The following is a 57,101-nucleotide window of genomic DNA, read 5'->3' on the forward strand; positions in this document are numbered from 1 at the left end:
ATACGACCGGATGAGCGGCCGCGTCCGCGGCGTAGAAGGTGAAGCGCACGTTTCCGTCCACTTCGAGGGGTACCGGGTTCCGGTTCAGGACGTAGCCATCGACCGCGCTGCGGCCGCCGATGACGCAGTCCGCCTGGTAGCCCGGGTCTTCCGGAGGCGTCGGCGGGAAGACCTGCCCGCCCGAGGGGCACTCGACGAGGATCGCCCCGCCCAGCGCCAGCGCCTGCACGACTCTCTTCCGCTTCGTCATGGGGCCTCCTCCCGTCAGGAAACGGGCCCACCCTATAGTATGGGCCCGCGGAGGAGCGGTTTCAAGGGGAGAAAACGCTGTTTTGAGCGCCGACTAGACGGGCTTGGAGCCCCGGGGGAAATGCATGGGGACGGGCAGGGAAACCTGGCGCATGCACTCGAGCGCGAAACCGTCGGTCATCCCGGCGATGTAGTCGGTCACGATGGTCCTGGCGGCCCAGCCCTCGCGCTCGTAGACGGGGCGCAGCTGTTCGCAGTAGTGGCCGAAGTTGCGGTCGCTCTCGAGGTCGAGCGCGTGGTAGGCCTTGAAGTCGGTGCCGTTCCTCTCGAAGAGCTCGACGAAGTAGTCGAAGAGCGTGTGGATGACCGTCTTGATGTGGCGGCGGTACTTGAGCAGGCGCGGGTGGTAGTAGATGCGCTGGTAGTTGAATTCCCCGAGTTCCTTGACCAGGAGGAGGCGCTCCGGGGAGAAGCCGATGGCGTCGGCCTTCGCGGAGTGCGCGACCACGTCGTCGATGAGGGCGCTGATGATGTCGGTGTTGGAGTCTCCGAGCGCCTCCGCCACGCGCCGCGGCACATCGGCCTTCGTGATGAAGCCCGCGGTGACCGCGTCCTCGATGTCGCGGCCGAGGTAGGCGATGCGGTCGGCCAGGCGGACGACGCAGCCCTCGCAGGTGGTGGGCATGTAGGCGCGGTCGTGGATGTTCTCGAGGTCGTTGGCCGTCGTCGATGGGCGCAGGTCGTTCTGCAGGAAGTCCTCGCCGTTGTGGCAGATGATGCCGTCCTTCACGGCGTAGGTCAGGTTGAGGCCCTGGCCGTGGTTGGCGAGGTGTTCGACGACGCGGTAGCTGTTGAGCTCGTGGAGGAAGGCTTTCGGGGCGCCGAGGCGCGCGGCGAGCTCCTTCTCCCCCTCGTGGCCGAAGGGTGCGTGCCCGAGGTCGTGTCCCAGGCCGATGGCGTAGGCCAGCTCGGTGTCGAGCTCCCAGTCCCCGCCGGAGAGGTTCAGGCCGCGGCAGACCGTCGCGGCGATGGTCGCGACGTGGAGGACGTGTTCGATGCGCGTGCAGATGTGGTCGTTGTCGGGGGCGTAGAAGACCTGGGCCTTGTGCTTGAGGCGCCGGAACGGGTAGGAGTGGATGATCTTGGTCTGGTCGCGGAAGTAGTCGGCGCGCATGTCCGGCGCGGTCTGTTTGCTGCGGCGGAGGTAGACGTCGACGGGGAGCGGGTTCTTCATCGGGGCCTCTGCTTCTGTCTCTGCGCGGAGCTGAAGGCGGCGCCGGAGCGCGCGACGCCGGCGGGGATGGCGCGCGCGAGCTCCCTGAGCGCGCGCAGGGCCTCCTCGCGGTCGCAGGCGGTGCTCAAACAGTGGCGCGCGTGCTCGTGCGCGAAGCGGACGTCCGGCGCGGCGAGCGCGCGCGTGTAGTCCTGGACGGCGTCGGCGCGGCGGCCGAGGACGTCGCGGGCGAGGCCGCGCCAGAACAGGAGCGCGGCGGTCCAGCGCGCGGCGGACTTCTCGACGAGCGCGCGGTCCAGCCAGCGCTCGGCCTCCTCGGCGTAGGGGCGCTCGAAGCAGTGCGCGCCGGCGAGACCGCAGAAGAGCGAGAGCTCCTTGCGCTCGAAGGAGGGGTCCGCGGGGGCTTCCGCGAGCAGGGCGAAGAGGGCGCGCGCGGAGCGGTCCCAGTCGCCGGCGCGGGAGAGCAGGATGACCTCGCGATAGCGGAGGTAGGCGCTGCGCGGGAACTCGACGCGCAGGCGCGCGAGCAGCTCGAGGGCGCCGGCGACGTCGCCCTCCCTTATGAGGATCGTGAGGAGGAAGCCGGCGGCCTGGTCCTTCGAGAAGCGGCCGCGCTCCATCGCCTGACGCATGCGCGCGAGGCCTCGCCGGGCGTCGCCGCGGTGGACGAAGAGCATCGGGAGCTTCATGAGCGTCGGCAGCCGGTCGGTCTGATAGTCGAAGATCCCGAGCCCGAGGTAGGCGTCGTGGTAGTCCGGGTCGAGCTTCACGCACTTCTTGAGGTGCCTGATGGCTTTCTTTCCGTCGGAGTAGGCCTTCAGGTGATGCCCGCGGGCGAGCTCCATCTGGCCATGGATCCCGAGCGCCATGCCCGCGGCGAAGTGCCCATCGGCCTTGCGCGCCGGGTCCTTGGAGTCGAGCAGCGGCTCGCTCGTCTCCAGGACCTTGCGCACGTCCTCCTCGAAGAGGGCGTCGAGCGGGGAGGTGTCCTTGAAGAGCGCGTACTCCGCGTCGGCCTCCCACCACAGGACGCCGGCCTCGCCGAGCCAGCCCAGCGGGTTGTTGGGCTGCTCGTCGATGAGGCGGCGCATGTGCGCGCGGGCCGCGGCGTAGTCGAGGTCGTAGATCGCACCGACGGCGCGATGGGCGGTCTCCTCGATGCCGGCCTCCGTGACGGTCCCCGCGGGAGGGCCTTCGGCGGCCCAGAGGGCCCCGGGGACGAGGAGGAGGACGACGCTCAGGAGCCGGATCGTCGTTCAGACCTCGGAGGGGTCGTGTTCGCGGTGCGACTGCACGGTGTGGCGGTGGTGAGCGATGGGCATGCCGTTGCGCCGCCAGTAGCTGCGGATGGCCCCCCAGGCCTCTTCGGCGGTGTCCACGGTCTGCACGAGGTCCAGGTCTCCGGGCGAGATGACGCCCTGCTCGGAGAGGTACTTCACGTCGATGACCCGCGACCAGAACTCCCGCCCGACGAGGATGACGGGGAGCTGGGACTTCTTGCTCGTCTGCACGAGGGTCAGAGTCTCGAAGAGCTCGTCGAAGGTCCCGAAGCCGCCGGGGAACGCGACCATCGCCTTCGCGCGCATGAGGAAGTGCATCTTGCGGATGGCGAAATAGTGGAACAGGAAGGAGAGCTCGGGCGTGACGAAGGGGTTGGGCTCCTGCTCGTGCGGGAGGGTGATGTTGAGCCCGATGCTCTTCCCCCCCGCCTCCCACGCTCCGCGGTTGGCCGCTTCCATGATGCCGGGGCCTCCCCCGGTGACCATGACGAAGTGGCGGCGTCCCTTCCCCTGGGAGGCCTTCGTGACGATGTAGCTGAAGCGTCGGGCCTCGTCATAATAGCGGGAGAGCTTCTGCAGGCGCTTGGCCGCGTCGAGCTCCGTGCGCAGGCGCGCATCGCGGGGCAGGCGCTTGAGCGCCGCGCCCAGCTTCGCGATCTGGGCCTCCGCTTCGTCGGGAGGCTGGATGCGCGCGCTGCCGAAGACGATGATGGTGGACTCGATCTTGTTCTCGATGAGGACCATCTCGGGCTTGAGCAGCTCGAGCTGCAGGCGCATGGGGCGCAGCTCCTCGCGGGCGAGGAAGTCGATGTCCTGATAGGCCTTCCGGTAGGTGCGGGAGGCTCGGAGATCGTCGAGCATCTTGCGGCGCTGCTGGGGGGTGATCTTCACGGCTTTCATGTCGTCCATTGGGGGTCTCGCTCCGTCACGGCGATTTCGGGTGCACGGACCGGGTAATTATGCACGTTTTGGCCGGGCGATTTCGGCCGCCCGGCAAGGCGCAAGGAGCGAGGATACCTTGAGGTATCTGAGCGACGCGCAACGCCGCCGGCGGCTGAAAGCGCCCGAGCCTGCGCAAGGAAGCTTCTCCGTCGGAGACAGCGGAACGACTGCCGAGGCCCTCCCCTGGGCGGCTTCCGCGTCGCTCCTCCCTCAGATAGCTCTGGCCGCTATCCTCGGTCATCGCTCCTTGAATCCGCATCAGGCTCGGGCCTCCAAAACGCGCATAATTACCCGGTCAGTGCACTAGGCACAGGCTCAGCCCGGGGGCGTAGGTCACGGCCAGAAGCACGAGCGCATGGATCAGCCAGAACGGCGTCACGGCCCGGTAGAGCGTCCAGAGCGGACGCTCGAAGCGGCGGTACGAGAGGAAGAGGTTCAAGCCCAGCGGCGGCGTCATGTAGCCGATCTCGAGGTTGAGGAGGAAGATGACTCCGAGGTGGACGGGGTCGATCCCGTACTGCGCGGCGATGGGGACGATGAGCGGCACGACGATGACGATGGCGGAGAAGATCTCGACCATGTTGACGACGAGCAGGAGGGCGTTGAGCAGGAGAAGGAACGCGGCCTTCGACGAGACCAGGGAGTGCATGAGCGCGAAGAGCCTGTCCGGGACCTCGGCGTCGATGAGGTAGTTCGTGAGCCCCATCGCGGTGCCCAGCACGACGAAGATCGCGCCGACGAGGGCCATGCTCTGCGCCGCGATGCGCGGCAGCTCGCGCAGGGAGACGTCGCGGTAGACCAGGGTCTCGACGGCGAGCGCGTAGAAGGCCATGACGGCGGCCGCGTCGGTGGCGGTGAAGAATCCCCCGTAGATGCCCCCCACGACGACGAAGGGCAGCGGGATCTCCCAGGCGGCCGCGCGCGCGGCCGCGGCCAGCGCCGACCAGGAGAAGCGCGTGCGCGGGATGCCCGCGCGGATCCCGGTGTACGCGCCGAAGACGGCGAGGGCCCCGAGCAGGACGAGTCCCGGGAGCAGGCTCGCGACGAAGAGCTTGTCGATGGAGACCTTCGCGACGAGTCCGTAGAGGATGATGGGCAGCGACGGCGGGAAGAGCAGCCCGAGGCTGCCGGTGCAGGTGAGCATGCCCAGCGAGAAGCGCTCGGGGTAGCCCTGCTTGAGGAGCATCGGAAGGAGGAGCCCGCCGAGGGCGATGATGGTCACGCCCGAGGCCCCGGTGAAGGCCGTGAAGAGCGCGCAGGAGGACAGGGCGACGACGGCCAGGCCGCCGGGGGCCCAGCCGAAGAGCGCCTCGGCGAGCGCGAGCATGCGCTGCGGGGTCTTCGACTCCGCGAGGAGGAAGCCCGCGAAGGTGAAGAGCGGGATGGCCGAGAGCGCGGGCAGGCTCGCGAGGCGGAAGAGTTCGACGATGACCGCCGAGCCGTCGATCCCGGCTCCGTGGAAGAGCCCCAGAGCGAGGGCCCCCAGCAGGGAGAAGAGGGGCGCGCCGAGCGCGGCCAGCGGGAGCAGGAGCAGGGCCCAGGTCACCGGGGCTCTCCGGCGGACTCGATGAGCGCCCTCAGCAGGTGGTGCAGCGCCAGCAGCGCGAAGCCCGCGGGCAGGCCGGCGGCGAAGGGCCACTGCGGGATGTCGAGGCCGGAGACCGAGAAGAGCGTCCCCCCCGCCCGGAACTCCGAGAGGGCGAAGCGGGCGGCCGCGCAGGAGAGGAGGGCGGCGACGACGGCGGCGAAGCCGTGCGCGAGGAAGGCGGCGGCCCGGCGGGCTTTCTCCGGCAGCGCGCGCGCCGCGGCGTCGACGGCGAACTGCTTCCCTTCCGCGGCCGCGGTCGAGGCGCCGAGGAAGCCGATGAGGAGGACGAGGTGGCGCAGGAAGACGTCGGCCCACAGCAGGCCCGCCGAGAAGACTCCGCGGAGCACGACCTGCAGGAAGCTCAGGGTCACCAGCACGACGACGAGCGCGGTGAGCAGCAGGCGCTCGGCGTCGGCGAGGCGGCGTTCCGTCTTTCGGAGCGTCTCGGTCATCCGGGGAGGGTCAGCGCCGCTTCGCGCCGCGGAGCTCCGCGAGGGAGCGCTCGACGCGGTCGAGGAACTCGGCGGGGTAGAGCCGGCCGGCGAGCTCGCGGCGAGCGGCGCGGCCGGCGTCCTCGAAGACCTTCTCTTCTCCCGCCGCGGGGTTCGTCAGCGCCAGTCCCTGGGCCTGCAGGGTCTTGAGGGCGGCCGCGTTCTGCCGCCGGGTGAGCTCGTTGAGCTGGCGCAGGTGGCGGCGGGAGGCGTCGAGGAGGATCCCCCGCTGCTCCGGCGTGAGCTCCGCGAAGATCTTCTTGGAGAGGAGGACGGCCCCCGAGGCGTTGGCGAGGGGCAGCGAGAAGATCGAGCGGGTCTTCTCGTGCCACTGGAGCGCGATGGCGTAGAGCGGCGGCGCGTAGACGGAGTCGATGAGGCCCGTCTGCAGGGAGGTGTTCACGTCCGCGATCGAGAGCGGCACGGGGTGCACGCCGACGGCCTTGAACGCGGCCTCGGCGATGGGGTCCCCTTCCCAGGCCCAGAGCTTCAGCTTGCGCAGGTCGGCCGCCGTGCGCACCGGGGTCTTGGAGAAGACGTGGGCGAAGCCGGCCTCGGTCCAGCCCAGGAGCACGAAGCCCTTGGCGTCGAAGGCCTTCTCGAAGTCCTTGGCGAAGGCCTTGTAGACGTGGTCGACCTCGGCCGAGTCCCGGAAGAGCCACGGCGCGTCGAGCAGGCGCACCTCGGGGGAGATCTCCCCCAGGCCGACGCCCGTAAATCCGCCGGCGTGGAGCTGCCCGAGTCGGATCTTGCGGACCATGTCCTTCTCGTCGCCCTGCCGGCCGCCGGAGTAGAACTTGAAGGTCACGGCGCCGCCGGTCTTCTCCCGCAGCTCCTTGTCCACCTCGCGCATCAGCCGCATCGCGTCGGTCCCTTCGGGGGCGAGGGTCGCGAACTTTATCTCGGCCGCGCTCGAGGGCGCGGCCGAGATCAGCAGCGCGGCCAGGACGCTAAAAAAGCTCATCGGTCCTCTCGAGCAGGCGCTTCGCCTTGCGCCGCGCGACCTCGTCGGCGAGCCGCGCATCGGGCAGGGGTTCGCTCTGTGCGACCTCGCCGAGCAGGCGCGAGAAGAGCGCGCGGTCGAGCGCGGCGACGGCGTAGTATTTCGCGTAGAAGAGCTTGGCGGTCAGGTAGCGGCCGCCGCTGCGGGCCAGGGCCGCGTCGAAGTACGCGCGTCCCTTCGCGGGGTCGCCGCCCGCGAGCCGCGGGCGGACGCAGTAGTAGACGCCGAACCAGAGCTCGGGGCCGCCGTGCTCGAGGGCCGGGTCGAGCTCGAGGACGCGGCCCATGAGCCGGGCCGCCTTCGGCACGCCCGAGAGGGCCTCGGGGTCGCCCTTGGCGTTGTCCGCCCAGCCGGCCCAGGCCGTCGCTCCCCAGTAGAGAGCCGCGGCGTCGGCCGGTCCGGCTTTGCGCAGGGCTCCCTCGAGGGCCGAGGCCTCGAGCCGGTCGAGGCCCTTGAGCGCCGGGTTGCGTTCCGCCAGGCGCAGCGCGTAGCCCAGCGCGCGGCGGTAGAGCGCGGCGGCCCGCCCGGAGTCCTCGTCCTCGATGAAGAGATGGGCGTAGCCGGCGAAGCCCTGTGCGAGGCGGTGCAGGAGCAGGGGGTTCGACGGGTCGCTTTCGAGGAAGGTCTCCAGGAGCTTGAGCTGGCCCGGCATGGCGTCGCGGGCGAGCTGGGGGTCCGATTCCTTCAGGAGGGCAGGCATCCCCGCGTCCGCGATCTTCGCGGTCTGGCGCACGGCGACCGTGCGCAGGGAGCATGCGCTCAGCGCGGCGGCGAGCAGGAACGGCGTCCATCGACGGAGGGACATGAGGATGGATTCTAGCATTTACCTCTCATCGCGCCGGTCTCAGCGCCGTCCGCCTCCTTTGAGGCCCATGAAGGCCGTCATCGTATCGGGCGAGGACATGAGGCCCTTCATGACTTCGGGGTTCGTGAGGAGGTTCATGTAGGCCGGGTTCGAGGTGACGATCCCGGACATCGCGCCGGGGTTGTGCATGAGGCCCTGCGACCCGGGGCAGTCCATCACGGACTTGACGAGCTTCGTCCCGGCCATGGCCGAGGCCGCGCCCGGGTTCTTCTGGAGGAAGCCGACGTAGGAGCCCACGTCGCCGCTCGTCTGAGGGCTCTGGAGCCAGTTCGCCATCGCGCCGGGGCTCGAGCAGTTGCGCTTCACCTTTTCCTGGCTCATGAAGCCCTTCACGACGGCCTCGTTGTTGAGGAGGGCGGCCAGGACCTTCGGGTGCTTCGCCAGGCTCCGGAAGAGGGCGCCGAACGCGCTCTTGTCGCTCGCGAGGTCCTGCGCCTTGGCCGGGTCGGCCGGGAGTCCCGCCTTCACGAGGTCGGCGTCGACGCTCGGCTGGGGACGGTACTCCTGCGGCGGGGCCGACGACGCGGTGCGCGGGTCCCCGCCGGAGGAGGCGTACGCCGCGGGACGCTGACCTCCGGCGTTCGCGGAGAGGTTCTCCGGCGTCTCCCAGAGCGGCTTCACCGCCTGGCCCGCCTGGACGGCGGACGCCGAGGGGTCGGGAAGGCGGGCGTCCCGCTCTTCGGAGGGCGGGAAGGGCGAGGCGACGGGCGGCGGAGCCTCGGCGCGCACAGCGGCCGTTCCTCCGATGGAGCCGGAGCGCATGAGGACGAAGAGGGCCGCTCCGGTGGTGAGCAGGATGAAGAGGACCAGCAGGGCGATGACGCCCGGCGTGATCGAGGAGTCTTCGGAGTCTTCCATCAGAAACCTCCAGGTTTCAGGAGCGTCGAGTAGGAGTCGATGATCCGCGACGCGACCCAGAGGGCCACGGCGAGGTAGGCCAGCGGCGGCAGGGCCGCCACGACGGCGTCGAGCAGGGCCGCGTTGCGCTGCGCGCTCAGGCGCGCGAGCAGGGAGAGCTGTTCGTCGCAGCGGCCGGCGAGTTCGGAGGTTCGCAGGGCGTCGGTTTCGGCGCGGGAGAGCAGCCCGAGCGCGGCGAGGGCGTCGGCGAACGAGGAGCCGGCCGCGGCGGCGTCCAGCGCCCGGCGCAGGCCGGCGTCGGAGGCGGGCAGGCCGGCCGAGGCGGCCGAGAGTCCGACGGCTTTCGGGAAGGGCAGGCCCGTGCGCACCAGCAGCGCGAGCGTCGAGAAGAAGCGCGTCTTGATGAAGCTCGAGATCAGCGGCAGGCGCGCGAGGACCGAGCCCGGCACTCCCGCGAGGACCCAGGCGAGCGCGGCCCCGCCGAGCCAGAGAGGCAGGAGGAATCTCAGCAGGCGCGGAAGGAGCGGGGTCCCGCCGGCGACGCAGGAGGGGATGATCATCAGCGCGGGTGCGACGTGCAGGAGGATGAGCGGGTAGAGGAGTTTCGGAAGGAGCGCGAGCCAGAAGGCGCGCCGGCGTTCGAGTTCCGCTGCGAGGCCCGCGAAGGCCTCGTCGAGGCGGCCGGCGGCTTCGGCCGCCGCCGCGACCTCCGCCTGCCAGGACGGGAAGCCCGCCGCGCGCAGGGCCTCTCCGAAAGACGAGCCCCTCTCGACGCGCGCGAGCAGGTCCGCGCCCTCCCCCGAGGAGGGCCCCAGCGCGCGCAGGGCCGCGTCCGCCCCCAGACCGGAACGGGCGCCTTCGGCGAGGGCCTGGAAGAGGCGGATGCGTCCGGCGCCGAAGAGGCTCATCAGCGGAAGAGTCCCTTCAGGAGCTTCTGCCCGGCGTCTTCGAGGGCCCTGCGTCCCTGGTCGACGGCCTTCTGGACCTCGGGCTGCTTGAGCACCGAGGCCGCGTCGATGGAGACCTTCGGGTCGGCGAGCGGGCCCTTCGCGGTGAAGGTCACGGGCGCCGAGAGCTTCATCCCGGCGGCGGGTCCGGGTTTGGCGTTGATCTTCAGGTCCACGGTCTCGCGGCCGAGGTCGACGGAGCCCGTCATCGTCGCCAGGGCGGCGTCCGCGTCGAGGCGCGATTCGCGGACCTTCGCGACGCCTCCCTTGAGCGCGTAGTCCCCGACGGCTCCGGTGAACCTCACGCGATCGAAGGACGGGAGCAGCGGGACCTTCGCGAGCGCGGAGATCCTCTGCAGGGCGAGCAGCGGGGTGAGGGCGGCGCGGGCGAGCGGGCTGCCGGCCGCGAGCGCGCGCAGGTCCTCGAAGCGGCCCTCGCCGACGCTCCAGCGCATCGCGCCGTCGAGCCGGGAGTTGTCGCCGACGCCGGAGAGGTTCCAGGACAGCTCGCCGCGCGCCGCCTCGAGATTCGGATGCTTGATGCGCTCGACGCTCAGCTTCCCGGAGGTCTTCAGGAGGGTCGTCGCCGGCGTCCTGCGCGCCGAGGCCGTCTCCTTCTTCTCGGCGGCCTCGCCGGCCGGCTTCGGCGGGAGGAGCTTCCCGAGGTCGAGGGTCCCGAAGGAGCCCTCGAGCTTGAGTTCGGGCTCCTTCGCGGCCGGCGGCAGGAAGCCCCGGGCCTGCGCCGAGAGCTCGAAGTCGCTGCCCTCGACGACGCCCTTCAGCCGCGCGCGCACCAGGTCCCCCTCCGCGGAGGCCGTGCCGTCGAGCGCGCTCAGCGCGCGGCCCGACGCGCGCACGCAGACGCCCGCGAGACGGGCTTCGCCCGAGACGCGCGGGGCCGCTTTCGTCCCGGCGAGGCGCAGCTTCATGCGCGCCTTCCCGGCGGGGGCGTAGGGAGCGGCCTGAGGGACGAGCTTCGCGAGGGCCGCGAGGTCGAACTCGTTGGTCTCGGCGGAGAGGTCGAAGGCGGGCCCCTCGTCCGGGCGCACGGTCCCGGACGCCTTCAGTTCCAGAAGCCCCGCCGACGCGGAGAGGCTCGAGAGGGTCAGGACGCGGCCGTCGAAGCGCCCGGAGGCCTTCGCCTGCAGCGGCGGCGGGGCGGCCGGAAGTCCGAGGGCTTTAGCGTCGAGCGCCGGCAGGTCGAGCCGGAGCTGGAAGGAGAGGTCGGGCGCGGGCTTGGCCGACGAGACGCCGCGGACGGCGCCGGAGAGGGAGAGGTCGAGGAGCTTCCCGGAGGAGAGCTTCATCGACTCGACGAGCAGGTCGTCGCCCTTGCGCGCGGCCGCCGCCGACCCTTCGAGGGGGAGCAGCGGGAGCGCCGCGAGGGCCGGGGAGAGCTTCGCGAGCTCCCGGGCGTCGCCTTTCAGACGGAGCGCGAGCTTCGCGCGGTCGAGCGCGGCCCGTCCGCGGAGCTCGAGCTCGAGGCCGGAGAGGGAGACGACGAGCGGATCGGGTTCGAGCACCATGCGCGCGCTCTCCCCCCCGCCGGCGTCGAGGCGCCCGCGCAGGTCGAGCGCGCCGGTCCAGCGCTTCCCCGACGAGGAGACGTCGAAACCGAACGCGAGGGCCAGCGGGAACGCCCCCTCGAGGCGGACCCCGTCGGCCTTGAGGCGCACGTCCTTGAACGCGGCCTTCAGACCGGAGGACTCGTCGGCGTAGCGTACGGACCCGCGCTCGAGGCGGAGCGCGCCGACGTAGAACGAGGCGGCGGCGGAGGGGCTCTTCGCGCCCGCGGCGGATGCGGCGGCGGGCTTTCCGTCCTGGAGGTTCAGGCGTCCATCCCGGCGGCGGCGGACCTCGACGCTCCAGTCGCTGAGGCGGACCTCCCCGACCTCCAGGCGCCGGTGCAGCAGGAGCGGCGCCCAGCGCGGCCGCAGGACGATCGTCCCCGCCTTGAGAGCGACCCCGGCCTTGAAGCTCGGGACCTCCGAGACCTCCAGGCCCGTGAGTTCCGCGCCGCGCAGGCCGATCGCGGCGCCGGCGAGGCGGACCTCCCGGCCGAGGGCGGCGGAGGCCTTCTCGACGGCGAGCGCCCGGAGCTTCTCCGGCGGGAGCGCCCGGCGCAGGACGAGCAGCCCGGCGCCGGTCAGCAGCGCGAGGACGGCGGCGGCGCCGAGCGAGACGACGAGGAGCTTCTTCATGCGTTCACCTTGGAGAGGCGCGCGGTCGAGGGGCCCGTGAAGCGCGCCCGGGGCACCAGCGGGAGCCGGTCGACGCGGAGGCAGTAGTCCAGGTCGATGTCGGCGGAGAAGGGGCGAAAGCGCCGGTGCTCTTCGACGCGGCCGGCGCGCACGACGCGGCGCACGCCCTTGGCGGCCTCCCCGCGGGAGCCGCCGAGGGCTCGGGAGAGGGCCTCGGCGCAGGCGAGGTCCTCCACGGCGTCGCGATGGCCGCTCCAGCGTGCGGCGGCGGGCAGGAGCCGGATCGGTCCTTTCGCCCGGCGCAGGCGCCGCAGGAGCGCGGAGAAGTTCGCGAAGCCCCCGATGAGGACCTCGTCGGCGCCCCGGGCCGCGAAGAGGGCGCGTGCGCCCGTCCCCGTCGTCACCGCCGCGGGGCGCGGCGAGCGGACGCTGAAGGCCATGTGGGGCGAGTTGTCGAAGCGGCGGCCCCGGCTGCGGAAGTCCAGCTCCGAATAGACGTCGCAGCCGGAGAGGCCGGGGAGGCGGCGCAGGGCCGCGGGGGTGCGTGCGACGACGACGCGGCGCCGTCGGGCCGCCAGCAGGGCGCAGACGGTGGTGGAGAAGCGCAGGACGTCGATGACGACGGCGGTACCCCCGCGCGGCGGGCGGCGGTCCCAGTCCCGGACGATGACGGCGTCGGAGGCCATGGGTGTCCCGGATTCTACTTAATCCGCGGCCGGAACGGCCGGGCCTGATCGATGTAAGAGGGCGGGGTCAGCGCTTGCGCAGGCGTGCGCCCGCGGACTCCTCTCCGAGGGCGGCGTCGGGAGCGACGAGGACGCGGCGGTTGGTGCTGTTGAAGATGGAGAAGGCCTGGCCCCCCCGCAGGGAGACGACCCAGCGGCTGGGGCCCGGGCCGCGGTTGAGCGCGTACGCCAGGTCGAGGCGGATCACGGCGCCGGTCGCGGAGCGGGAGGGCGAGAGGCGCAGACCGACGCCGAGGTCGCTGCGGGGGCGGCTGCGGGCGAGCGGGCCCTCGTCGTCGGTCCAGCCGGAGTCGAGGAAGGCCGCTCCGCCGAGATAGAAGAGGTGCCACCACTGTCGGTCGATGAATACGCGGTCCTCGATGTTCAGCAGCATCGTCCGCGTCCCGGCGAAGCTGCGGTTGCGGTAGCCGCGCACGCCGGTGTTCCCTCCGAGCATGAGCTGCTTTTCCCCGTCGAGGGCGCCCGTGGTGTTGAACTCGAAGTGGACGACGAGGGTCTGCGGCAGCGGCTGCGGGATCTTGGCGAAGAGGTTGAGGTTCGCGTAGGCGATCCAGTCCTCGGCCCGGCCGCGCGCGAGGCGTCCCTGGAGCCCCGTTCCCGAGAGCGCGAAGGCCCCCCCGGGCAGGCGCAGGCCCTTCTGCGCGCCCGCGGAGAGCGCCCAGCGGTCGCGGTCGGAGCCCCAGGCCTCGAGCAGGGGGCCCGCGCGCGCGGAGAGTTCCGGGCCGAGGTTGAAGTCCTCGACGCGGCGGATCGAATCGATCTCCGTCTCCTTCACGTAGTCGGCCTGGACGGAGGAGACTCCCGCGTAGGGCCCGGAGAGGGTCCGCCCGGCCGGCAGGGTGCCCGGCTCGGTGTCCGCGCCGGCCGTGAAGACGGCCTTCTCGAAGACGGTCCCCGCGAAGACGCGGTGCGTGCCCCCGCTCCAGGCCGGCAGGCGCGCGCCGAGCTCCGAGCGGACGGAGCGCCAGTCCTCGTTGAACTTCGAGCGCTCCTCGGCGGCGCGGTAGAGGCTCTCGTCTCCGATGATGCGCGCCCAGGAGAAGCGCGCCGACCAGGGGGTGTCCAGCGAGAAGAAGGGCCGCTCGACGAGCATCCCGTTGGAGTCCCCGTCCGGGGCCTGAGTGAACAGCCCGAGGAGGCGCCAGCGCGAGCCGAGGAGACGCGGGTCCGCGAAGCGCGTCTCGCTGCGGGCGTCGCCCCCGATCCAGGCGTGATGGAACGAGAGGGCGCGTCCCGTGCCGAGGAGGTTGTCCTCCGCGACGCCGGCGATGAGGTAGTGGTCGCCGCCCTCGGTCCCCATCGAGACCTGCGGCTTGAGGGTCCAGGCGTCGACCGTGCGCACGCGCAGGCCGCCGTCTTCCGCGGGGAGGACCTCGGCGGCGCGGATGAAGCCGAGTGCGCGCAGGTTGCGTTCGGTCTCGAGCGCCTTACGCGCGTCGAAGGGCTCTCCGGGCGCGAGGAGCAGCTCCCGGCGCACGACCTCCGAACGGGTGAGGACGTGGATGCGGTTCGCGAGACGGAAGAGCCACTGGTCCTCGCCGGGGCGCGAGAGGTCGAAGACGTTGCCGCGCTCGAGCTCGAGCTTCCCCCCCGCGCGGACCGGGCCGGGCGGCAGGAGGATGAGGAGGACGGCGACCGCCGCGAGGGCGGACATCCGGGAAACGCGTCGTCGCCGAATCCCCGTCACGGATTCGGGCTACCGTTCCTTCAGGCGGCTGAGGATCGTCGAGGTGGCGTGGGACTTGTTGAGGGTGTAGAAGTGGATCCCGGGCGCTCCGCCCTCGAGGAGGCCGCGGCACTGGCGCAGCGCCCACTCGACGCCGTAGCGGGCGACCGCCGCGCGGTCTTCGGCGAGCGGCTCGAGGTCCGCGATCATGCGCGCGGGCAGGCGGGCGCCGCAGAGCGCGGTGAACTTGCGGGTCTGGGCGAAGCTCGTCACGGGCATGATGCCGGGGACGATGGGGCAGCGGAGGCCCGCGCGGCGGGCGCGCTCGACGAAGGCGAAGTAGTCGGCGTTGTCGAAGAAGAGCTGGGTGATGATCCAGTCCGCGCCCTCCGCGACCTTCTCCTTGAGCCGCCGCAGGTCCTCCTCCATGGAGGGCGCCTCGGGGTGCTTCTCCGGATAGCCGGCGACCGCGACCGCGAAGCGACCGCGCGCGCGGACCCGTCGGACGAGGTCGGCGGCGTAGGGCAGCTCGCGGAGCTCCGGGGGAGGCGCGCTGCCGTCCTGGGGCAGGTCCCCGCGCAGCGCGACGATGTTCTCGATGCCGAGCGCGGAGATGCGGTCGAGCAGGGCGTCGATCTCCGCGCGGGTGTGGCCGATGCAGGTGAGGTGGGCCGCGACCGCGATCCCGGTCTCGCGCTGGATCCAGGCGGCGGTGTCGAAAGTCTTCTCGCGCGCGCTCCCCGCCGCGCCGTAGGTGATGGTGAGGAAGGCGGGCTCCAGCCGCCGCAGGTCGCGGACGACGGCCTCGAAGGCGGCGACGTCCTCGGTCGTCTTGGGCTGGAAGAACTCGAAGGAGAAGACGGGTTTTCCGCGCCCGAGCAGTTCGGGGATCCTCATCGGACGACAAGGATACTATTTCTTGGAGGAGTCCTTCTCGGAGATGCGGCCCTGGGCGGTCTGGAGGAGCTTCTTGTACTCGTCGACGAGGTCCGGGTCCTGGTTGACTTCGAGGGCGACGCGGTAGTCTTTGGCGGCGTTCGCGAAGTCCCCCATGTTCACGTAGGCCGAGGCCCGGTTGCGGTAGAAGCGGTCGGCGTCCGAGCGCAGGGCGACGGCGCGGCTGAAGTCCTCCACGGCCTGAGCGTACTCCTTGCGCTGGAACCGGCAGAGGCCGATGCCGTTGTAGGCCGCGGGGCTCTGTCGGTCGATCTGCAGGGCGAGCGCGTAGTTCTCCTGCGCCCGCGCGGGGTCGTTGAGGAAGAAGCGCAGGTTCCCGGCCTTCATGTAGGCGTCCGGGTCCTTCGGGTTCATGCGCACGGCTTCCGACGCGGCCCGGAGGCCCTCGGCGTAGCGGCGGCGGGCGGTGAAGAGGGTGACGAGCGCGATGTTCGCGTGCGGGTCGGAGGGCGCGAGCTCGAGCGAGCGGCGCAGGTCCTGCTCGGCGGCGTCGAAGCTCTGCTGCTCGATGAGGGCGAGTCCGCGGTCGAGGTGGGCCGCGGCGACGGCGGCGTCGAGCTCGAGCGCGCGGGTGTACTGGATGATGGCGCGGTCGTAGTGCCCGGCGTTCGCGAGGGCGTGTCCTCGAACGAGGTGCATCTGAGCCGTGTCGTCGTCCTTGTCCATGGACGACTCGAGGCGGTCGATGAGGTGGCGGTATTCGCGGGCGTTCTCGAGCGGCTCTCCGAAGTTGAGGTCCGCGACCCGGGCCTGGTAGTCGAGGAGCATGGCCTCGCGGTAGACGGCGTCCGCCTCGCGGTACTGGCGCAGGGCCGCGTGGGCGACGGAGCGCGCGAGCGAGGCGGCGGCCTGCGGGACCCCGAGCCGGTTGCCTTCCTCGAGGTCGCGGACCGCCTGCGCGTATTCCTTGAGCTGGAGATAGGCGAGGCCGCGCTGGAGCAGCGCGCCGGGGTGCTGGCCGTCGAGCTCGAGCGCGCGGCTGCACGCGCCCGCGGCGTCGCGCGCCTTCCCCATGAGGCGCAGCGCCTGGCAGCCGTACGCGGGGGGCTCGGGGGAGCGCGGATCGAGCTCCGCGGCGTGCATGAAGTCCCGCAGGGCTTTCTTGTAGTCGCCGAGCCCTCCCCAGGCGAGACCCCGGTAGAGGTACGGACGCGAGGACTTGGGGTCGAGGTCCACGGCCTCGTCGAGGACTTCGACGGCCTTGCGGAACTCGCGCGCCTTGAGGCGGAAGGAGCCCAGCGCCGTGCGGATCGCCGCCGACTTGGGGTTCTTCAGCAGCGCTTCGTCGGCGTCCTGCAGGGCGCGGACCCGGTCCCCGAGCGCGTAGAGCGCCTGCGCGCGCAGGAGCAGGCAGGTCTCGGCCGGGCCCTTGAGCTCGAGCGCCCGCGTCGCGGCCTCGACGGCCTTGCGGAAGTCGCGGCGCTGGATGCGGGCGGCGGCCAGGTTCAGGAGGTAGGCGGGGTTCTCGGGAGAGAGCTCGAGGGCCCTCGTGATGTCCTCGACGGCGCGGTCGTAGTCTTTGAGCGCGTTGGCGTAGAGGGCTCCCCGGTTGTTGTAGGCGTCGGCGAGGGCGGGGTCGGCCTCGAGGGCGGCCGTGTAGTCCTTGAGCGCCTCCTCGGGGCGTCCCAGGCGCGCGCCCAGCGCTCCGCGGGCGGCGAGGGCCGGCGCCCAGCGGGGGTTGAGGTCGAGGGCGCGGCGCAGGTCGTAGTCGATGAGACGCGCTTCGGCGCCGGTGCGCAGGCGCAGCTGCGCGCGCACGGTGTAGGCGGCGAAGGAGCCGGTGCTCGTGCGCACCGCTTCGTCGAGGTCGCGCAGGGCCTCCGCGTCCTTGCGCTGGGCCTGGAGCGCCGCCGCGCGTTTGAGGAGCGCGCGCTCCGCGAGCGGCAGGGCGTCGCGGCCGGGCAGGGAGCCCGCCGCCGCGAGCGCCATCGAGTACATCCGCACGGCCTCGACGGGCTGGGCGTTCTGCATGAAGCGGTCCCCGGCGCCGAGCGCGGGCTCGGGGCGGTCGATGCGCAGCGCGAGCAGGCGGCGCAGGTCGGCCATGCCCGCCTCGCGTTCTCCGCGGCGCAGCTGCGCCTCCGCGCGGTTGTAGTAGACCGCGTAGTCGTCCGGCGCCGCGCGTACGGCCTCGTCGAAGTCCTTGAGCGCCGAGCGCGGGTCGGTCTTCATGCGCACGGCGGCGCGGCCGAGATAGGCGCCGGCGTAGTCGGGGTTCAGGAGCAGGGACTTCGAGTAGGCGAGGATCGCGCGCTGGTCGTCGCCCTTGGCGGCGAAGATCTGCCCGAGCATGGCGTAGGGGAGGAAGAAGCGCGGATTCCCCTGCAGGGTCCGGGTGAGCTCTTCGACGGCCTTGTCCTTGTAGCCCAGCTCGAAGAGTCCCCGGGCGCGGTTGTAGCGGGCCATGAGCAGGTCCGGGGCGATCTTGAGCGCGCGGGAGAAGTCCTTGACCGAGCCCTCGAGGTCTCCGCGCAGGCGGCGCAGGCGGCCGCGCGCGAGGTAGGCGTCGGCGTATTCGGGGTCGAGCGTGAGGGCTTGCGCGACGTCGCGGTCGGCTCCGTCGGGGTCGCCGAGCAGGAGGCGGGCGCCGGCGCGGGCGACCGCGTCCTCGGGCCGCTTGAGCGCGGAGATGCGCAGCGCGCAGCGGGCGTCGGCCTCCGCGCCTGCGGCGTCCCCGAGCGCGTAGCGCGCCTGCGCGCGCGCGGCGCAGGCGACGGCGAGGTCGGGGGCTTCGGAGAGCGCCTTCGTCAGGGAGCTGAGCGCGTCGGCGACGTCGCCGCGCCGGTAGAGATCGAGGCCCTCCAGGAACCAGCGGCGCGCGTCCTTCGCTTTCTCGGCGGCCGGAGACGGCGGCGCCGCGGCGAGGGCCATGAGGAGGAACAGCAGGATTCGTTTCATGAGCGGGGCGCCCGCGCGGAACGCCTCCGTCCGCAACTATAAAGGATGCGTGTTACCATTTCTTTTCGTGTTTTCGGCCGGGCCGAAAACACGAAGGGCTCACTGCACGACGCGCACGCGCAGGCGGATGTCCTCGAGCACGGCCGCGACGGCCTCGCAGCGCTCGAGCGGGCCCTCATAGACCACGGCTTCTCCCCGGGAGTGGACCTCCCAGGAGAAGCGGCGCGCCGAGGAGAGCGAGCAGCGGATGGCCTTGATGAGCTGGCGCTCGACGTCGTCGAAGGTGTGGCATTCGCAGTTGAAGAGGACGACGCGCCAGCCGAGGCCGCGGCCCGAGACGTCCGAGGTCCCGGGGAGCTCTTCGGTGATGGACGCGCCGGTCGAGGAGGGTCCGCTCATGTCCCGATTATATATGTTCTTATTAAGGGAGGAACCCTTGACTTTTCTCCTCTTCAGAATGATACTAGTCACGGCCCGCAGGGCTCGGAGGAACGCATGCGCCGCTCGACCGCTTTCGCCGCACTCGTGACCGTGTTTTTCGTCGCGGGAACAGTCCCCGCTCATGCGGGGGAAGCCAAGGAGAACTACCAGAACGGCTTCGCCATCGGCGACGCCAAGTGCGGGAAGCTCTGCGGCATCGGCGCCGGCATCGTCAACGCCCTCAGCGGCGGCAAGCTCGAGGATGCCGCGAACAAGAAGAAGGAGGCGGCCGCCGCTTCGGCCTCGGCGACCGGGCAGGTCCCCGGCGGCGGCGCCGTCCCCGCGACCAACGGCACGCCCTCCTCGGACTACGGCGGCCCGAACCCGTACGGCACGCCGAATCAGGGCGGCTCGAGAGGCGGCGCGTCATCCGGCATCGACCAGATCCCCTATCCACAGTCCTCGGGCGGCACGGGCCAGGTGGACGCGGACGCGAGCGACGGCGACAAGGGCAGTTTCGACTACGTGACGCGCGATGGCGGCTCCTCCGACGGGAAGGACGATTCCCAGGACCCGCAGGGCGTGGTGAACCCTCGCGGGATCAAGATCCCCAACGTGGACGTCGGCCGGGCGGTCACCGGCACGGGCATCTCCGAAGCGCTCGCGCGCGAGCGCGCGCGGCTCAAGCTCGGCAAGATCCCCCTGCCCAAGGACGAGCCGGTCGAGGGCGGCGGCGGCTCGGCGGGAGGAGGACTCCCCCCCGGCGGCGGCGAGGACGCAGAGGGCTCCCGCCCCTCCGCGTCGGGGGTCCCCTTCGACGAGCGCGGCATCGCGATGCCCAACGTCGCGCGCGACGGGAACGCGCAGGCCAAGGAGCGCAGCGCCGCGTACCTGAACTCCGCCGAGACGAAGAACAAGATGGGCGATTTCGCCGGGGTCGTCGAGGACGCCGACCGCTCCCTCCAGAGCTTCGCGAACGCGCGCGCCTACACGCTCAAGGCGGTCGCGCTCGGGCGCCTCGCGGGGAAGGCCCGCGACGCCCAGTCCCGGACCTCGCTCTTCCAGCGCTCGGAGGAGGCGGCGCTCGCGGCCGTGCGCCTCGTCCGCGACAATCCCGCCGCGCGGGAGGCGGCCGCCTGGGCGCAGCTCAACCTCGGCCGCTATCAGGACGCGGTGGCCAGCGCCACCGAGGCCCTGCGTCTGAACCCCAACAGCGCGATGGCGCACGCGATCCGCGCCTACGCCCTGGAAGGCCTGGGGCGGCGCGAGGAGATGCTCGCCGACATCGAGGAGGCGGCGCGGCTCGATCCGACCCGCTTCGGCGAACAGCTGCGCGCGGCGCGCGCCGGCGAGAAGCTCTTCGACGCGCGCGGCGACGACAGCTGGCAGCTCTTCGACGCGATGACGGGCCGGCGCCACGGAGGAGGAGCCTCGGGGGCGGTCTACGCCGGGGCGCTGCTGCTCGCGCTGCTGCTCGTCGCCGGCGGCGCATGGCTGCTCTGGGGCCGCCGCGCCGCCGCTCCCGCGGGCGCCGGCCTCTCCGCGGCGCGCGCGGCCGACGACGACACGAGCGGCCTGCTCGCGGGCAAGTACCAGCTCTCCCGCATCATCGGCAAGGGCGGCATGGGCCAGGTCTGGGAGGCGCAGGACCAGTCCCTCGACCGCATCGTGGCCGTCAAGAAGATGTCGATCGGAGGAGAGTTCGAGGGCAAGGCGCGCGAGCTCTATCTCAAGGAGGCGCGCACGCTCGCCGCACTGCACCATCCGAACATCGTCGACATCTACGAGATCCTGGACCTCCCCAACGGTCTCTACCTGGTCTTCGAGCTCCTGACCGGGAAGACGGTCCAGCAGATGCTCGCCGAGCAGAAGCGGCTGCCCTTCAAGCAGTCGCGGGAGATCCTGCGCCCCGTCTGCGAGGCCCTGGACTTCGCCCACGGCCGGGCGGTGGTGCACCGGGACCTCAAGCCCTCGAACATCATGGTCACCGAACAGGGCTTCGTGAAGGTCATGGACTTCGGCATCGCCCGGAGCATCGGAGAGAAGGGCGCGACCCAGCCCCCCTCCCCGCTCGGGGCCGCCCCCTCGCCGCTCCTGATGGCGCGCACCCAGACCGTGGCCGGGACCCCGGCCTACATGGCGCCCGAGGCCGCCGGCGGGGTCGTCTCCCCCGCCGCCGACGTCTACGCGCTGGGCGTCTGCCTCTACGAGATGGTCACCGGTGAGCTTCCCTTCGGTCTGCAGGGAGTCCTCTCGAAGCAGGACAAGACCTGGGTGAAGGCCTCCCTCCGCGTCCCGGGCCTCTCGCCCGAGATCGACGACCTCCTCGCGCGCAGCATGACGCTGCGCATCGAGGACCGCCTCAAGAACGCCCGCGAGTTCCGCGCCGCGCTCGAGGCGGTCCGGGAGAATACGTCCCTGGCATGAGCCGGCGACCGGCCCTCGCCGCCCTCCTCGTCCTCGCGCTGGCGCCGGCGGCGCCCGGGACGGCGCGCGCCCAGCGCACCGGCTCGTACGGCGCGACCGAGGACCCCGCCGCGCAGCAGGTCCAGCAGGCGCTGCTGAAGACCCAGATGGGGAAGAACGGGGTGGCGGCGGCCGAGCAGGCGCAGAACCAGGCGAGCGCCGCGATGGTCTCCGCGACGAACAACACCGCCAGGCAGCCGGGGCAGGACATCCAGGGGCTCCAAGGGGCCATCGGCGGCATCCAGCAGGCGCAGAAAGAGTACGAGAAGGCGCTCGCCGAGAAGCAGAAGGCCGACGAGAACTATCGGAAGAACGGCTCGGACTACCTCAAGGCCGAGGAGGCGTACGCGCGCGAGCACGGCCGCCCCTACAACCAGAACGAGTACCTCCGCTGGAAGCAGGTCCTCGGGAGCTACGGGGCCTCCCCCGCGGCCTCCACGGTCGGCGGCGGGCCCTCCGGCGGCGGCGTCGAGTACTCGCGCCCGGCGAACACCGCGGTCTACACCCCCCCGGCTCTGGGCGAGAGCAACAACGTCAAAGGGGCCGTCGGTCCCGCCTCCTCCGCGCGGGAGAAGGAGGCGAAGGCCGCGAAGGCCGCGGCCAGGACCGGGGCGAAGGAGCCCTGGCTCGACCGCAAGATCCTCATCTCGGACTCCCAGACGCTCGAATCCCTGGGCAAGGGGTCGGCGCAGTACGACGGAGCCGCCGCGGACGCGCAGCTGCGCTCCGGCGACTCGCAGGGCGCGCTGCGCACCGTCGAGCGCGACATCGCCCGGCGGCCCTTCGACGCCGGTCCCCGGGTCATGAAGGCGCGCATCCTCAACAAGATGAAGCGCTGGAAGGAGGCCGAGGAATCCGCCAAGAAGGCCGTCGAGCTCGACCCCGAACGCGGCGACGCCTACGAGCGGCTCACCGAAGCCCAGCTCATGCAGGGCAAGTACGAGGAGGCCAAAGCCAACGCGACGGCGGCCCTGCGGCTGAACCCCGAGAACGCCTACGCTCACCACCTGCGCGCCCTCGCCCAGGAGGGCCTCGGACGCAAGGACCGGCTGATCCGGGACCTCGAACGCGCGGCCGAGCTCGACCCCGAACGCTTCGCCTCCGAGCTGGAGGCGGCCCGGGCCGGGGTGCGGCTCTTCGACCCGAACTCCGAGGACGCGTGGCAGCTCATCGAGGCCGTCGCGGCGACCCGCCCGCTGCGCCGGCGCACGCCGCGCCTCGCCCTGCTCCTCTTCTTCGGCGGCCTCGCGGGAGCGGGGTTCATGCTCCTGCATTTCTCGCGCGCGGCCAGGAAGCCGCGGGCGGCTCCGCCTCCGTCCGACTGGCCGGAGGCCGGGGAGGCGGTCGCCGCCTCCGTCGTCGGGAAATACGAGCTGATGCGCGTCATCGGCCGCGGCGGCATGGGGCAGGTCTGGGAGGCGCGAGACACCTCGCTCGAGCGGCGCGTCGCCGTCAAGCGCCTCTCGGAGTCCGCGTCCTTCAGCGCCGACGCGCGGGCCGCGGCCTTGCGCGAGGCCCGCACGCTCGCCGCGCTCAAGCATCCCCACATCGTGGACATCTACGAGATCCTCGACCGTCCGGAGGGCCTCTACCTCGTCTTCGAGCTCCTCACCGGGAGGACCGTGCAGCAGATCCTCGCGGAGCGCCGGCGCATCCCTCCCGGCGAGACGCGCCGCATCCTCGAGGGCGTCTGCGACGCGCTCGCCTTCGCCCACGCGAAGGGGATCGTGCATCGCGACCTCAAGCCCTCGAACATCATGGTCGGCGAGCGCGGGCATGTGAAGGTCATGGACTTCGGCATCGCGAGGCAGATCGTCCCCGGCTCGAAGGCCGTCGAGCAGATGGAGCCCGAGGACCTCGTCGGGGAGGAGGCCGGGGGCCCCCGTCTCGACGAAGCCCTGCTCGCGCGCACCCGCAGCATCCAGGGGACCCCGGCCTACATGCCGCCGGAGGCCGACGAGGGGCTCTACTCCGCCGTCTCCGACGTCTACTCGCTGGGCGTCTGCCTCTACGAGATGCTCACCGGCCGAGCCCCCTTCGGCCCCGACGCGGGGCTGCAGAAGGTGGAGAAGGCCTTCGCCCCGCCCAGCGCCCTGGTCCCGGGCCTGCCCAAGGAAGCCGACGCGCTCGTCGACGAGGCGCTCGAGCCGGCCTGGCGCAAGCGCCTGGCCCTCATCGATTTCCGCGCGCGCCTCGCCCTGCTCGGCCGCCTGCCCGAGCCTTCGTCCAAGGTGGAGCCTGTCCCCCCGCCGGCGGAGACCCCGCCGCCCGACGAGCCCGTCGAGGAGGGCGTCACGGACCTTCTGGCGGACCCTACCGCCGAGGGTTCAGCCGATGAAGGTCCCCAGGACCCTCCCCAAGCGCCTCCGTCGACTCCCCAGGCGTAGACATCCAACAACCTAGGCCCTCCGTACCACCCCCGCCATGGGTCGCTGGGTAGTGGCCCCAGGCCCGTAGGGCCTATACCCTATGGGACGAGAGGCCTAGGTGGCCGACGGAAGAAGAGCCCGAGGGTCGACGGCGGCCCTCATCGGAGGTGGTGGATGTTCCTCAACATCGCAGCCGCATTTGTGCTGGGTGCGTTCGCGTTCGTCCCGTACGCGGCCGCCCAGGCGACGGCCCGTCCCGGGATCCGGCAGCAGACGCCTACGCAGATCGTGACGTTCAGCGCGCAGGTCCCGCCGCAGGAGCGGCGGCGGCTCGTGGAGGCCGCGGGCGCCGTGGTGGTCCGCGAGCTCCCGTTCATCGACGCCCTCGTCGTGCGCATGCCGGCCTTCCATCCGGACGCCGTCCAGCTGGTCGCCGCGGCTCCCGGAGTGGAGGGCTACGAGGACAACGTCTACAGGAAGTGGATCGAGCTCGCCGCCCCTTCGCTGAGCTCCGTGGAGATCCCCTCGGTGAGCGAGGTCCTCAGGACCGCGCGGGCCAACGCCGACATCGTCCCCAAGGCCCCCCTCATCACCGGGGAAGTCCCCTGGGGCATCTCCCGCGTGCACGCGCCGCAGACCTGGACCCGCACCCAGGGCGCGGGCGTGAAGGTGGGCGTCATCGACACCGGCGTGGACTGCACCCACCCCGACCTGCGCGCCAACTGCGCGGGCGGCTACAACGTCCTGGACCCGACGGCCAAGCCGGTCGACGACCAGGGGCACGGGACACACGTCGCCGGCACCATCGCGGCGGTCAAGGACGGTCAGGGGGTCGTGGGCGTCGCTCCCAAGGCCCGCATCTACGCCATCAAGGTGCTCGACGCCGAAGGCGGCGGCTCCATCGAGGGCATCATCCAGGGCCTCCAGTGGGCGGCGGAGAACCGCATGCAGGTGGTCAACATGAGCCTCGGCGGCCCCGGGACGGCCGCGCTCAAGAAGGCCGTCGTGAACGCCTACAAGGCCGGCGTCACGATCGTCGCGGCGGCGGGCAACGACCCGAACGCGCCGGTCTCGGCGCCCGCGCAGTATCCGCAGTCCATCGCGGTGAGCGCGAGCACCATCGACGACAAGCTGGCGTTCTTCTCCACGACCGGTCCCGAGGTGGCGGTCATCGGACCCGGCCACGAGATCATGTCGTGCAAGATGGGCGGCGGCACGACCAAGATGTCGGGGACCTCGATGGCGACCCCGCACATCGCCGGCCTCGCCGCGCTGGCCGTGGCCGCGGGCGCGTCGAGCCCGAGCGCGGTGCGCGCGGCGCTCGTCGGAGCGGCGGAGAAGCTCCCCGCGCTGACGGCGACCCAGCAGGGTGCTGGAATGCCCCTGGCTGATAATATGTGAGTGAGCAGAGGGCCCGTTCCGGAGAAATCCGGAACGGGCCCTCGTCAGTTTCCTTATTGTCTCCCTCCCCTGCGGGGGAGGGTTGGGTGAGAGGGGGAGCTCGCTTATGAGCTCTCCCCCCTCTTTTGTTCTCGTCGTCGCTTCCGATTCCTGATCTTCTCGAACTCCTTCAGCCTCTCGGAAGTCTCCGGCGAGAGCAGCATCTCCGCGCGGTCCACCAGCTCCCGCAGCGCCAGAAATCGGTTGAGCGAGCGGCTGCGCTCGCGGTGGCAGCGGACGACGAGCTCCAGCGGCGCGTAGCGCAGCAGGACGCAGTTGGCGCTCTTGTTGACCTTCTGGCCGCCCTTCCCCCCGCCGCGGGTGAAGCTCTCCTCGACTTTGGACAGGTCGAGGCCGAGCCGCGCGATCCTCTCGCGCAGGGCCTGGAGCTTCTCGGGTCGGACGCCGAAGTCTTCGTTGATCTTCACTTTTCGCTTCCGGTCGCCTCGCCGGAAGCGACGGGGCTTCGTCGGGCGAGAGCGCTGAAATCAAGCCGGGAATCCCCTTTCGGGGATTCCCGGCTTAAACTCGGAGAGGGAGGGATTCGAACCCTCGGTACAAGTTTTCACTCGTACGACGGTTTAGCAAACCGTTGGTTTCAACCGCTCACCCACCTCTCCCCTTGTCGGACCCCGCACTGACGAGTGCGGGGCTGAAGCCCTCGCGAGTAAGGAATCTGCTCGCTCGGGTCCTCCCCATGGGGGGTTCCCCCCTCTGGCGCCGTCGGGCCGCTCGCGCGTCCCAGGACGGCTGTCACCCTCCACTAAGGTGCGGCGGACCATGCCGCCGCGCTTCATGAAGAACGACCTTAAGGTGCGCATTGCTTCGCTCGCGCCTTAATCAGGTGCGCGCGACTGCGCGCGCTCCTAATGAAACACCCCGTTGCTAGCGGGGCTGGGGACGACGAGGGATACTAACTTTTGTGAAGGGGGTTGGGCAACGGGGAGATGGCTTTGTCGGCACGCTCAAGCGGGTTGCTGGCGGACTCGACATGGGTTTCAGTCGACAATAAAGAGCGTCGCTCCGACCGCGGTGAAAGACCGATGGGGCTCTGCATCGTCGGCGACTTGATAGCTCATGCCGGTTTCTGTCGGTTATGCCGCATCTTGCAGCAATTTCTGGCTCTTCGAGGATCGTGCCCCAGTGAGGACGAATAGAATGCCGGCAGCGAACGCCCCATTCTGGCATTGCGGGGGTGGGAAGGCAAGTCTTGGGGGGTCGGGAACGACGTATCTTAGCGGAGGAGGAGATCTCCGCAGGAGATCCCCCCGCTACTGGGCGGAGGGGATGCCGTGGAGGGTGCCGACGCCGCGGTAGACGAGGCTGGAGATCTCGCGGATGATGTTGCCGCGCGCGCGCAGCCAGCGGAAGTAGTTGCGCGCGGAGTGCTTCTTCTCGATGATGCCGATGACGGCGTACGCGTAGCGGCGTCCGTCGGGACCCTGGATGGAGAGGACGCCGATGTCTCCGCAGAGACGGCTCGTGCTGCCCGTCTTGCTGTAGACCTCGGCGTCGTCGGGGACCTCGGTGCGCGTGTGCAGGCGGTCGCGCTTGGGCAGCGCCATGAGACGCTTGATCTCCTCGGCGCCCGGGAGCTCGTCCTTCCAGAGGGCGAAGAGGAAGCGCCCGTAGTCCGCCACCGACGCCTTGTTCTTGTAGGTGCGTCCTCCCGCGGGGATGTACTCGACGAGTTCGATCTCCTTGAGGACGTGCCCGTAGTGCTCGCGCAGGAGCCGCTCCACCTCCTTGGGGCCTCCCAGCTTCTGCATCGCCCAGTTCGTCTGGATGTTGCTCGAATGCTGGATCATCTTCTCGAAGCGCCGGCGCGCGTCGTCGTCGTAGGCGAGGCGGCCTTCCCGGACCTCGTGCATGAAAGCGAGCGCGATGAAGGGCTTGATGAGGCTCGCGGCCTGCAGCTTGACGTCCGTATTGATCTCGACGAGCTTCTCCCCGCTCGTGAAATCGAAGACGTACCATGCCGTCTGCTCGTCGGAGGAGATGCGCTTCATGCGGCGCAGCTGGTCGATGTACTGCTGGAGCGTGGACTCGAGCCGGCTGCGCAGCTCGACGGCGGCGGCCCGCTGTTCCGGGGTGTACGCCGGGAACGCGGCGACGGGGGCGGTGTCGGCGGCGGGGGCGGTGGACGCGGCGACGACGGCGAGCGACGAGCCGCCGACCGCCGCGGGCAGGTCCGTGGAGATGTCGGTGCCTCCGGCCGCCTCACCCCCACCCTCTCTCCCATGGGATGGGAGAGGGGCGGCAGGCGGGGTCGCCGTCGTCATCGGGGAGGAGGGCGCGGGAGCCGTCGCGGCGGCCTGGAGGGCGGGGCTCGGAAAGGGCGCGGCGGCCGCCGTCCCGGTCGAGGGGGCGGACGGCGCGGCCGGAGCCGAGACGGCCGGCGGGAGCGGGAGCATGACGGGGCTAGGCGTCGGCCGCTTCTTCGCCAGCGCGCGCACTTCGCGCTCGGGCAACTCGATCCAGTCGCGGTGTTCGACGACGAGCGCTTCGCCGAGTCCTCGCGCGGAGAGGACGCGGCCGTGTCCCTCCGCCGTCTGGCGGGCGCCGGCCTCGTTGCCCCGGCGCGGGTAGAGCAGCGCGTAGCCCTCCTCGAAGCGGACGATGCGCAGCTTCTTGAGCAGGGAGGAGCCGAAGACCTCTCCCAGCGTCCTGCGCCGTTCGAGGACCGCGGCGGGGTCCGCGCTCCGGAAGTAGGAGACGTCGTAGCGCACGCGGACCGGCGCTTTCGCCGCCGGCGGGGCGGCGGTTCGGGCGTGGGCACGGCGGGACTTCGGGGCCGGGGGCCGGGCTCCGGCGTTGGAGGCCGGGAGCGCGAGCAACAGCGCGCCGAGGAGGAAGCGCATCAGCGGGGCTTCTCCTCTACGGGGGCGCGGCAGAAGAGGCAGAAGCGGTCCATGCAGCTGGGGCAGAACCAGGAGCCGCACTTCGTGCAGCGGAACCAACGCTTCACGAGGGACATGTTCTTGCAGCACTTCGCGCAGCTCTCGTTGGCCATGTCGTTCATCCCGAACGGAAGTTGACGTGCACGCGGAGGAAGGGCTCCGGGAAGCCGGAGGGCAGGGGAGGGAAAGGCCCGGCCTCGCGCGCGGCGCTGAGCGCGGCATAGTCGAAGCCGCCGTCTCCCGAGCTCGTCTCGATGAGGAGGTCCACGACCCCGCCGTCGCGCAGGACGGTGAACGCGATGCCGCACTCGCCGGCGAGGTCCGGCATCCGCTTCGCCCAGCGGTCCCACAGGGAGGAGCGCATCGAGGTCAGGTACCACGGGTACGGGAAGTTGGGCATGTCCGGGGCGACGGAGCCGCCCGACCCCGGCCCGACCGAGAGGCCCTTGGAGGCGGAGGGCGGCGCCTCGGCGGCGGGGGCCGGGGCGGTCCGGCGCTCGGGCTTCGCGTCGGGGCTTTCGAGGATGCTCGGGCGAGGCAGCGAGCGCTGCAGGCGCCGGACGGGGAAGGCGTCGGGGTCCCGCAGCGGCGCGGGCTTCGCGGCGGCCGGCCGGGCGGCCGGCGGGGCGGAGGGCCTCGCGCCGGCCTCGCGGTCGCGGTTCTGGATGGTCCCGGTCGCGCCGATGAAGTCGATGCGGTAGACCTGCTCCGGCTTCACCCAGTGCGCCTGCACGAGCGCGAAGAGGGCGACGGCGGCGGCGCCGTGGGCGAGGGCGGAGCGCAGCAGGAACGGGTTGAGGGCGGCGTCGCCGAGCCCCGCGTCGCGCAGGACCTCCCGCGCGGCGTCCCGGGGGCTCAGGCGGACGGCGGTCGTCATCCTTCCGGCACCACCGCGATGCCGAGCTTGCCGACGCCGAGCTTCTTGGCGGCGTCGAGCACGCGGACGACGCGCTCGACCTCGACGACCCGGTCGGCCTGGACGAGCAGCGTCTTGGAGGCGGCGCCGCCGAGCAGGAGCGCGAGCTCCCGCTCCAGGCGGTCGGGCCGCACGTCGCGCCCGTCCACGGTCACGCGTCCGTCGCGTCCGAGCTGAACGCGCACGGTGGACTCGACGGGGACCGGGGAGCCCGCGGTCGAGGAGGGCAGGCGCACGGTGAGCTGCGACTGCACGAGGACCGGGGTGAGGATCATGAAGATGATGACGAGGATGAGCGAGACGTCGATGAGCGGGATGAGGTTCATGTCCGCCATGATGCGGCGCCGCTGGACCTTGTGGATCATGAGGGGGTCTTCTCGGTGAGGCGGTCGAGGACCTCTTCGCTCACCCAGCGCATCTCGTCGGCGAAGTGGTTGGCCTTCGTCGTGAAGTAGTTATAGGCCACGACGGCGGGGATCGCCACGAAAAGGCCGGCCGCGGTCGCGATGAGGGCCTCGGAGATGCCGACGGCGACGACGCCCGGGCCCGCGCCGGTGGCGTGCGCGAGGTCCTTGAAGGCGCGCATGACGCCGAGCACGGTGCCGAAGAGGCCGATGAAGGGCGCGATGCTCCCGAGCGTGCCGAGGATGGCGAGGCGCTCCTCGAGCCGCGCGGTCTGGCGGCCGATGGCGCGCTCGACGGCGTTGAGGCGCTCCTCCTTGCCGGTCGGGCCGACGAGGGCGGCCTGCACGACGCTGGAGGCCATCCCCGGGTACTGGCGGCAGAGCGCGAGGGCGTCCTTGAGCTTGTCGTCGACGACGAGGGCCCGCATGCGCTCGAGGAAGCGCGGCAGTCCGTCGAGGGAGCGGCGGAAGAAGCGGTAGCGCTCCCAGGCGAGGGCGAGCGAGTAGACGGAGAGCAGCACCAGCGGCAGCAGGGTGAAGCCGCCCGAGAGGAGATACGCCTTCAGACGGTAGAGGTAAATCATGATTGGGATTATGCCAAATCAGCGCGGCGCCCTTCCACCCGCGTCCCGAACGCGCGCGTGTGCGCGCCGCGCGCGATTTGTCACGGGCGCGCCCGTTTATGTAGATTGTGCCTATCATGACCGCCACCAAAGACCTTGAACTCGCCGAGAAGCTCCAGGCCGCCCGCCGCGACATCCTCGAGCAGCTGGGCCGGGCGGTCATCGGCCAGGGCGAGGCCGTCGACCAGCTCCTCACCGCGCTCTTCGCCGGCGGCCACTGCCTGCTCGTGGGCGTCCCGGGCCTGGCGAAGACGCTGCTGCTCTCGAGCCTCGCGCGCATCCTCGACCTCGAGTTCCAGCGCATCCAGTTCACGCCGGACCTCATGCCCTCCGACATCACCGGGACCGAGGTGCTCCAGGAGGACCCGCAGACCCGCGAGCGTTCCTTCCGCTTCGTGAAGGGGCCCGTCTTCGCGAACCTCGTGCTCGCCGACGAGATCAACCGCACCCCGCCCAAGACCCAGGCCGCGCTGCTTCAGGCGATGCAGGAGCGCCAGGTCACCGCGGGCGGCCGCACGCACGCGCTGCCGCTCCCCTTCTTCGTCATGGCGACGCAGAACCCCATCGAGCAGGAGGGCACCTATCCCCTCCCCGAGGCGCAGCTCGACCGCTTCTTCCTCCAGGTGAACATCGACTATCCCCCGCTCGAGGACGAGAAGCGCATCGTCGTCGAGACCACCGGCGCGCAGACCGTCGAGCTGCGCAAGACCCTCGGCGGCCCCGAGGTCCTCGCGCTGCAGGACATCGTCCGGCGCGTGCCCGTGACCTCCGCCGTCGTGGACCTCGCCGTCGGCCTCGCCCGCCGTACGCGCCCGCACGAGGCCGGCAGCCCGGATTTCGTGCGGCGCTGGGTCTCCTGGGGCGCCGGTCCCCGCGCGAGCCAGGCCCTCATCCTGGGCGCGAAGGCCCGGGCGCTGCTCTCCGGCCGGCTCGCCGTCGACGCCTCCGACGTGCTCGCCATCGCGCGGCCCATCCTGCGCCACCGCCTCGTCCTCAACTTCCAGGCCGAGGCCGAGGGCGTGCGGGTCGACGAGCTCATCGGCCGCCTCCTCTAAGTCCTCCGCATGCGCTGTCTCGACGCCGTGGAGCTGGCGAAGCTCAGGAACCTGCGCTTCGACCTGCGCCGCCTCGTCGTCGACGGACACCTCGGCGGACGCCACCGCAGCCGGCGCCGCGGCTTCGCGCAGGAGTTCGCCGAGCACCGGCTCTACGTCCCGGGCGACGAGCCGCGCCGCCTCGACTGGAAGGTCTACGCGCGCAAGGAGCGCTACTTCGTGCGCGAGTACCAGGAGGAGAAGTCGCTGCGCGCCCAGCTCCTCCTCGACGCGTCGGGCTCGATGGCGTACGCCGACGGGGGCCGGGCCCCCAAGTGGGAGCTCGCGCGCCGCCTCGCCCTCGCGCTGGCCTATCTCGTGCTCGCCGGCGGCGACTCCGCCGGGCTCGCGCTCTTCGACGGCGACGAGCGCGCGGCCTTCCCCCCGCGCCGCGGCCTGCCGCAGCTCGACGCGATGGACCGCGCGCTCGCGGAGGCCTCCCCCTCCGGCGAGACCGACCCCGCGGTCGTCCTGCGCCGGGCCGCCGTGCGCCTGCCGCGCCGCTCGCTGGTGCTCGTCGTCAGCGACCTCCTGGGCGAGGCGACGGAGTTCCTCTCGCTGGTGCGCGCGCTGCGCGCGCGCCGCCACGAGGTCTTCGTCCTCCAGGTGCTGGACCCCTCCGAGCGCGACCTTCCCTGGGACGGCCCGACGCTCTTCGAGCCCCTCGAGGGCGGCGAGAGCCTGCGCTGCGAGGTCGGGCTCCTGCGCGCGAGCTACCGGCGCCTCTTCGACGAGCGCCAGCGCCTCTACGAGGCCGGCTTCCACTCGGCGGGCGCGCGCTACGGCGTCTTCTACACCGACGGAGACTGGACGGCCGGGCTCACGCGCCTGCTCGCATGATCACCTTCCTGGCGCCGAAGCTCCTGTGGGCGCTGCCGCTGGCGGCGGCGCCGGTGCTGCTCCACCTCCTCTTCCTGCGCCGCGCCGCGCGCCGTCCCTTCAGCGACCTCGCGCTCCTGCGCGCCGCGTACCGCCGCGCGATGCCCTCGACCCGCCTGCGTCAGTGGCTGCTGCTCGCTCTGCGCGTCCTCGCGCTCGCCTCTCTCGTCGCCGCCTTCGCGCGCCCCGTGCTGCGCCCGGGCGCCCGGGCCGCCGGCGGCGCGGAGGACGGGCTCGACGCGGTCCTGCTCGTGGATTCCTCGTGGTCGATGCGCGCAGAGGAGAACGGGCGTCCGCGTTTCGAGGGCGCCGCCGCCTCCGCCCGGGAGTTCCTGCGCCTGCTGCGCCCGGCCGACCGAGCGGCGCTCTCCGCGTTCTCCGCCGGCCTCGACGGAGAGCTCCGCTGGAGCGCGGACCGCCCGGCCGCGGAGGCCGCGCTCGAGCGCATGCGCCCGGGCTGGAAGGGTACCGACCTGCGCCGCGCACTCGAGGACGCCTACCGCTTCCTCGAGCGCGAGCGCGGCGCGCGAGGGCGGCGGCGCGCCATCGTCCTCTTCTCCGACGGCGCCCGCCATGCGCTGCGGACCCTGCCCTCCGGCGGGCTCGAGCGGCTCGAGGGCTGGGACCCGGAGGTCGTCGTGCTCGGTCTGCGCTGGGGGTCCTCGCCGGCCAACGCCGCGGTGCGCGAGGTCCGTCCCGCGACGGGGGGCGAGCGGCCCGGATTCGCGGCGCGCCTGGAGTCCTACGGTTCCTCCGGGAGCGCGGGGCTCGACCTCTGGCTGCGCGGACGCCGCGTCGAACGCCGCGAGGTCTCTCTCGGGGACGGCACCCCTCGGGTGGAGGAGTTCCAGGCCGACGCCCCTCTCGACGGCTCGCTCAGCGGCCGCCTCGAGCTGCGGCGCGACGCGCTCGCCGCCGACGACGCCTGGCACCTCGCGCTGAAGGTCGAGCCCCGCCCGCGCATCCTCTACCTGCACGGGGGCCCCGACGCGCTCGCCGCGGGGCGCGGCGGCTGGTTCCTGCGCGAGCTCCTCTCCGAGGGCGGACGGCTGCCCTTCCGGCTCGACGAGGCCGACGGCGGGCGCCTGCGCCAGCTGCGTCTGGAGGACTACGCCGCCGTCGTCCTCGACGACTTCAAGGAGGTCCCGCCCGAGGTCGCCGAACCGCTCAAGCGGCACGTCCTGCGCGGCGGCGGACTCTGGGTCTTGGCGGGCTCCCGCGCCGCCCCTTCGGCGCGCTCGAGCGCCGAAGGGGCGGCGCGAGAGGAGAACGACCTGCGCGCCGAGAACTCGTTCGGCGCGCTCGCGCCGCTGCTGCCGGGCCGCCTCGGCGCCGCCTATGCCCCCCCCGCCGCCGGGCTGAGGCCCGAGGAGGTCGAGGACGAGGCTCCCGGCCGCGGCCGCTTCCGCTGGGCGGACTTCGAGCTCTCCGGCGTCGTCCTCGGGCGCCGCTACGCGCTCGAGCCGGCCGCGGACGCGCGGATCCGCCTGCGCGACGGAGCCGGCGAGCCCCTCCTCGTGGAGGGCTCCTTCGGGCGCGGGCGCGTGCTGCTCTGGGCCTCCTCCTTCGATCTGCGCTGGACGAACCTGGCGCTCAAGCCCGCCTTCGCCGCCCTCGTCGAGACCTCGCTCGCGCGCCTGAGCGCCTACGGCGGGGAGGGGCGCTGGGACGCGGTGCTCGTCGGCGAGCCGTACGCGCGCGAGTGGCGCGCGGGCGCGCAGACCCCCGCCCGGGTCTCGGTGCTCGCGCCCGACGGCCGCCGCTCGACGCTCGTCGTGCGCGAGCGACGGGCCGTCTACGCCGATACGCGCGAACCCGGACTCTATTGGATGCGTCCGGAAGGCGGCGAGGGAGAGGCGGAGCCCTTCGCCGTCAACCTCGACCGCTCCGGCGGGGAGGGCGACCTGCGCGCGGATTCCCCGCCCTGGCCGCTCATGCGCCTGGAGGCGCTGCGCGAGGACTTCCTCCTCGCCGTCTATGGACGCGAGGCGCGCACGCTCGCGCTCGCCTGCGCGCTGCTGCTGCTGGGGCTCGAGCTCGTCCTGACGCGGACGGGGAGGCCTTCATGAAGACGCCCGTCTTCCTCGCGGCCCTCCTGGCGCTCTCCGCCGCCCCGCCGCTGCGCGCCGAGCCGCCCGGCGAGCGCTTCGTGTGGTCGCAGTGGCGCCACTCCGGGGGCTGGGACCCCTACCCCGGCGTGCACCGCGAGGTCGCTGCGTTCCTGACGAGCGTCACGAGCGTGCTCTGCGCCGACGAGCGCCGCGAACTCGATCTCTCGGACCCCGCGCTCTTCTCGACGCCGATGCTCGTGCTCTCCGGACGCCAGGAGCCGCCGCCGCTGCAGGAGGAGGAGCGGCGCGTCCTGCGCGACTGGCTCGGCGCCGGCGGCTTCCTCTGGATCGACGACGCCTCCGGCCTCAAGGTCTCCCCCTTCGACCGCTGGGTGCGCTCCACGCTGCGAACGGCGCTCCCCGACGCCGAGCTCCGGCCGCTGCCGCAGGACCACGTCCTCTTCAAGACCTTCTTCCTCGCGCGCCGCGTCGGCGGCCGGGCGAGCGTCTCCGGCGTCGTCGAGGGCGTCGACTGGGGCGGCCGCACCGCCGTCGTGTACACGCGCGACGACGTTCTCGGGGCCCTGGCCAGGGACCCGCTCGGCCGCCCGGTCTACGAACTCGGCGAGGCGCGGCGGCTCGACGCGCGCAAGCTGACGCTCAACATCGTCATGTACGCGCTGACCGGCAGCTACAAGGCCGACGCCGTGCACCAGCCCTTCATCCTCGAGAAGATGCGGCAGGGAACGCCGTGAGCTGGCGACTCGCGCTCGACGCCGGTCCCGCCGAGTGGGCGCTCGCCGCCGCCGCGTCCGGCGTCCTCCTCCTCGCCTGGCGCCTGCAGCGCGGCGTCCCGCGGGGCCCGCGTCTGCTGCGCGCGGCGGCCTTCGCTCTGCTCGCGCTCGTGCTCGCACGCCCCGTCCTCGAGTCGCTCGAGGAGCGCTCGGCGAAGCCGCGGCTCGCCGTGCTCGTCGACGCCGGCCCGAGCATGCAGTCCTCCGACGACCGCGGCGCCGCGCGCCTGACCCGCGCCGCGCGCTGGCTGCGCGAGCGGCGCGGCGCGCTCGAGCGCCGCTTCGAGGTCTCCCTCTACGCCGCGGCCGGCGGCGCGCGCCGCCTCTCCTTCGACGAGCTCGAGTCCCTGCGCCCGGGCGCGGCGGGCCTCGACCCCTCCGCGGCGCTCGCCGACGTGCTCGACGCCGGGGCCCCGCCCTCGCGCGTGCTCCTGCTCTCCGACGGCGCCTTCGAGGACGGGCCCGCGCTCGCGCCCGCGCTCTCCCGCCTCGGCGCTCCCGTGGACGCGGCCGGGGTCGGGCCGAAGGCGCTTCGTCCGGCCCTCGCGCTCACGGCGCTCGGCGCGCCGGACTTCGTCTTCCTGCACGGCCGCTTCCCGGTGAGCGCGACTCTCGAAGCCACCGCGCTCGCCGGCGCCCGCGTGCGCGCGCGGCTCGTGCGCGAGGGGCGGACGCTCGCGCAGAGCACATTCCTCGTCGAGAAGCCCTACGAGGTCCTGACCGCGAGCTTCACCGCCGAGGCCGTCGCTCTCGGCCGCATGGGCTGCCGTGTCGAGGCGGAGGCCGTGCTCCCCGGCCGCGCACCGCTCTCCGCGCGGCGCGAGGCGGGCGTCGAGGTCATCCGCCAGAAGTACCGCATCATGTACCTGGCCGGCCGTCCGAGCTTCGAGTACTCGCACCTGCGCGAGTACCTGAAGTCGGACCCCAACCACGAGCTCGTCTCCTTCGTCATCCTGCGCAACCCCGAGAACGTGAGCCCGGTCGCGGACAACGAGCTCTCGCTGATCCCCTTCCCCGCGCAGGAGATCTTCGTCCAGAACCTCTCGCAGTTCGACCTCTTCATCCTCCACGACTTCGACTACACGCGCTTCGCCCTGCCGCAGGCCTACCTCCAGAACCTCAAGCGCTTCGTCTCCGAGGGAGGGGCCCTCCTTCTCATCGGCGGCTCCAACGCCTTCACGAAAGCGGGCTACCACGGGACCCCGCTCGAGGAGACCCTGCCCGTCACCCTCTCTCCCGAGACCGACGACCACCGCGAGGGCGCGTTCTCCCCCGTCGCCGTCCGGCCCGAGCACCCGCTCCTGAACATCGGCGAGAGCGCGGCGGCGAGCGCGGAGCTCTGGAAGGGCGTCGCGCCCCTCGAGGGCTGGACCCGCCTGGCCTCCGTGCGCCCCGGCTCGACGGTGCTGCTGCGCCATCCCACGGAGAAGACCGCCGCGGGCGAGCCGCTGCCCGTGCTGGCGCTGCGCGAGTTCGGCAAGGGGAAGGTGATGCTGCTGACCAGCGGTTCGACCTGGCGCTGGAAGCTCGGGGGCGGAAGGGACTGGCGGCTCTCCTCGTTCTATCCGCGCTTCTGGAACCGCGCGGTCGAGTACCTGACCGGGAGCCTCGACCTGAAGAAGGTGAAGTTCTCCCCCCTGCCCGAGCGCATGCCCTCCCGCGAGCCGGCCGTCGTGACCCTGCGCGTCTTCGACGAGCACTTCCGCCCGCTGCCCGGAGCGGAGGTCGACCTGCGAGCGCTCTGGACGCGTCCGGACGGGACCCAGAAGCCCGCCCCCTTCTACGAGCGCGAGCCGGGCCTCTATCAGTTCGAGCTCTCCGACCTCGCCGAGGGCCGCCACCGCCTGCGCGCCTGGGCGCGCCGGCGCGGCGAGGCCTGGGGCGAGGACGAGACCTCGTTCTTGTGGGAGCCCCCGAGGGGCGACGCCCCGCTCGACCGCCGGCGCCTGAAGGCGCTCGCCGAGCAATCGGGCGGGCGCTACTGCGACCTCGACCGCCTCGAGCCCGACGCCTTCTACGGGGAGGCGCGCGAGGCGCCGCGCGCGCGCGCCGTGCTCGGCCGCCGGGCGCTGTGGGCGTCCCCGCTCTGGCTGTGGGCGCTCTGCGCGGTCCTGCTCGCCGAGTGGACGCTGCGCCGGCGGGGAGGGCTCCTGTGAACGGGCGCCGCCCCCTCGTCGCGGCCGCCGTCTTCCTCGCGCACGGCGCGCTCGGGGTCCTCTCCCTCGCTCCCGGCGTGGGCTTCGGCGATTCCGGAGAGCTCGTCGCCTCCGCCGCGACGCTCGGCGTCGCGCACGCGCCCGGCTATCCGCTCCACTCCCTCGGCGCCCATCTGGTGGGGACGCTGGTCCCGCTGGCGGGCTGGGCGTGGAGGACCAACCTCTTCTCGGCGCTCTGCGCGGCCGGCGCCGCCGCCGTCCTCGTCGACGCCCTTCTCCTCCTCGGGCTCGGCCTCGTCCCGGCGCTCGTGGGGGCGCTCTCGCTGACGCTCTCCCCCCCCTGGCTGCGGAGCGCTCTCGGGGCCGAGGTCTTCTCCCTGCACTGGCTCCTCGCCGCGGCCTGCGTCTGGACCCTCTGCCGCTTCCGCGAGCGCGCCTTCGACGAGAGGCCGATGGCCCTGCTCGGGCTCCTGCTCGGGCTCGGCGGCGCGAACCACCAGACCCTCGCCCTCGCCGTCCCCGCGCTGCTCGCCGCGGCCTGGACCTGGGCGCGCCCCGCTCCCGTGCGGGCCTGGCGCGGCCTCGCGTTCCTGACGGGCTTTGCGCTTCTCGGGCTGGCGGCGTACGCCTATCTCCCGCTGCGCGCGCGCGCCTCTCCGCCGCTCGACTGGGGACATCCCGTCGACCTCCCGCGCTTCCTCCACGTCCTCCTGCGCCGGGACTACGGCTCCTTCGCCCTGACGGTGGAGGGGGCGCAGGGAGGCCGCCTCGGCGGGGCCGCGGCCCAGCTGGGGCGCTGGCTCGGCGAGGCCGTCCGGGGTTTCGGCCCGGGAGGGCTCCTGCTCGCCCTGCTCGGCGGCTGGGCCCTCTCCCGCGCGAAGGAGCGCCGCCCGGAGCTCCTGCTCGCCGGTCTCCTCGCGCTTTTCTGCGGCCCGGGCTTCCTCATCCTCGGGAACCCGCCCTTCGACGCGCTGACGACGGGCGCGCTCGAACGCTTCCAGCCGCTCTCCTGGCTCGCTCTGGCGCTGCTGGCCGCTCGCGGGACGGAGCTCCTCGGCGCGCGGCTGCCGTCCGCCGCGCTGACGGCGCTGCTCCTGCTGCCCTGCGGCCGCGCGTTCGCCGCCGCCGGGGGCTGGAGCGGGCGCGGCGACTACGCGGCGCACGACTACGGGCGGAACCTCCTGCGCTCCCTGCCGCGCCGCGCCGCCCTCTTCATGGACGGCGGCGACGACACCTTCTACACCCTCGCCGCCGCGGTCTACGGCGAGGGCCTGCGCGGAGACCTCGCGCTCCACGACCGCGGAGGCCTCGTCTTCCGCGGCGCCTACGGCCCGGACTTCCGCCGGCTCCCCCGCGCGCAGAAGGAGCGGCGCCGCGTCGAGGTCGAGGAACGGATGGCCCTCGAGCGGCCCGTCTTCTATTCGACGCTGCGCGACGAGATCGTGCCCGGCCGCGCGCTCGCGCTCGCCGGGATCCTGCGGCGGCTCGAGCCTTCCGGGAGCGCGGCTTTCGAGACCCCGCAGGGCCCCGCGCTCTGGGAAGCCTACGCCCTCCGCTTCGACGAAGCGAAGGCGCGCGCGCACTATCGCTACCGCGCGCTCGTGCCCCTCTACCCGCTCATGGAGGCCTCCGCTTTCGCCGCGCGCGGCCGCCGCCCCGAGGCGCTCCTCCTGCTGCGCTCGGCGCTGCGTCTGGGCCCCGATGTCCTCTGGCTGGGACCGTCGGTCTCGCGCGCCGCGCAGTGGGCGGGCTGGCTCGCCGGAGAGGCGGGCGACTGGCCGGCCGCCGAGCGCGCCTATCGGCTCGCGCTCGACGCCGCGCCCGGGGACGGGGAGGCCGGCGCGAACCTCGCCGTCGCCTTCGAGAAGCAGGGGCGCTTCGAGGACGCCGAGCGCGCGTACCGCGAGGCCGTCGCGAAGACGCCGACCCCCGCGGCATGGCATAATCTGGCCGCGCTCTACTGGGGCCGGGGCCGCTGGGCCGAGAGCGCAGACGCCTTCGAGCGCGCGCTCGCGCTCGACCCCGGCGACGCGAAGCTGCGGGCCTGGCGCGACGAGGCCGTGCGGAGGAGCCGACGATGAGCTGGGCCGATCTTACTCGGCAGGAGAACCGCCGCACTGCCGCGGCGGCGGTCTTCCTGCTCTCCTTCGGGCTCTATCTCTGGACGATGCCGCCCACGCTCGCGCCCTACCGCGACGCGGGCGAGATGAGCGCGAGCACCTGGACGCTCGGCGTCTCCCATCCTCCCAGCTATCCCGTCTACGTGATGTCCGGACGCCTCGCCGGTCTCCTTCCCGCCGGCACTCACGCCTACCGCCTCAACCTTCTCTCGGCGCTCGCCGGCGCCGGCGCCCTCGCCCTGCTCTGGCTCGCGCTGGCCGGGACCTGCGGCCCTGCGGGCGCCTTCGCCGCCGTACTCCTCCTCGCGACGAACCCGACCTTCTGGAACGTCTGCGGCGTCCAGGAGATGTATTCGCTCACGCTTCTCTTCGCCGCGGGCCTGCTCTTCCTCGCGCTCGCGCAGAGCCGGGAGCGCTCGCCGCGCCGGCTGAGCGCCTTCTTCCTTCTTTACGGGCTCGCGCTCGGCAACCGCACGGACCTCCTGCTCTGGGCGCCCGGGCTCTTCCTCCTCGCCGTCCCGCCGCCCGCTCCGGCCGGTCCCGGGCCGCGCGCCTTCCTGCGCGCCCTGAGGCCGTACCTCCCCGCCCTTGCGGCGGGCGTCGTCGGGCTCGCGGTCTACCTCTATCTGCCCCTGCGCTCTCTGCGCGGGCCCTGGCTCGACTGGAACCATCCGGCCACGCTCTACAATCTGGTCGGCTCGCTCACCCGCCGCGGCTACGGCGGGACCCTCGACCTGCTCTCGAAGAACTACGCGGCGGGCGCGAACTTCCTGCCCAACTTGAAGGTCTACGCGCTCCACCTCTGGGAGGCCTTCGGCCCGCTCGGACTCCTCCTCGTCGTCCTCGGAGCCGGGGCTTTAGGCCGCGCCCCTCGTCGGGGCGCGGCCTACGCCTTGCTTTACCTGCTCAGCGGGCCGCTCTTCCTCTTCCTCGCCAACATGCCGCCCAACCCCCACGCGCTCGCCATCGTCGAGCCGCACTACCTGCTCTCGGACCTCGTCCTCGCGGCCGTGCTGGCCGAAGCGGTGCCCGGGCTCGCGGCGGGGGCCGTCGGCGCGAGGCCGGTCCTCCGGGTGCTCCTCCTCTGCGCGCTCGCCCTTCAGCCCTGGCTCATGGGCCGCTGGGCCCGCCTCGACCGCCGCTGGAACCTCCTCGACCGCGACTACGCGCTCAACGTGCTGCGCTCGGCGCCGAAGGACGCGGTCGTCGTCGCGAAGAAGGACGTGCAGTTCTTCAGTCTCTGGCATTACCAGCGCGTCGAGGGTCTGCGGCCCGACGTGCGCATCGTCGGGCAGGGCCTCGCGCACAGCGCCTGGCTCCAGCGCTCGCCCGCCGTCCGCTATCCGAAGCCGCTGCTCCTCGGCCCGCTGCGCAGCACCGAGGAGTTCCGGGGCTTCGTCCGCGCCAACGAGGGGCCCGTCTTCGCCACCACCGACGTGGACTTCCCTCCCGGCCTCGAGATCGGCGCCCCGAGGGGGCTGCTCCTCCCGCTCTCCGAGAAGGGAGTGCCCTCCGCGGCGCCCTGGGAGTTCCTCGTGCGCCGAGGGGACTACCGCTACGACCAGCGCCCCGACTTCTTCACCGCCGACCTCGTCGAGGCCCACGCCGTCGCCCTCCAGCGGCTCGGGGCCGCCTTCATGGAGAAGGGCCGCGACGCCGAGGCCCGCCGGGCCCTGCTGGCCGCCTGGGCGATGAAGTGGCTGCTCGCCGACGCGCCGGTCTACCTCGGCTTCATGGCCAGCCGCGCCGGCGATTGGGCCTCGGGCGCCCGGTACTACGGGCTCGCCGAAGGCGTGCACGACGCCATGCTCGGGCTCACCGAGGAGTACCGGTCGCTGCCCGACGTGAAGGACGGGGTGCGCCTCGCCGCTTCCGACGCCCTCGTCAACCTGGGCGTCGCGCAGGAGAAGATCGGCCGCCGCGAGGACGCCGAGAGGAGCTACGCCAAGGCGCTCGCGCTGAACCCGCGCATGGTCAAGGCCCGCTACAACCTCGCCGTGCTCTACTGGAACCGCGATTGGCCCCGCGTCGTCTCCGAGCTCCAGGAGGCCCTGCGCGTCGAGCCCGGCTACGAGGAAGCCCGCCGCTACCTTCCCGCGGCCCTCGCCGCCCTCGAGAAGTCCCGCCCGCGTTAGGCCTTCGCTCCGCCGAGGGGCCCATCCGGCGACCGGGTCCGATGCCGTCGACGGTCCCCCCGCCGAAAACGATATAATGAGGGCATGAAACAGCTCTCCATCATCGGTTCCGCCGGCTCCATCGGCACGCAGACCCTCGACGTCGTCCGCCAGTTCCCCGACAAGTTCAAGGTCGCGGGCCTCGCCTCCTTCAACGAGGTCGAGCTCGTCGCCCGGCAGGCCGCCGAGTTCAAGCCCAAGGCCGTCGCCCTCGCCGACAAGGCCGCCGCCGAGAAGCTGCGCTCCCTGGTCCCCCCCGGCGTCGAGGTGTACGGCGGGCCCGACGCGGCCTCCCGCATCGCGACGCTCCCCGAGGCGGACACCGTCGTCACCGCCGTCGTGGGCGCCGTCGGCATCGGCCCGACCCTCGAGGCCGTCGCCATGGGCAAGAACATCGCGCTGGCCAACAAGGAGACCCTCGTCGCCGCCGGCGAGCTCGTCATGCCCGCCGTGCGCAAGGCCGGGGTGACGCTCATGCCCATCGACTCCGAGCACTCGGCCCTCTTCCAGTGCCTCAACGGCGAGAAGCGCGCCGAGGTGCGCCGCCTCGTGCTGACCTGCTCCGGCGGCCCCTTCCGCGGCCGGCGCCTCGACGACCTCATCAACATCTCGGCCGAGCAGGCGCTCGGGCACCCGACCTGGAACATGGGCGCGAAGATCACCATCGATTCCTCGACCCTCATGAACAAGGGCCTCGAGGTCATCGAGGCCATGTGGCTCTACGACATGCCCGTCGACCGCGTCGACGTCGTCGTGCACCCGCAGAGCATCATCCACTCCATGGTGGAGTTCGTCGACGGCAACATCATGGCCCAGCTCGGCTGCCACGACATGCGCCTGCCCATCCAGTACGCGCTCGGCTACCCCGAGCGGCTCGAGAACGAGCGCCTGCGCCTGGACTTCGAGAAGGTCGCGAAGCTGACCTTCGAGCGGCCCGACAAGGAGACCTTCCGCTGCCTCCAGCTCGCCTACGACGCCGCCCACGCGGGAGGCACCCTCCCCGCCGTCATGAACGCCTCCAACGAGGTCGTCGTCGGCGCCTTCCTCCAGGGGAAGGCCGGCTACCTCGAGATCCCGAAGACCGTCGAGAAGGTCATGCGCATGTGCGGCAGCACGCCCGCCCGGGACCTCGAGACCGTGCTCGGCGCCGACCGCGAGGCGCGCGCGAAGACCCGCGAGCTGCTCCGCCTGCCCGTCGCGGCCTAAGAGTCCCTCTACGTGTCAGCCCGGATATCCCCGTTCTCCAGGACGCTGCTCGGCGGGATATCCGGGCTGTTCTTCCTGTCGTGCGCGGCGGCGCATGCCGCCGCGGTCGTCGCCGACGCGGTGCTCGTGCCGGCATCCATCCCGACCGATCGGCCGGCTCATGACGAGCTCACCGCCGCGCTGAGGTCGCGGGCGGCGACCCTCGGGCTCAACGGCATTCCCTCTTCCGCAGGCGCGAGCGTCTCCCGCGCGCTCGTGCTCCTTCCGTCCGACCGCGCGCAGGCCGGGGTCGTGAGCTTCGAGCTCGAGGAGGGCCCGGACGCAGGCCCCCATCAGTGCGAGGCCCTCGGTCGCGGCGTGACGTCCCGCTCGGAGCGCGCCGGCTGGGTCCGCGGCGTCATCGCGGGGACGACGGTCTACTACGCGCCGATGACGGAGCCCGACGGGGCCAGCGTGCCCGGCGTCTACGACGCGGGGCTCATCTCTCCCGAGCGCTGCGAGGTCGAGCTGCTCAACTCTCCCGCGGACCTCGCGCACGACGCCGATACGAAAGCGCGCGTCGCGTCGAAGTCTTCGGGACGCAAGCCGTGCTACTCCGGCGTCTGGAAGCACTGGTACTCGAGGACGAACGCGGCCGTCCCCATCGACCTGCGCTGGTCCGAGACGGAGAACGGCTCGGAGCGGCCCGTCTTCGAACGCCGACCCGAGGCCGCGAGCGCGGCGGCGAAGTCGCGCATGGCGAAGCAGCTTTCGCGCGACCCGCGCTACTACGTCGGCCCCTACGGCCGCTCCGGCTTCGCGCTCCATACCGACCGCTGGGAGGACCCCGAGCGGCTCAACGACCCGTCCTACGCCGGGAAGTACGAGTCCCGGGACTTCCGCTTCCGGGACACCAACGGCTGCGTGAAGGTCCGCCCCGCCTGCCTCCTTCTCCTCGACGAGTTCGTCTCCGAGCAGGAGCGCCTGGGCCGCCGCGTGCAATTCGAGCTCCGCGAGACCCCGCTGCTGGACTAGCCCCTAACGGAATTCGGAGCGGATCGCTTCCGTCGAGAGGAGCCGGATGGCCCAGACGGTGAAGGCGAGGAAGGCGGCCGCGACCGCGACGAGCACGGCCAGATCCACGCGGGAGACGGGGAAGATCCAGAAGGAGAGCAGGGCGGAGACGCAGACGTAGAGGTTCCAGCCGTTCCAGAGCACGAGCAGGATGATGAAGACGTTGCGGGCCCACTCCCGCCGTCGGACGAGCTTGAAGGCCGCGAACAGCGTCAGGACCGAGACCAGGCGGTAGACCCAGACGAGCGCCGCGTTCTCCGTCCACCCCGCCCCCGTCGTCAGCGCGTAAAGCGAAAGCCCCCCGGTCACCCACCCCATGAGGTCCACCGCCCAGTCCCGCTTCCCCGCCGGCCCGCCCGCGTCACCCGTACCCATGCCGACAATCTTAGCATGCGGCGTTTATAAAAGAACTTCCTTGTTCCCCTATCCGTCGGCTACGCGCAGGTCGTTCTCCACTCGCGTTGTCCCTGCGGCGCTAAGGCCCGCCGCAGGGGCGGCGCGCCGGTAGCGACTGCTCGCGCCGCCTACTGGGAACAGTGCGACGGGGCTGGAACCTGGCTCCGATAGGGGATACCTTCGACTCGACTTCAAGGTCGGCCGCGTTTATCGGGGTGGACTCGACGAGGGGATGGCGGAAGGCGAGAGGAGGATGGCGGGGTTTCCTCTGCGACGAGGCCCCCCACCCTGCCCTCCCCGCGGGGGAGGACAGTGGGGAAGGGTATGTGGCGCGCGCAGTAGCGGAAGGAAGTCGAGGACAGGGGAAGAGGTCTGCCTCCCCGGCACCCATGGGAGGGGGCCCCCCGGCTTGGGGGAACCGCAGGTTCCAGGGGTCTGGGTGCAGGGAGGCAGACCTCTTCCCCTGTCCGGGCGTGTGCCGGGGAGCGCGTGCCTATTTCCCTTTGGGGAACTGCGTGAAGCGGAAGTGGAAGGAGCCGAGCAGGTCCCAGCCGCCGCGGAACTTCAGGTAGGCCAGGTCGAAGTTCAGCCGCAGGAAGCGGCCGAGCTTGAAGTTGATCAGGTAGGGGTTCAGCACCATGCCGTTGGGTTTGACGAGCTCGAATCCGATCGGATAGCTCGGGTTGACCATGTACAGCGCGCTCGCGAAGAACGTGCTCTTCGAGGTCGCCGATTGGTTCGGGTGCCCGTTGAAGTTCAGCGACTCCTTCGCGAAGAACTCCGAGAGCGAGGCCGTCATGTCGCCCGCGCTGCCCTGCATGTAGCCCAGGCTCGTGCGCACGTTGTAGACCTTCTTCGAGGCCACCATGTAGGCGCCCGCCATCTGCTTCGAGCTCTTCTCCGTCGGCTTGACGGTGACGTTGAAGGAGGACTGGTACGAGGGCTGCGGCGCGTCGCGGAAGGCGAAGATGCCCATCGCGCCCGCCGCCACCGCCGGGCGGTACTGCCCTTCCGTCTGCACCTGCATCTTCCCGTCGATGCAGACGAACCACTGCCCGATGCGGTCGATGTAGTTGGTCTTGCGCGTCGAGTAGTCGTTCTTCCCGTAGAGGCGGCCGATGTAATAGAGGGTGTTGACGTCGAGGCCGAGCCCCGGCCGGTTCTCGCGGCCGAGCCCGCGGTAGGCCGTCGGCGTGAAGACGACGCCGCTGACGCTCACCGGCGGACCCTGCTTGGCGGCGGTCTTCCCCTGCGCTCCCCCCGCCTGCTGGGTCTGCGGCGTCTGGGCCGCCTCGGTCGCCCCCGCCTTGAGGCCCGGGAGGATGAGCGGCTTCTCCTCGATGGTGTAGACGATGCGCACCATCATCGTGGAGACCGAGATCCCGTTGTAGTTCTCCGGGACCGGCATGTTCGGCTGCGCGTAGAGGTCTGCGCGGGCGGAGAGCACTCCGGGCAGGGTCTGGATCTCTCGCACGTCGCCGGTGACGTCGGAGGGCGTGTAGAGGACGCCGCGGCGGGCGCGGATCCGGTTCTGGAGCGCGTACTCGCTCACGTTCACGTAGCCCGTGAATCGGGTCTCGCCCACGACCCAGGGGCCGCGGTCGCCGGGCAGGAGGATCCCGGTGTACGGGGTCGACGAGATCACGACGGCATCGACGGTGGAGGCGGCGACGCCGAAACCGGGCAGACTGAGCTGCGCGCAGGCCGGGGTCGCGGCGAGAAGGGCGAAGAGCGCGAGGAGGAGCTTCATGCCAGAGCGGGGAACGCGAGGGCCAGCGCGCAGAGCGAGAGGTTCGCGAGGACGCCCGCGGCGAGGTCGTCGATCGTCACGCCGAGGCCTCCCGGGAGCGCGTCGAGGCGGCGCAGGGGGCCGGGCTTGGACGCGTCGAAGACGCGGAAGAGGAGGAAAGCCGCGAGCATCGGGGCGAAGGCGCGCGGGTGTCCGTACGCCGCGAACCAGAAGCCGACCGTCTCGTCGAAGATGATGCGCGGATCGTCGTGTCCTCCCAGGACGCTCTCGGCGCGGCCGCAGACGAAGACCGCGGCGCCGGCCGCGGCGGCGAGGGCCGCCGCTCCGCTCCAGCCGTCCGAGGGCAGCAGCCCGACCAGGGCCCATCCGAGCGCCGTTCCTACGAGCCCCCCGCCGGTCCAGCGCGGCGGCAGACCCAGACGGGAGAGCGGCGTCCGTCGGAGAAGCCAGCCGGGAATATAACTTAAATGGACGCCGGTCGCAATCTCGAGGCAGAGTCGGTCGATCACGGCCGCTCGCCCGGGCCTTCCCAGGAGCGGCGCAGCAGGGCGCGCGCCCGATAGATGTAGAGGGCGCCGCTTCCCCAGCTGGCGGCGAGACAGAGCACGACCAGGTGGCCCGAGAGTCCGAGCAGGCGGGTGTCCACTGGGATGCCGTTGGCGGCCGCGGCGAGCAGCGCGAGCAGGAAGAGCACGCAGACGCTCTGCGCGAGCATGCTCCACTTCCCGGCCGTGCCGGCCTTGATCACCTTGCCGGAGACCGCCGCGAGCGCGCGCAGGGTCCCGACGATGAGCTCGCGGGCGATGATGAGGAAGACCGCCCAGTCCGGGACGTCGATCTGCGGGACGCGCAGGAAGGCGACGAGCGCGCCGATGACGAGCACCTTGTCGGCCAGGGGGTCGGCGAGCGCGCCGAAATCGCTCGTCTGTCCGGTGCGCCGCGCGATCCAGCCGTCGACGGCGTCGGTGAGCATCGCGAGCAGGTAGAGGATGAGCGCCGCGAGGAGCAGCGCGGGGCGGCGGGACCAGAGGCAGCCGAACGCCACCGGGGCCGTCGCCAGCCGGGCGAGCGTCAGCTTGTTGGGGAGGGTCACCGGGCGACGAGGTAGCTCCCGTCGCTGTCCTTCGGGAAGGAGGTGAGCTGGACGGTGGCTCCGTCGAGGAGCACGCGCAGGTCCTTCGGCTCGGCCGCGCGCAGGGCGAAGGCCTTCTTCCCCTTCCACTCGGGGCGCGCCGAGGCGGGCAGGCGACCCTCGAAGCGCAGCGCGCCGTCGACGGCGAGGCGGATCCAGGTCTCCTTGCGCGAGACGACCCGCAGCGTCATGTCCACGGGCGGCAGGACGGGGGCCACCGCGGCCGGCGGCGGCGGCGGGAGGTTCGCCGCGGGGGCGGCGGCCTCGCGGCCGCGGGTCACGAGCCAGAGCACCCCTCCGGCGGCGAACAGGCCGACGATGAGGAGGACGGGGATGAGCGTGGGGTCGCTGAGCGGGAGCGTCATGCGCGAGGACGAGTCCTTGTCCTTCGCGGCCGGCTTCGGGGTGTCGGCCTTCTCGCGGCGGACGGGCGCCGGGGCGGGCTGGGCGGTCTGTCCGCTGAGCTCGGCCCAGAGCGGCTCGAAGTCGAGCTCGAGGTACTCGCAGTAGCACTTGAGGAAGCCGCGCAGGTAGACGGGCGCCGCGAAGGCGTGCGTGTCGTTGTTCTCGAGCGCTTCGATGAGGCGCTTGGGGACGCGGGTGTGCTGGTGCACGGTCTCGTGCGTGAGGCCGCGGAGCTGGCGCTTCTTGCGCAGCACGGCTCCGACGTCGATCTTCTGGGGCTGCTCGGGGGCGTTTTCGGTCATTGGAGTTTGGGGGGCTTGAAGTTCCTGAAGACCTCGGCCCCTGCCGGGGGCTCGAAGCGGAAGGATTCCTCGCGGACCGGCGCGTTATAGCGGATCCGGTCGAGGGCGGTGCGCACGGAAAGGGAGCCGACCAGGAGCTCGGTCGTCTCCGGGAAGAGGGTCTCGGGGGAGAGGGTCAGCTTGAGGCGGAAGTCCGTCCCCCCCTTCTCCTTGGGCTTGAGCGTGAGCGTCGCGCGGGCGGAGGAGGTGTCGAGCGCGGCGTCGTAGGTCTCGAGCATGCGCGCGTAGTCGCCGAAGCGCATGAGGCTGGAGACGGTCGGGTCGGCCTTCTTCCAGTCCTCGAGGCTCGACTGGATGACCTGGTTCTGCGAGCGCCGGTGGACCCATAGGTCCTTCCCGTCGGTGACCGCGGTCTGGAGCTCGGGGCGCTTGTGCTCGATGCGGATGCGCTCGGGCTTGAGGTAGTCGACGGTCCCCTCGGAGACGGAGTTCGTCCGCGTCTCGGGGACGTCGACGGTCTGCGTGAAGGAGGCGGAGAGGGAGCGGAGCTCGCGGTCGTAGAGCCGGAAGTGCTCGAGCACCGCGGGAAGCGTCAGCGGGGCGCTCGAGCTCCAGGCGAAGACCGCCGCCGCGGCGGTCGAGGAATAGGCGTCGGCCGCGGCCGGCGCCGCGGCCGGCGCGGGCTTCCCGACGGGCTTCGTCTTCGCGGTCTTCGCGGCGGAGGCCGACGCCGGAAGAGCGGCCAGCGCGAGGCACAGCAGGGCACCGTAGGGTTTCACGAGCGCTATTGTACACAAAAGGAGATGACGCGCGCTCCCGCGGGCCCGGGTGGGGTGTTGCGGCGGCTCGGTATTTTTTACAATACAGGGGTCGAAGCCGCGGACAGGAGACCCCATGGGCCAGAACATCGTCGAGAAGATCCTTCACGCGCACCTGCGCGAGGGCGAGTACATCCCCGGAAAAGAGATCGGCATCCGCATCGACCAGACCCTCACCCAGGACGCCACGGGCACGATGGCGTACCTGCAGTTCGAAGCGCTGGGGCTCTCCGAGATCAAGACCGACCTCTCCGTCTCCTACGTCGACCACAACACCGTGCAGGTCGGCTTCGAGAACGCCGACGACCACCGCTACCTTCAGTCGGTCGCCGCCCGCTTCGGCATCGTCTATTCCCGCGCCGGCAACGGCATCTGTCATCAGGTCCACCTCGAACGCTTCGGGAAGCCCGGGACGACCCTGCTCGGCTCCGACAGCCACACCCCGACGGGCGGCGGCATCGGCCAGCTCGCGATCGGGGCCGGCGGGCTCGACGTCGCCGTGGCCATGGGCGGCGGGAACTTCTACCTCCAGGCGCCCAAGGTCTGCCTCGTGAGGCTCACCGGGAAGCTCAAGGACTGGGTCTCCAGCAAGGACGTCGTCCTCAGGATGCTGGAGCTCCTCGGCACCAAGGGCAACGTGGGCGTGATGCTCGAGTACGGCGGGCCCGGGGTCGGGACGCTCTCCGTGCCGGAGCGCGCGACGATCACGAACATGGGCGCCGAGATGGGCGTGACGACCTCGGTCTTCCCCTCCGACGAGACGACCCGCCGCTTCCTCGCCGCCCAGGGGCGCGAGAAGGACTTCGTCCCCCTGGCCGCCGACGCCGACGCGAAGTACGAGCGGGTCCTCGAGCTCGACCTCTCCGCCGTGGAGCCGCTCGCGGCCGCGCCGCACAGCCCCGGCAACATCAAGAAGGTCCGCGACCTCAAGGGCATGAAGGTCCATCAGGTCTGCATCGGCTCCTGCACGAACTCCTCCTTCAAGGACATGATGACGGCCGCCGCCATCCTCAAGGGAAAGACGGTCCATCCGGACGTGAGCCTCGCCATCGCGCCCGGCTCCCGGCAGGTGCTCATGATGCTGGCTCAGAACGGCGCCCTCCACGACCTCATCGGCGCCGGCGCACGCATCATGGAGAACGCCTGCGGCTTCTGCATCGGCAACCACTACTCCCCCAACAGCGGCGGCGTCTCCGTGCGCACCTCCAACCGCAACTTCGAGGGCCGCAGCGGCACGCAGGACGCCCAGGTCTACCTCGCCGGCCCCGAGGTCGCGGCCGTCGCCGCTCTGCGCGGGGAGTTCGTCGACCCGCGCGACGCCGGGCTCCACTATCCGCGCGTCGCCGAGCCCGAGCGCTTCCTCATCGACGACACGATGTTCGTCTTCCCGGCCCGCAAGGGAGCCCCGGTCTCCATCGAGCGCGGCCCGAACATCGGCGAGCCGCCGAAGAACGACCGCCTCCCCGACGCGCTCGCCGGCGAGGCGCTCGTCAAGGTCGGCGACAAGATCACCACCGACCACATCATGCCGGCCGGCGCGCGGCTCAAGTACCGCTCGAACGTGCCCAAGTACGCGCAGTTCGTCTTCGAGAACGTCGACAAGACCTTCTCCGCGCGCAGCCTCGAGGCGAAGAAGGCCGGCCGCCACGCGGTCATCGTCGCCGGCGAGTCGTACGGGCAGGGCTCGAGCCGCGAGCACGCGGCGATGTGCCCGATGTATCTCGGCGTGAAGGCCGTCGTCGCGAAGTCCTTCGAGCGCATCCACTCGGCGAACCTCGTGAACTTCGGCATCGTCCCGCTCGTCTTCGCCGACCCCGCGGACTACGACAAGGTCCAGGCCGGCGACCGTCTGCGCGCGGACGGCCTGCGCCAGGCGCTGGAGGAGGGCCGCCCCGTGAAGCTCAAGAACGAGCGCACGGGCGAGGTCCTGGAGTGCCGCTACAGCCTTTCCGACCGCCAGAGGCGCATCGTCGCCGCCGGCGGTCTGCTGAACTACACGACGGGGGCCTGAGAGGCCCCCCTCACCCCCGGCACCCCCTCTCCCGCACGGCGGGCGAGGGGGCGAGGGCGAGAAGCTAAGGAGAGAGAGCCATGGCAAAAGTCGAGAAGATCAGGGTCAAGACTCCGCTGGTGGAGATGGACGGCGACGAGATGACGCGCATCATCTGGCAGATGATCAAGGACAAGCTGATCCACCCCTGGCTCAGCATCGATCTGAAGTACTACGACCTCGGCGTCGAGCATCGCGACGAGACGGACGACAAGGTCACCGTCCTCTGCGCCGAGGCCATCAAGAAGTACGGCGTCGGCGTCAAATGCGCCACCATCACTCCCGACACCGACCGGGTCAAGGAGTACAAGCTCAAGAAAGCCTGGCCCTCGCCCAACGGCACCATCCGCAGCATCCTCGACGGCACCGTGTTCCGCAAGCCGATCATGTGCTCCAACATCGTCCCGGCGGTGCGCAGCTGGTCGAAGCCCATCATCATCGGCCGCCACGCCTACGGCGACCTCTACAAGTCCGCCGACTGCCAGGTGAAGGGCCCGGGGCTCGCCGAGCTCGTCTTCACCCCCTCCGGAAGCGGCAAGCCCACCCGCATCCCCATCCACGACTTCAAGGGGCCCGGGATCCTGATGGGCATGCACAACACCGAGAAGTCCATCGCCTCCTTCGCGCGCGCCTGCATCAACTACGCGATCTCGGAGAGGGTGCCGCTGTGGTTCGCCTCCAAGGACACCATCAGCAAGCGCTACCACGCCTTCTTCAAGGAGGTCTTCCAGGACGAGGTCAAGAAGCGTCACGCCGACCTCGAGAAGGCCGGCGTCGAGTACCGCTACCTCCTCATCGACGACGCCGTCGCGCAGATCATGAAGCACGAGGGCGGGATCCTCTGGGCCTGCAAGAACTACGACGGCGACGTCATGAGCGACATGGTCGCCGCCGGCTTCGGGTCGCTCGGCATGATGACCTCCGTGCTCGTCTCCCCCGACGGGAAGTTCGAGTACGAGGCCGCCCACGGGACGGTGCGCCGCCACTACTACGAGCACAAGAAGGGCAATCCGACGAGCACGAACTCCGTGGCGTCCATCTTCGCCTGGACCGGCGCCCTGCGCAAGCGCGGCGAGCTCGACAAGACGCCCCAGGTCGTCGACTTCGCGGACTCCCTGGAGAAGGCGGTCATCGGCTGCATCGAGGACGGCATCGTGACCAAGGACCTCATGAAGCTGGTCACCCCGACCCCGAAGAGCCACGAGACCACCGAGGGCTTCATCGACAAGGTCGCCCAGCGTCTGCGCCTGAACCTCGAGAAGAGCGCGCTGCCGGCGGCGTTCCAGCCGCTCGCGGTGAACTGAGAGGAACGACCATGGCCCAGCGCGGCATCCGGGAATACGACGGCAAGCGCATGCTGTTCACGGCGCTCTCCGAGCGCTTCCCCTCCTTCGAGGACCGGGCGCGGAAGCTCGCGCTCGTGACGCCCGAGACGAAGGAGAGCGAGCTGCTCGCCGAGCACCCGTGGCTGAAGAAGGAGAAGCTGGTGGTCAAGCCGGACCAGCTCTTCGGCAAGCGCGGCAAGCACGGGCTCGTCTGCCTGAACGCCGACTGGAAGGCCGCCTGGGCCTGGATCCGCGCGCGCATGCAGAAGAGCGCGACGGTGGGCAAGACCGAAGGGACGCTCACGCACTTCCTCATCGAGCCCTTCACCCCCCACGCCGACGACGAAGAGTACTACGTCGCCTTCAAGGCGGAGAAGGAGCACGACGTCGTGTACTTCTCGACGAAGGGCGGCATCTACGTCGAGGAGCACTGGGACAAGGTCCTCGAGACCCGCGTCCCGGTGCTCGAGGAGCCGGGGAGCTTCACGATGAAGCTCCCCGTCGCGGCGAAGCGCCAGGAGGCGACGCTCGAGCTCCTGCGCGGGCTGCACCGCCTCTTCGCCGAGGGGCACTTCACCTATCTGGAGATCAATCCCTTCACCTTCGCAGGAGACGAGCCCGTCCCGCTCGACCTCGTCGCGAAGGTCGACGACACCGGGGCCTTCGAGTGCCGCAAGCTGTGGGCCGGCCTCGAGTTCCCCGCCGCCTTCGGCAGCTCCTCGCGGCCCGAGGAGGCCTTCATCAAGAGTCTCGACGAGAAGAGCGGCTCCTCGCTGAAGCTCACGATCCTCAACCCCGAGGGCCGGGTCTGGCTCATGGTGGCCGGCGGCGGAGCCTCCGTCATCTACACCGACACCGTCTGCGACCTCGGCGCCTCGAAGGCGCTGGCCAACTACGGCGAATATTCGGGCAACCCGACCACCGACGAGACCTGCCACTACGCGCGCACCATCCTCGACCTCATGACCCGCAAGAAGGACGCGAAGGGCAAGGTCCTCCTCATCGGCGGCGGCATCGCGAACTTCACCGATGTGGCCAAGACCTTCACCGGCATCATCAAGGCCCTCGAGGAGTACAAGGCGAAGCTCGTCGAGCACAAGGTCCGCATCTACGTGCGGCGCGGCGGCCCCAACTACAAGGAGGGCCTCGAGCGCATGCGCCGGCTCGGGACCACGCTGGGCGTGCCCATCGAGGTCTACGGCCCGGAGACGCACATGACGAAGATCGTCTCGATGGCGCTGAAGGGGTGACGACGATGAAGAAACACGACGACGCGGAACTCTTCACCCCGGACACCCGGGCGATCGTCTACGGCAACCAGACGGCCGCCATCGTGCGCATGCTCGACTTCGACTACGCCTGCGGACGCAGGACGCCGTCCGTCGCGGCGATCGTGGATCCGGGCAAGGACGGCTGGCACAAGGCCTTCTTCGGCCGCACCGAGATCCTCATCCCCGTCCACCGCTCCGTCGCCGAGGCGGCGGCGGCGCACCCGAAGGCCGACGTCCTGGTCAACTTCGCCTCCTTCCGCAGCGCCTTCGCGACGACGATGGAGGCCCTCGCGGCCCCCACGATCCGGACCGTCGCCGTCATCGCCGAAGGGGTGCCGGAGCGGCGCGCGCGCATCCTGGCGGCCACCGCGAAGAAGCTGGGCAAGTGGGTCATCGGCCCGGCCACCGTCGGCGGCATCAAGGCCGGCTGCTTCAAGATCGGCAACGCCGCGGGCACCTACGAGAACATCGTCGAGTCGAAGCTCCACCGCCCCGGCAGCGTGGGCTTCGTGTCGAAGTCCGGCGGCCTCTCCAACGAGTGCTACAACATCATCGCCCGCGCGAGCGACGGCCTCTACGAGGGCGTCGCCATCGGCGGAGACGCCTGGCCGGGCTCCTCGCTCCTCGACCACATCCTCCGCTACGAGCGCATCCCCGAGGTGAAGATCATCGCCGCCCTGGGCGAGCTCGGCGGCACCGGCGAGCTCGAGATCGTGGAGGCGCTCAAGAAGGGCCGCATCCGCAAGCCGCTCGTCATCTGGGTGACCGGGACCTGCTCGAAGATGTTCCCGGCCGGCGTCCAGTTCGGCCACGCCGGCGCGAAGGCCGGCTCGCAGCTCGAGACCGCCGACGCGAAGAACGAGGCGCTGCGCAAGGCGGGGGCCGTGGTCCCGAAGAGCTTCGACGACTACGCCGAGGAGCTGGGGAGGGTCTACGCGGACCTCGTCCGCCGCAGGAAGCTGAAGCCCGCCGAGGACGTTCCCGCTCCCGCTCTGCCCTTGGACTACGCGCAGGCGCTCAAGGAGGGACGCATCCGCAAGCCGACCGTCTTCATCAACACCATCTCCAACGACCGCAAGGAGGAGCTGGAGTACAACGGCCTCCCCATCACGAAGGTCATCGGCGACGACCTCGGCGTCGGAGGGGTCATCGGACTGCTCTGGTTCAAGAAGACCCTCCCCCCCTACGCGCGCAAGTTCATCGAGCTCGCGATGATGCTCACCGCCGACCACGGCCCGGCCGTCTCCGGGGCGCACAACGCCATCGTGGCCGCGCGCGCGGGCAAGGACGTCATCAGCGCGCTCGTCTCGGGACTGCTCACCATCGGCCCGCGCTTCGGCGGGGCCATCGACGACGCGGCGCGCGTGTTCAAGAAGGCGCACGACGCGGGGCTCACCCCCGAGCGCTTCCTGCGCGAGATGAAGGAGCGAAACGAGAACATCCCCGGCATCGGGCACCGGGTGAAGAGCCTCGAGAACCCGGACATGCGCGTGACCCTGCTCAAGGACTTCTGCCGCAAGAACTTCAAGAAGACCGAGCTGCTCGACTACGCGCTCGAGGTGGAGAAGCTGACGACGCTCAAGCGCTCGAACCTCATCCTCAACGTGGACGGCTGCATCGGCATCTGCTTCGTCGACCTGCTGCGCGGCAGCGGCGCCTTCACGAAGAAGGAGGCCGACGAGATCGTCGAGCTCGGCTGCCTCAACGCGCTCTTCGTGGTCAGCCGGTCGATCGGGCTCATCGGGCACGTCCTCGACCAGAAGCGCCTCAAGCAGCCGCTCTTCCGCGCGGCCTACGACGACATCGCCTATATGACCACGGAGGCCTGAAAAGGCCTCCGCGGCTACCCTATTCCCTCCCTCTCGAGGGAGGGGTGCAAGGATAAGAGGGAGCATGAAAAGAGCCGCCCTTCTCGTCGTTCTCCTCTGCGCCGCCTCCGCGCATTCCGAGGATCTCTCCTGGCAGCCCGTCCACATCAAGAAATCCTATGGACGCTGCGGCGACTATCCGTGCGTGCGCGCGGAGCTCGCCTACCCGCTCTTCGAGGCGGGCGCCTCGAGCGAGGCCCTCAACGCGGTCAACGGCGCGGTGCGCGGGCTGCTCGGACGCTCGATCATCGAAGGGCAGGACGACCTCTCCTTCGAGGCCTGGATGAACGACCTCCTGGCCCAGTACATGAAGCTCCGCCGCGCCCGCCCCGAGCTGCCGGGCAACTGGTGGCTCCAGCGCGAGTCGACGGTCCTCTCGACGGCGCCGGTCCTCTCGCTCTCCTGCGAGGAATCCGCGTACACGGGCGGCGCGCACCCGAGCGTGGTCCGCAAGTACCTGGTCTTCGATCCGCCGAGCGGCCGCCGCCTCTTCCTCGAGGACCTCCTGCGCCGCGGGGCGCTCGCGAAGCTCATGAAGGCCGCGGAGCGGCGCCTGCGGATCCTGCGCAAGGTCCCCGAGGGAGAGCTCTCCGCGGCCGGCTTCCTCTTCAAGGACGGGCGCTTCGCCCTCCCCGGGGAGTTCGCGCTCGCGGACGAAGGCCTGCGCTTGCGCTATGACGCCGGGAGCGTCCTCCCCTACGCCCGCGGCGCCATCGACCTCGTCGTGCCCTTCTCGGACCTCAAAGGCGTCCTGAAGCGCGAATACCTCCCCAAATAGACGCACAAAAGTCGAGGGGCCGGCCCACGGCGGGCCGGCCCCTCGGCTTTTGTGGGGTTAAATCCCGGGTTTATCTAAACGGACTTGCGGGTAGTTGGTCCGGATGTAGTCTTCGATCATGTCGAAGTGGATGTCCCAGCGGTTGGAGCCCTCGGGCTTGAAGATGAAGCCCTTCACCTCGAGGAGGCTCAGGAGGTTCGTGGCCCGCGCCGAGGAGCCGAACTGCGACTTGAGCAGGTCCTGGCTCACGCGCCGGCGCTCGAGCACGAGCTTGAGGGCCTGGGTGAACTCGAGGGGCTCGACGTTGAACTTGGAGAGGTCGGCCTCCCCCACACCGCCCGCCGCCTCCGGCGTCGGGTAGTCGGGCTCGCCCTTCGACTTGAGGTCGGAGACGAGCGCGGCGATCTCCTGGCTCGAGACGAAGCAGCCCTGGATGCGCGAGGGGTCCTGGCCGGGGCACATGTAGAGCATGTCCCCGCGGCCGAGGAGCGACTCGGCGCCCTTGGTGTCGAGGATGACCTTGCTGTCGACCATCGTCGCCACGCGCAGCGCGCAGCGCGAGGGCAGGTTGGCCTTGATGACCCCGGTGATGACGTCGACGGAGGGGCGCTGGGTGGCGATGACGACGTGGATGCCGACCGCGCGGGCCATCTGGGTGAGGCGCTGGATGGAGTCCTCGACGGCGTCGCGGGTCTGGTTCATCAGGTCGGCGAGCTCGTCGATGACGACGACGATGAGGAACTCGGGCGGCTCCCCCCGCCGCGCCGCCTCCTCGTTGTAGGAGGCCAGGTCGCGCGCGCGGTACTCCTGGAGCTTCTCGTAGCGCTTCTCCATGACGTGGACGAGGGCCTTCAGCGAACTCGAGGCCTCTTTGGGGCTCGTCACGACGCGCACGTCCTTGGGAGCGACCTTGGGGTCGTAGAGGTGCGGGATGCCCTCGTAGAGCGAGAGCTCGACGCGCTTGGGGTCGATGAGCAGGAACTTGACCTCGTCGGGGCGGCGCCGGAACAGGATCGAGGCGATCAGCGAGTGGACGAGGACGCTCTTGCCCGCGTTCGTGGCTCCGGCGATGAGGATGTGCGGCATCTTCTCGAGGTCGGCGGCGAGCGGGGCCCCGTCGGCGCTGAGGCCCAGCGCGAAGGCGAGCGCCGAGGGGTTCATCGCCAGCGCCGGGGACTCCATGACCTCGCGCAGGGTGACCGTCGCGGGGTTGCGGTTGGGGATCTCGATGCCGATGGCGGCTTTGCCCGGGATGGGGGCGATGAGGCGGATGCCGCGCGCCTTCATCGAGAGGGCGATGTCGTTGGCGCGCGAGACGATGGAGGCCACCGTCACGCCGGGGGCCGGGGCCACCTCGTAGCGCGTGATGACCGGTCCGGGGCTGATGCCCGCGACGCGGGCGTCGAGCTTGAAGTTGGCGAGCGTCTGGTCGAGCTGCGCGACGGCCTCGCGGATCTCGTCGTCGCTCGGGCGTCCCGTCGGTGCTCCCGCCTTCTTGGCCTTGAGCAGGTCGAGCGAGGGGAGCTTGAAGGTCCCGTCGCCGGAGCTGCGCGCCGGGCCGGGCTTGGGGAGCTTGACGGGCTTCTCGGAGGGCTTGGGCGCCTCGATGACCGGCGGCAGGGGCGGCCGCGCGTCGTCGATGGAGACCTCGCGCTTCGGCGCGGCCTTCGCCTGCTCGGGGACCGGGGCCATCCCGGCGGGCGCCGGCGTCTTCGCGCGGGCCTTGGCCGACGCGAGCATCTCCTTGAGCTCGCGGCGGCTGCGCGTCCAGCCGCGGTAGTCCTCGACGGCGAGCTTCGCGGCGGAGGCCAGCAGGCGCCAGACGGAGATCCCGGTGAGGACCTGGAGGCCGAGCAGGGCCACGCCGAGGCAGAGCAGAAGGGTCACGGGGGCGCCGAAGCCGGAGTGCGCCGCGGCGGCGAGGACCGTCCCGAGCGCGCCGCCCCAGCCCTCGCGCTTGAGGAGGACGCCGGCCTCTCCGAGAAGCACCGAGGAGGAGACGACGAGCAGGGTCGA

General features: G+C 71.4%; 46 protein-coding genes and 1 tRNA gene (2 of these 47 running past the window's edge). 17 read left to right on the top strand and 30 right to left on the bottom strand.

Translation table 11 applies throughout. The annotated features are described in order from the left end of the window. The 16 genes from WC969_06380 to WC969_06455 form a co-directional block, all read right to left on the bottom strand. Positions 1-250 carry the 5' portion of a hypothetical protein gene (locus WC969_06380; protein ID MFA6029459.1) on the bottom strand. It extends 122 nt beyond the left edge of the window, so 250 of the gene's 372 nt are visible here — the first part of the coding sequence; the start codon lies at positions 248-250; its stop codon lies beyond the left edge, outside the window. Between the two features lie 93 nt (positions 251-343). After that, positions 344-1,483, bottom strand: coding sequence for an HD domain-containing protein (locus WC969_06385; protein ID MFA6029460.1), 1,140 nt, complete (start codon positions 1,481-1,483; stop codon positions 344-346). Continuing rightward, positions 1,480-2,574 carry a tetratricopeptide repeat protein gene (locus WC969_06390; protein MFA6029461.1) on the bottom strand — a complete coding sequence of 365 codons (1,095 nt, stop codon included), beginning with the start codon at positions 2,572-2,574 and terminating at the stop codon, positions 1,480-1,482. Before WC969_06390 ends, WC969_06385 begins: the two co-directional genes overlap by 4 nt. A 165-nt stretch (positions 2,575-2,739) precedes the next feature. After that, on the bottom strand, positions 2,740-3,663 hold the full coding sequence (locus tag WC969_06395) for a TIGR00730 family Rossman fold protein (GenBank protein ID MFA6029462.1): 924 nt from the start codon (positions 3,661-3,663) through the stop codon (positions 2,740-2,742). A gap of 337 nt (positions 3,664-4,000) precedes the next feature. Beyond that, positions 4,001-5,251 (bottom strand): TRAP transporter large permease, encoded by a 1,251-nt coding sequence (locus tag WC969_06400; GenBank protein ID MFA6029463.1) that lies wholly within the window; start codon positions 5,249-5,251, stop codon positions 4,001-4,003. Beyond that, positions 5,248-5,745: a TRAP transporter small permease gene (locus tag WC969_06405; GenBank protein ID MFA6029464.1), complete on the bottom strand. Its 498-nt coding sequence runs from the start codon at positions 5,743-5,745 to the stop codon at positions 5,248-5,250. Before WC969_06405 ends, WC969_06400 begins: the two co-directional genes overlap by 4 nt. Positions 5,746-5,755: 10 nt before the next feature. Beyond that, positions 5,756-6,748, bottom strand: a complete 993-nt coding sequence (gene dctP, locus WC969_06410) for a TRAP transporter substrate-binding protein DctP (protein MFA6029465.1) — start codon at positions 6,746-6,748, stop codon at positions 5,756-5,758. After that, on the bottom strand, positions 6,735-7,592 hold the full coding sequence (locus WC969_06415; protein MFA6029466.1) for a TRAP transporter TatT component family protein: 858 nt from the start codon (positions 7,590-7,592) through the stop codon (positions 6,735-6,737). The genes dctP and WC969_06415 overlap by 14 nt, the downstream gene beginning before the upstream one ends. A gap of 39 nt (positions 7,593-7,631) precedes the next feature. Next, positions 7,632-8,510, bottom strand: coding sequence for a hypothetical protein (locus tag WC969_06420; GenBank protein ID MFA6029467.1), 879 nt, complete (start codon positions 8,508-8,510; stop codon positions 7,632-7,634). Then, a complete protein-coding gene (locus WC969_06425) occupies positions 8,510-9,418 on the bottom strand; it encodes a type II secretion system F family protein (protein ID MFA6029468.1) in 909 nt (302 codons plus the stop codon). Before WC969_06425 ends, WC969_06420 begins: the two co-directional genes overlap by 1 nt. Continuing rightward, the gene (locus WC969_06430; protein ID MFA6029469.1) at positions 9,418-11,658 is read right to left on the bottom strand and encodes an AsmA-like C-terminal region-containing protein; all 2,241 of its coding nucleotides are present in this window, start codon (positions 11,656-11,658) and stop codon (positions 9,418-9,420) included. The genes WC969_06425 and WC969_06430 overlap by 1 nt, the downstream gene beginning before the upstream one ends. After that, positions 11,655-12,344: a 2-phosphosulfolactate phosphatase gene (locus WC969_06435; protein MFA6029470.1), complete on the bottom strand. Its 690-nt coding sequence runs from the start codon at positions 12,342-12,344 to the stop codon at positions 11,655-11,657. Before WC969_06435 ends, WC969_06430 begins: the two co-directional genes overlap by 4 nt. Before the next feature lie 67 nt (positions 12,345-12,411). Beyond that, on the bottom strand, positions 12,412-14,058 hold the full coding sequence (locus WC969_06440; GenBank protein MFA6029471.1) for a hypothetical protein: 1,647 nt from the start codon (positions 14,056-14,058) through the stop codon (positions 12,412-12,414). Between the two features lie 42 nt (positions 14,059-14,100). After that, the gene (gene metF, locus WC969_06445; protein ID MFA6029472.1) at positions 14,101-14,967 is read right to left on the bottom strand and encodes a methylenetetrahydrofolate reductase [NAD(P)H]; all 867 of its coding nucleotides are present in this window, start codon (positions 14,965-14,967) and stop codon (positions 14,101-14,103) included. Positions 14,968-14,982: 15 nt separating this feature from the next. Next, positions 14,983-17,925: a tetratricopeptide repeat protein gene (locus WC969_06450; protein MFA6029473.1), complete on the bottom strand. Its 2,943-nt coding sequence runs from the start codon at positions 17,923-17,925 to the stop codon at positions 14,983-14,985. Between the two features lie 99 nt (positions 17,926-18,024). Beyond that, positions 18,025-18,324 carry an ATP-dependent Clp protease adaptor ClpS gene (locus tag WC969_06455; GenBank protein ID MFA6029474.1) on the bottom strand — a complete coding sequence of 100 codons (300 nt, stop codon included), beginning with the start codon at positions 18,322-18,324 and terminating at the stop codon, positions 18,025-18,027. A 96-nt stretch (positions 18,325-18,420) separates the two neighbouring features. Here WC969_06455 and WC969_06460 point away from each other — a divergent pair, with 96 nt between their 5' ends. The 3 genes from WC969_06460 (at position 18,421) to WC969_06470 (ending at position 24,581) form a co-directional block, all read left to right on the top strand. Beyond that, complete coding sequence (locus tag WC969_06460; protein ID MFA6029475.1) at positions 18,421-20,772, top strand: protein kinase; 2,352 nt, start codon at positions 18,421-18,423, stop codon at positions 20,770-20,772. Next, positions 20,769-23,198: a protein kinase gene (locus WC969_06465; GenBank protein MFA6029476.1), complete on the top strand. Its 2,430-nt coding sequence runs from the start codon at positions 20,769-20,771 to the stop codon at positions 23,196-23,198. The genes WC969_06460 and WC969_06465 overlap by 4 nt, the downstream gene beginning before the upstream one ends. Positions 23,199-23,354: 156 nt before the next feature. Further along, a complete protein-coding gene (locus WC969_06470; GenBank protein MFA6029477.1) occupies positions 23,355-24,581 on the top strand; it encodes a S8 family peptidase in 1,227 nt (408 codons plus the stop codon). 104 nt (positions 24,582-24,685) lie between these two features. Here WC969_06470 and WC969_06475 read toward each other — a convergent pair whose 3' ends face one another. From WC969_06475 to WC969_06505, 7 genes are all read right to left on the bottom strand, one after another. Beyond that, positions 24,686-25,048, bottom strand: a complete 363-nt coding sequence (locus WC969_06475) for a peptide chain release factor-like protein (GenBank protein MFA6029478.1) — start codon at positions 25,046-25,048, stop codon at positions 24,686-24,688. A 101-nt stretch (positions 25,049-25,149) separates the two neighbouring features. After that, positions 25,150-25,240: transfer RNA gene (locus WC969_06480), tRNA-Ser, on the bottom strand. Positions 25,241-25,891: 651 nt separating this feature from the next. After that, positions 25,892-27,481 carry a serine hydrolase gene (locus WC969_06485; GenBank protein ID MFA6029479.1) on the bottom strand — a complete coding sequence of 530 codons (1,590 nt, stop codon included), beginning with the start codon at positions 27,479-27,481 and terminating at the stop codon, positions 25,892-25,894. Then, entirely contained in the window at positions 27,481-27,642 is a 162-nt protein-coding gene (locus WC969_06490) for a hypothetical protein (GenBank protein ID MFA6029480.1), read from the bottom strand. The genes WC969_06485 and WC969_06490 overlap by 1 nt, the downstream gene beginning before the upstream one ends. Beyond that, positions 27,639-28,397 (bottom strand): TonB family protein, encoded by a 759-nt coding sequence (locus WC969_06495; GenBank protein ID MFA6029481.1) that lies wholly within the window; start codon positions 28,395-28,397, stop codon positions 27,639-27,641. Before WC969_06495 ends, WC969_06490 begins: the two co-directional genes overlap by 4 nt. Next, the gene (locus tag WC969_06500; GenBank protein ID MFA6029482.1) at positions 28,394-28,801 is read right to left on the bottom strand and encodes a biopolymer transporter ExbD; all 408 of its coding nucleotides are present in this window, start codon (positions 28,799-28,801) and stop codon (positions 28,394-28,396) included. The genes WC969_06495 and WC969_06500 overlap by 4 nt, the downstream gene beginning before the upstream one ends. Then, positions 28,798-29,424, bottom strand: a complete 627-nt coding sequence (locus WC969_06505) for a MotA/TolQ/ExbB proton channel family protein (GenBank protein MFA6029483.1) — start codon at positions 29,422-29,424, stop codon at positions 28,798-28,800. Before WC969_06505 ends, WC969_06500 begins: the two co-directional genes overlap by 4 nt. 116 nt (positions 29,425-29,540) lie before the next feature. Here WC969_06505 and WC969_06510 point away from each other — a divergent pair, with 116 nt between their 5' ends. The 9 genes from WC969_06510 (at position 29,541) to WC969_06550 (ending at position 42,951) form a co-directional block, all read left to right on the top strand. Then, positions 29,541-30,518 (top strand): MoxR family ATPase, encoded by a 978-nt coding sequence (locus WC969_06510; GenBank protein MFA6029484.1) that lies wholly within the window; start codon positions 29,541-29,543, stop codon positions 30,516-30,518. Positions 30,519-30,527: 9 nt separating this feature from the next. Next, complete coding sequence (locus WC969_06515; GenBank protein ID MFA6029485.1) at positions 30,528-31,397, top strand: DUF58 domain-containing protein; 870 nt, start codon at positions 30,528-30,530, stop codon at positions 31,395-31,397. Continuing rightward, positions 31,394-33,505 carry a VWA domain-containing protein gene (locus tag WC969_06520; protein MFA6029486.1) on the top strand — a complete coding sequence of 704 codons (2,112 nt, stop codon included), beginning with the start codon at positions 31,394-31,396 and terminating at the stop codon, positions 33,503-33,505. Before WC969_06515 ends, WC969_06520 begins: the two co-directional genes overlap by 4 nt. Beyond that, entirely contained in the window at positions 33,502-34,242 is a 741-nt protein-coding gene (locus tag WC969_06525; protein MFA6029487.1) for a DUF4159 domain-containing protein, read from the top strand. The genes WC969_06520 and WC969_06525 overlap by 4 nt, the downstream gene beginning before the upstream one ends. Next, a complete protein-coding gene (locus WC969_06530) occupies positions 34,239-36,437 on the top strand; it encodes a glutamine amidotransferase (GenBank protein MFA6029488.1) in 2,199 nt (732 codons plus the stop codon). Before WC969_06525 ends, WC969_06530 begins: the two co-directional genes overlap by 4 nt. Then, positions 36,434-38,518: a DUF2723 domain-containing protein gene (locus WC969_06535; protein ID MFA6029489.1), complete on the top strand. Its 2,085-nt coding sequence runs from the start codon at positions 36,434-36,436 to the stop codon at positions 38,516-38,518. Before WC969_06530 ends, WC969_06535 begins: the two co-directional genes overlap by 4 nt. Next, positions 38,515-40,692 (top strand): DUF2723 domain-containing protein, encoded by a 2,178-nt coding sequence (locus WC969_06540; protein MFA6029490.1) that lies wholly within the window; start codon positions 38,515-38,517, stop codon positions 40,690-40,692. Before WC969_06535 ends, WC969_06540 begins: the two co-directional genes overlap by 4 nt. A gap of 84 nt (positions 40,693-40,776) precedes the next feature. Beyond that, positions 40,777-41,937 carry a 1-deoxy-D-xylulose-5-phosphate reductoisomerase gene (locus WC969_06545; protein ID MFA6029491.1) on the top strand — a complete coding sequence of 387 codons (1,161 nt, stop codon included), beginning with the start codon at positions 40,777-40,779 and terminating at the stop codon, positions 41,935-41,937. A gap of 12 nt (positions 41,938-41,949) precedes the next feature. After that, positions 41,950-42,951, top strand: a complete 1,002-nt coding sequence (locus WC969_06550; protein MFA6029492.1) for a hypothetical protein — start codon at positions 41,950-41,952, stop codon at positions 42,949-42,951. Positions 42,952-42,954: 3 nt separating this feature from the next. Here the strand turns inward: WC969_06550 and WC969_06555 are convergent, their stop codons facing one another. The 6 genes from WC969_06555 to WC969_06580 all read right to left on the bottom strand — a co-directional run bounded on the left by WC969_06555 (position 42,955) and on the right by WC969_06580 (position 47,754). Beyond that, positions 42,955-43,365 carry a hypothetical protein gene (locus WC969_06555; protein MFA6029493.1) on the bottom strand — a complete coding sequence of 137 codons (411 nt, stop codon included), beginning with the start codon at positions 43,363-43,365 and terminating at the stop codon, positions 42,955-42,957. Between the two features lie 514 nt (positions 43,366-43,879). After that, positions 43,880-45,136 (bottom strand): hypothetical protein, encoded by a 1,257-nt coding sequence (locus WC969_06560; GenBank protein MFA6029494.1) that lies wholly within the window; start codon positions 45,134-45,136, stop codon positions 43,880-43,882. After that, positions 45,133-45,645 carry a phosphatidylglycerophosphatase A gene (locus WC969_06565; protein MFA6029495.1) on the bottom strand — a complete coding sequence of 171 codons (513 nt, stop codon included), beginning with the start codon at positions 45,643-45,645 and terminating at the stop codon, positions 45,133-45,135. The genes WC969_06560 and WC969_06565 overlap by 4 nt, the downstream gene beginning before the upstream one ends. Further along, positions 45,642-46,229 carry a CDP-alcohol phosphatidyltransferase family protein gene (locus WC969_06570; protein MFA6029496.1) on the bottom strand — a complete coding sequence of 196 codons (588 nt, stop codon included), beginning with the start codon at positions 46,227-46,229 and terminating at the stop codon, positions 45,642-45,644. Before WC969_06570 ends, WC969_06565 begins: the two co-directional genes overlap by 4 nt. Next, positions 46,226-46,975, bottom strand: coding sequence for a helix-turn-helix domain-containing protein (locus tag WC969_06575; protein MFA6029497.1), 750 nt, complete (start codon positions 46,973-46,975; stop codon positions 46,226-46,228). The genes WC969_06570 and WC969_06575 overlap by 4 nt, the downstream gene beginning before the upstream one ends. Next, the gene (locus WC969_06580; GenBank protein MFA6029498.1) at positions 46,972-47,754 is read right to left on the bottom strand and encodes an outer membrane lipoprotein carrier protein LolA; all 783 of its coding nucleotides are present in this window, start codon (positions 47,752-47,754) and stop codon (positions 46,972-46,974) included. Before WC969_06580 ends, WC969_06575 begins: the two co-directional genes overlap by 4 nt. Before the next feature lie 115 nt (positions 47,755-47,869). On the opposite strand from WC969_06580, the gene WC969_06585 reads away from it, so the two are divergent. From WC969_06585 to WC969_06605, 5 genes are all read left to right on the top strand, one after another. Further along, positions 47,870-49,804 carry an aconitate hydratase gene (locus WC969_06585; protein ID MFA6029499.1) on the top strand — a complete coding sequence of 645 codons (1,935 nt, stop codon included), beginning with the start codon at positions 47,870-47,872 and terminating at the stop codon, positions 49,802-49,804. Positions 49,805-49,884: 80 nt separating this feature from the next. Continuing rightward, positions 49,885-51,147, top strand: a complete 1,263-nt coding sequence (locus WC969_06590) for an NADP-dependent isocitrate dehydrogenase (GenBank protein MFA6029500.1) — start codon at positions 49,885-49,887, stop codon at positions 51,145-51,147. Positions 51,148-51,158: 11 nt separating this feature from the next. After that, positions 51,159-52,418: an ATP citrate lyase citrate-binding domain-containing protein gene (locus WC969_06595; protein MFA6029501.1), complete on the top strand. Its 1,260-nt coding sequence runs from the start codon at positions 51,159-51,161 to the stop codon at positions 52,416-52,418. 5 nt (positions 52,419-52,423) lie between these two features. Further along, the gene (locus WC969_06600; protein ID MFA6029502.1) at positions 52,424-54,268 is read left to right on the top strand and encodes a citrate/2-methylcitrate synthase; all 1,845 of its coding nucleotides are present in this window, start codon (positions 52,424-52,426) and stop codon (positions 54,266-54,268) included. Positions 54,269-54,332: 64 nt separating this feature from the next. Further along, positions 54,333-55,085, top strand: a complete 753-nt coding sequence (locus WC969_06605; GenBank protein ID MFA6029503.1) for a DUF3298 domain-containing protein — start codon at positions 54,333-54,335, stop codon at positions 55,083-55,085. A gap of 57 nt (positions 55,086-55,142) precedes the next feature. Here the strand turns inward: WC969_06605 and WC969_06610 are convergent, their stop codons facing one another. Further along, a protein-coding gene (locus tag WC969_06610) for a DNA translocase FtsK (protein MFA6029504.1) crosses the window boundary here: on the bottom strand, positions 55,143-57,101 show its 3' portion. It continues 279 nt past the right edge of the window; 1,959 of the gene's 2,238 nt are visible here — the last part of the coding sequence; its start codon lies beyond the right edge, outside the window; the stop codon is at positions 55,143-55,145.

It is taken from the genome of Elusimicrobiota bacterium (genome assembly GCA_041660925.1).
In the GTDB taxonomy this organism is placed as follows: domain Bacteria; phylum Elusimicrobiota; class Elusimicrobia; order UBA1565; family UBA1565; genus JBAZUV01.

Excerpts from the sequence above, each read along its gene's own strand:
- WC969_06545 (MFA6029491.1), top strand. The coding sequence starts at position 40,777 with ATGAAACAGCTCTCCATCATCGGTTCCGCCGGCTCCATCGGCACGCAG.
- WC969_06420 (MFA6029467.1), bottom strand. The coding sequence starts at position 8,510 with ATGGAAGACTCCGAAGACTCCTCGATCACGCCGGGCGTCATCGCCCTG.
- dctP (MFA6029465.1), bottom strand. The coding sequence starts at position 6,748 with ATGAGCTTTTTTAGCGTCCTGGCCGCGCTGCTGATCTCGGCCGCGCCC.
- WC969_06560 (MFA6029494.1), bottom strand. The coding sequence starts at position 45,136 with ATGAAGCTCCTCCTCGCGCTCTTCGCCCTTCTCGCCGCGACCCCGGCC.
- WC969_06500 (MFA6029482.1), bottom strand. The coding sequence starts at position 28,801 with ATGATCCACAAGGTCCAGCGGCGCCGCATCATGGCGGACATGAACCTC.
- WC969_06450 (MFA6029473.1), bottom strand. The coding sequence starts at position 17,925 with ATGAAACGAATCCTGCTGTTCCTCCTCATGGCCCTCGCCGCGGCGCCG.
- WC969_06585 (MFA6029499.1), top strand. The coding sequence starts at position 47,870 with ATGGGCCAGAACATCGTCGAGAAGATCCTTCACGCGCACCTGCGCGAG.
- WC969_06440 (MFA6029471.1), bottom strand. The coding sequence starts at position 14,058 with ATGTCCGCCCTCGCGGCGGTCGCCGTCCTCCTCATCCTCCTGCCGCCC.
- WC969_06395 (MFA6029462.1), bottom strand. The coding sequence starts at position 3,663 with ATGAAAGCCGTGAAGATCACCCCCCAGCAGCGCCGCAAGATGCTCGAC.
- WC969_06495 (MFA6029481.1), bottom strand. The coding sequence starts at position 28,397 with ATGACGACCGCCGTCCGCCTGAGCCCCCGGGACGCCGCGCGGGAGGTC.
- metF (MFA6029472.1), bottom strand. The coding sequence starts at position 14,967 with ATGAGGATCCCCGAACTGCTCGGGCGCGGAAAACCCGTCTTCTCCTTC.
- WC969_06435 (MFA6029470.1), bottom strand. The coding sequence starts at position 12,344 with ATGGCCTCCGACGCCGTCATCGTCCGGGACTGGGACCGCCGCCCGCCG.
- WC969_06470 (MFA6029477.1), top strand. The coding sequence starts at position 23,355 with ATGTTCCTCAACATCGCAGCCGCATTTGTGCTGGGTGCGTTCGCGTTC.
- WC969_06385 (MFA6029460.1), bottom strand. The coding sequence starts at position 1,483 with ATGAAGAACCCGCTCCCCGTCGACGTCTACCTCCGCCGCAGCAAACAG.
- WC969_06575 (MFA6029497.1), bottom strand. The coding sequence starts at position 46,975 with ATGACCGAAAACGCCCCCGAGCAGCCCCAGAAGATCGACGTCGGAGCC.
- WC969_06555 (MFA6029493.1), bottom strand. The coding sequence starts at position 43,365 with ATGGGTACGGGTGACGCGGGCGGGCCGGCGGGGAAGCGGGACTGGGCG.
- WC969_06455 (MFA6029474.1), bottom strand. The coding sequence starts at position 18,324 with ATGAGCGGACCCTCCTCGACCGGCGCGTCCATCACCGAAGAGCTCCCC.
- WC969_06600 (MFA6029502.1), top strand. The coding sequence starts at position 52,424 with ATGAAGAAACACGACGACGCGGAACTCTTCACCCCGGACACCCGGGCG.
- WC969_06510 (MFA6029484.1), top strand. The coding sequence starts at position 29,541 with ATGACCGCCACCAAAGACCTTGAACTCGCCGAGAAGCTCCAGGCCGCC.
- WC969_06485 (MFA6029479.1), bottom strand. The coding sequence starts at position 27,481 with ATGCGCTTCCTCCTCGGCGCGCTGTTGCTCGCGCTCCCGGCCTCCAAC.
- WC969_06605 (MFA6029503.1), top strand. The coding sequence starts at position 54,333 with ATGAAAAGAGCCGCCCTTCTCGTCGTTCTCCTCTGCGCCGCCTCCGCG.
- WC969_06460 (MFA6029475.1), top strand. The coding sequence starts at position 18,421 with ATGCGCCGCTCGACCGCTTTCGCCGCACTCGTGACCGTGTTTTTCGTC.
- WC969_06405 (MFA6029464.1), bottom strand. The coding sequence starts at position 5,745 with ATGACCGAGACGCTCCGAAAGACGGAACGCCGCCTCGCCGACGCCGAG.
- WC969_06390 (MFA6029461.1), bottom strand. The coding sequence starts at position 2,574 with ATGCGCCGCCTCATCGACGAGCAGCCCAACAACCCGCTGGGCTGGCTC.
- WC969_06525 (MFA6029487.1), top strand. The coding sequence starts at position 33,502 with ATGAAGACGCCCGTCTTCCTCGCGGCCCTCCTGGCGCTCTCCGCCGCC.
- WC969_06590 (MFA6029500.1), top strand. The coding sequence starts at position 49,885 with ATGGCAAAAGTCGAGAAGATCAGGGTCAAGACTCCGCTGGTGGAGATG.
- WC969_06425 (MFA6029468.1), bottom strand. The coding sequence starts at position 9,418 with ATGAGCCTCTTCGGCGCCGGACGCATCCGCCTCTTCCAGGCCCTCGCC.
- WC969_06505 (MFA6029483.1), bottom strand. The coding sequence starts at position 29,424 with ATGATTTACCTCTACCGTCTGAAGGCGTATCTCCTCTCGGGCGGCTTC.
- WC969_06430 (MFA6029469.1), bottom strand. The coding sequence starts at position 11,658 with ATGAAGAAGCTCCTCGTCGTCTCGCTCGGCGCCGCCGCCGTCCTCGCG.
- WC969_06490 (MFA6029480.1), bottom strand. The coding sequence starts at position 27,642 with ATGAACGACATGGCCAACGAGAGCTGCGCGAAGTGCTGCAAGAACATG.
- WC969_06540 (MFA6029490.1), top strand. The coding sequence starts at position 38,515 with ATGAGCTGGGCCGATCTTACTCGGCAGGAGAACCGCCGCACTGCCGCG.
- WC969_06595 (MFA6029501.1), top strand. The coding sequence starts at position 51,159 with ATGGCCCAGCGCGGCATCCGGGAATACGACGGCAAGCGCATGCTGTTC.
- WC969_06415 (MFA6029466.1), bottom strand. The coding sequence starts at position 7,592 with ATGTCCCTCCGTCGATGGACGCCGTTCCTGCTCGCCGCCGCGCTGAGC.
- WC969_06520 (MFA6029486.1), top strand. The coding sequence starts at position 31,394 with ATGATCACCTTCCTGGCGCCGAAGCTCCTGTGGGCGCTGCCGCTGGCG.
- WC969_06465 (MFA6029476.1), top strand. The coding sequence starts at position 20,769 with ATGAGCCGGCGACCGGCCCTCGCCGCCCTCCTCGTCCTCGCGCTGGCG.
- WC969_06515 (MFA6029485.1), top strand. The coding sequence starts at position 30,528 with ATGCGCTGTCTCGACGCCGTGGAGCTGGCGAAGCTCAGGAACCTGCGC.